General features: G+C 43.9%; 49 protein-coding genes. 27 read left to right on the top strand and 22 right to left on the bottom strand.

Annotation, left to right across the window (positions count from 1 at the left end):
* Both F6K53_RS04770 and F6K53_RS04765 read left to right on the top strand, forming a co-directional pair.
* A partial coding sequence (locus F6K53_RS04770) for a hypothetical protein (RefSeq protein WP_293066050.1) occupies positions 1-2,870 on the top strand: 2,870 nt, incomplete at its 5' end.
* On the top strand, positions 2,870-4,171 hold the full coding sequence (locus F6K53_RS04765; RefSeq protein ID WP_293066047.1) for a Pvc16 family protein: 1,302 nt from the start codon (positions 2,870-2,872) through the stop codon (positions 4,169-4,171). The genes F6K53_RS04770 and F6K53_RS04765, both read left to right, overlap by 1 nt.
* Positions 4,172-4,363: 192 nt before the next feature.
* On the opposite strand, the gene F6K53_RS04760 is transcribed toward F6K53_RS04765, so the two are convergent.
* Positions 4,364-4,870 carry a type II toxin-antitoxin system HicB family antitoxin gene (locus tag F6K53_RS04760; RefSeq protein WP_293066044.1) on the bottom strand — a complete coding sequence of 169 codons (507 nt, stop codon included), beginning with the start codon at positions 4,868-4,870 and terminating at the stop codon, positions 4,364-4,366.
* A gap of 26 nt (positions 4,871-4,896) precedes the next feature.
* Here F6K53_RS04760 and F6K53_RS04755 point away from each other — a divergent pair, with 26 nt between their 5' ends.
* From F6K53_RS04755 to F6K53_RS04745, 3 genes are read left to right on the top strand one after another with little or no spacing between them, the layout of a single operon-like run.
* Complete coding sequence (locus F6K53_RS04755; protein ID WP_293037074.1) at positions 4,897-5,184, top strand: element excision factor XisH family protein; 288 nt, start codon at positions 4,897-4,899, stop codon at positions 5,182-5,184.
* Positions 5,153-5,356 carry an element excision factor XisH family protein gene (locus F6K53_RS04750; protein ID WP_293020709.1) on the top strand — a complete coding sequence of 68 codons (204 nt, stop codon included), beginning with the start codon at positions 5,153-5,155 and terminating at the stop codon, positions 5,354-5,356. Before F6K53_RS04755 ends, F6K53_RS04750 begins: the two co-directional genes overlap by 32 nt.
* On the top strand, positions 5,344-5,685 hold the full coding sequence (locus F6K53_RS04745) for a XisI protein (RefSeq protein WP_293066041.1): 342 nt from the start codon (positions 5,344-5,346) through the stop codon (positions 5,683-5,685). Before F6K53_RS04750 ends, F6K53_RS04745 begins: the two co-directional genes overlap by 13 nt.
* A 204-nt stretch (positions 5,686-5,889) precedes the next feature.
* Here F6K53_RS04745 and F6K53_RS04740 read toward each other — a convergent pair whose 3' ends face one another.
* From F6K53_RS04740 to F6K53_RS04720, 5 genes are all read right to left on the bottom strand, one after another.
* Entirely contained in the window at positions 5,890-6,153 is a 264-nt protein-coding gene (locus F6K53_RS04740; protein WP_293047800.1) for a hypothetical protein, read from the bottom strand.
* Complete coding sequence (locus F6K53_RS04735) at positions 6,150-6,380, bottom strand: hypothetical protein (protein WP_293020714.1); 231 nt, start codon at positions 6,378-6,380, stop codon at positions 6,150-6,152. The genes F6K53_RS04740 and F6K53_RS04735 overlap by 4 nt, the downstream gene beginning before the upstream one ends.
* Positions 6,349-6,549, bottom strand: a complete 201-nt coding sequence (locus F6K53_RS04730; protein ID WP_293020716.1) for a hypothetical protein — start codon at positions 6,547-6,549, stop codon at positions 6,349-6,351. Before F6K53_RS04730 ends, F6K53_RS04735 begins: the two co-directional genes overlap by 32 nt.
* Positions 6,550-6,838: 289 nt before the next feature.
* The gene (locus F6K53_RS04725) at positions 6,839-7,054 is read right to left on the bottom strand and encodes a hypothetical protein (protein ID WP_293020717.1); all 216 of its coding nucleotides are present in this window, start codon (positions 7,052-7,054) and stop codon (positions 6,839-6,841) included.
* A gap of 400 nt (positions 7,055-7,454) precedes the next feature.
* Positions 7,455-7,709, bottom strand: a complete 255-nt coding sequence (locus F6K53_RS04720) for a hypothetical protein (protein ID WP_293066037.1) — start codon at positions 7,707-7,709, stop codon at positions 7,455-7,457.
* A gap of 504 nt (positions 7,710-8,213) precedes the next feature.
* Here F6K53_RS04720 and F6K53_RS04715 point away from each other — a divergent pair.
* The 3 genes from F6K53_RS04715 to F6K53_RS04705 all read left to right on the top strand — a co-directional run bounded on the left by F6K53_RS04715 (position 8,214) and on the right by F6K53_RS04705 (position 9,460).
* Entirely contained in the window at positions 8,214-8,468 is a 255-nt protein-coding gene (locus F6K53_RS04715) for a hypothetical protein (protein ID WP_293020719.1), read from the top strand.
* A 75-nt stretch (positions 8,469-8,543) separates the two neighbouring features.
* Positions 8,544-8,687: a hypothetical protein gene (locus tag F6K53_RS04710; RefSeq protein WP_293066034.1), complete on the top strand. Its 144-nt coding sequence runs from the start codon at positions 8,544-8,546 to the stop codon at positions 8,685-8,687.
* Between the two features lie 95 nt (positions 8,688-8,782).
* Positions 8,783-9,460, top strand: coding sequence for a hypothetical protein (locus tag F6K53_RS04705; protein ID WP_293066031.1), 678 nt, complete (start codon positions 8,783-8,785; stop codon positions 9,458-9,460).
* Between the two features lie 5 nt (positions 9,461-9,465).
* Here the strand turns inward: F6K53_RS04705 and iscB are convergent, their stop codons facing one another.
* Positions 9,466-10,749 carry an RNA-guided endonuclease IscB gene (iscB, locus tag F6K53_RS04700; protein ID WP_293066029.1) on the bottom strand — a complete coding sequence of 428 codons (1,284 nt, stop codon included), beginning with the start codon at positions 10,747-10,749 and terminating at the stop codon, positions 9,466-9,468.
* Positions 10,750-11,943: 1,194 nt separating this feature from the next.
* Between iscB and F6K53_RS04695 the strand changes: the two genes are divergently transcribed.
* From F6K53_RS04695 to F6K53_RS04665, 7 genes are all read left to right on the top strand, one after another.
* A complete protein-coding gene (locus F6K53_RS04695) occupies positions 11,944-12,312 on the top strand; it encodes a hypothetical protein (protein WP_293020721.1) in 369 nt (122 codons plus the stop codon).
* A gap of 338 nt (positions 12,313-12,650) precedes the next feature.
* Positions 12,651-12,941, top strand: a complete 291-nt coding sequence (locus tag F6K53_RS04690; RefSeq protein ID WP_293020722.1) for a hypothetical protein — start codon at positions 12,651-12,653, stop codon at positions 12,939-12,941.
* 31 nt (positions 12,942-12,972) lie between these two features.
* Positions 12,973-13,122, top strand: coding sequence for a hypothetical protein (locus tag F6K53_RS04685; RefSeq protein WP_293066025.1), 150 nt, complete (start codon positions 12,973-12,975; stop codon positions 13,120-13,122).
* A gap of 78 nt (positions 13,123-13,200) precedes the next feature.
* Positions 13,201-14,295, top strand: coding sequence for a hypothetical protein (locus F6K53_RS04680; protein ID WP_293066022.1), 1,095 nt, complete (start codon positions 13,201-13,203; stop codon positions 14,293-14,295).
* Entirely contained in the window at positions 14,292-15,137 is an 846-nt protein-coding gene (locus F6K53_RS04675) for a phage baseplate assembly protein V (protein ID WP_293020726.1), read from the top strand. The genes F6K53_RS04680 and F6K53_RS04675 overlap by 4 nt, the downstream gene beginning before the upstream one ends.
* Positions 15,137-15,460 carry a hypothetical protein gene (locus F6K53_RS04670; protein WP_293020727.1) on the top strand — a complete coding sequence of 108 codons (324 nt, stop codon included), beginning with the start codon at positions 15,137-15,139 and terminating at the stop codon, positions 15,458-15,460. The genes F6K53_RS04675 and F6K53_RS04670 overlap by 1 nt, the downstream gene beginning before the upstream one ends.
* Before the next feature lie 11 nt (positions 15,461-15,471).
* Positions 15,472-15,669, top strand: a complete 198-nt coding sequence (locus tag F6K53_RS04665) for a hypothetical protein (protein ID WP_293079984.1) — start codon at positions 15,472-15,474, stop codon at positions 15,667-15,669.
* Between the two features lie 3 nt (positions 15,670-15,672).
* Here the strand turns inward: F6K53_RS04665 and F6K53_RS04660 are convergent, their stop codons facing one another.
* Positions 15,673-15,801, bottom strand: a complete 129-nt coding sequence (locus F6K53_RS04660; protein WP_293041541.1) for a hypothetical protein — start codon at positions 15,799-15,801, stop codon at positions 15,673-15,675.
* 402 nt (positions 15,802-16,203) lie between these two features.
* Entirely contained in the window at positions 16,204-16,668 is a 465-nt protein-coding gene (locus F6K53_RS04655; protein WP_293020733.1) for an SET domain-containing methyltransferase, read from the bottom strand.
* Between the two features lie 732 nt (positions 16,669-17,400).
* On the opposite strand from F6K53_RS04655, the gene F6K53_RS04650 reads away from it, so the two are divergent.
* Together F6K53_RS04650 and F6K53_RS04645 are read left to right on the top strand one after the other, a co-directional pair.
* Entirely contained in the window at positions 17,401-17,781 is a 381-nt protein-coding gene (locus F6K53_RS04650; RefSeq protein WP_293020735.1) for a GPW/gp25 family protein, read from the top strand.
* A gap of 1 nt (position 17,782) precedes the next feature.
* Positions 17,783-20,290: a putative baseplate assembly protein gene (locus F6K53_RS04645; protein WP_293079981.1), complete on the top strand. Its 2,508-nt coding sequence runs from the start codon at positions 17,783-17,785 to the stop codon at positions 20,288-20,290.
* Between the two features lie 137 nt (positions 20,291-20,427).
* On the opposite strand, the gene htpG is transcribed toward F6K53_RS04645, so the two are convergent.
* Together htpG and F6K53_RS04635 are read right to left on the bottom strand one after the other, a co-directional pair.
* Positions 20,428-22,440: a molecular chaperone HtpG gene (gene htpG, locus F6K53_RS04640; protein ID WP_293071222.1), complete on the bottom strand. Its 2,013-nt coding sequence runs from the start codon at positions 22,438-22,440 to the stop codon at positions 20,428-20,430.
* Between the two features lie 277 nt (positions 22,441-22,717).
* Positions 22,718-22,999, bottom strand: a complete 282-nt coding sequence (locus F6K53_RS04635) for a hypothetical protein (protein ID WP_293047542.1) — start codon at positions 22,997-22,999, stop codon at positions 22,718-22,720.
* Positions 23,000-23,070: 71 nt separating this feature from the next.
* Between F6K53_RS04635 and F6K53_RS04630 the strand changes: the two genes are divergently transcribed.
* Complete coding sequence (locus F6K53_RS04630; protein WP_293047540.1) at positions 23,071-23,238, top strand: hypothetical protein; 168 nt, start codon at positions 23,071-23,073, stop codon at positions 23,236-23,238.
* 12 nt (positions 23,239-23,250) lie between these two features.
* Here F6K53_RS04630 and F6K53_RS04625 read toward each other — a convergent pair whose 3' ends face one another.
* Positions 23,251-24,231 (bottom strand): sulfotransferase domain-containing protein, encoded by a 981-nt coding sequence (locus F6K53_RS04625; protein WP_293071225.1) that lies wholly within the window; start codon positions 24,229-24,231, stop codon positions 23,251-23,253.
* Positions 24,232-24,443: 212 nt separating this feature from the next.
* Between F6K53_RS04625 and F6K53_RS04620 the strand changes: the two genes are divergently transcribed.
* The 4 genes from F6K53_RS04620 to F6K53_RS04605 all read left to right on the top strand — a co-directional run bounded on the left by F6K53_RS04620 (position 24,444) and on the right by F6K53_RS04605 (position 26,533).
* Positions 24,444-24,611 carry a hypothetical protein gene (locus F6K53_RS04620; RefSeq protein WP_293047534.1) on the top strand — a complete coding sequence of 56 codons (168 nt, stop codon included), beginning with the start codon at positions 24,444-24,446 and terminating at the stop codon, positions 24,609-24,611.
* Positions 24,612-24,658: 47 nt separating this feature from the next.
* Positions 24,659-25,840 carry a glycosyltransferase family 4 protein gene (locus F6K53_RS04615; protein WP_293071227.1) on the top strand — a complete coding sequence of 394 codons (1,182 nt, stop codon included), beginning with the start codon at positions 24,659-24,661 and terminating at the stop codon, positions 25,838-25,840.
* A gap of 201 nt (positions 25,841-26,041) precedes the next feature.
* Positions 26,042-26,257: a hypothetical protein gene (locus F6K53_RS04610; RefSeq protein ID WP_293061386.1), complete on the top strand. Its 216-nt coding sequence runs from the start codon at positions 26,042-26,044 to the stop codon at positions 26,255-26,257.
* A gap of 21 nt (positions 26,258-26,278) precedes the next feature.
* Positions 26,279-26,533 (top strand): hypothetical protein, encoded by a 255-nt coding sequence (locus F6K53_RS04605; protein WP_293047529.1) that lies wholly within the window; start codon positions 26,279-26,281, stop codon positions 26,531-26,533.
* A gap of 211 nt (positions 26,534-26,744) precedes the next feature.
* On the opposite strand, the gene F6K53_RS04600 is transcribed toward F6K53_RS04605, so the two are convergent.
* The 4 genes from F6K53_RS04600 to hpsE form a co-directional block, all read right to left on the bottom strand.
* Positions 26,745-26,939, bottom strand: coding sequence for a hypothetical protein (locus F6K53_RS04600; protein WP_293047527.1), 195 nt, complete (start codon positions 26,937-26,939; stop codon positions 26,745-26,747).
* Positions 26,940-27,245: 306 nt separating this feature from the next.
* The gene (locus tag F6K53_RS04595) at positions 27,246-28,235 is read right to left on the bottom strand and encodes a glycosyltransferase (protein ID WP_293027997.1); all 990 of its coding nucleotides are present in this window, start codon (positions 28,233-28,235) and stop codon (positions 27,246-27,248) included.
* Between the two features lie 159 nt (positions 28,236-28,394).
* A complete protein-coding gene (locus F6K53_RS04590; RefSeq protein WP_293071230.1) occupies positions 28,395-29,390 on the bottom strand; it encodes a glycosyltransferase family 2 protein in 996 nt (331 codons plus the stop codon).
* Positions 29,391-29,607: 217 nt separating this feature from the next.
* Positions 29,608-30,603 (bottom strand): hormogonium polysaccharide biosynthesis glycosyltransferase HpsE, encoded by a 996-nt coding sequence (hpsE, locus tag F6K53_RS04585; protein ID WP_293071232.1) that lies wholly within the window; start codon positions 30,601-30,603, stop codon positions 29,608-29,610.
* 529 nt (positions 30,604-31,132) lie between these two features.
* On the opposite strand from hpsE, the gene F6K53_RS04580 reads away from it, so the two are divergent.
* Together F6K53_RS04580 and F6K53_RS04575 are read left to right on the top strand one after the other, a co-directional pair.
* Entirely contained in the window at positions 31,133-32,695 is a 1,563-nt protein-coding gene (locus tag F6K53_RS04580; protein ID WP_293071234.1) for an MBOAT family protein, read from the top strand.
* Between the two features lie 28 nt (positions 32,696-32,723).
* A complete protein-coding gene (locus F6K53_RS04575; protein WP_293079977.1) occupies positions 32,724-32,864 on the top strand; it encodes a hypothetical protein in 141 nt (46 codons plus the stop codon).
* Positions 32,865-32,989: 125 nt separating this feature from the next.
* Here the strand turns inward: F6K53_RS04575 and clpB are convergent, their stop codons facing one another.
* From clpB to F6K53_RS04560, 3 genes are all read right to left on the bottom strand, one after another.
* Positions 32,990-35,662 (bottom strand): ATP-dependent chaperone ClpB, encoded by a 2,673-nt coding sequence (gene clpB, locus F6K53_RS04570; protein ID WP_293039415.1) that lies wholly within the window; start codon positions 35,660-35,662, stop codon positions 32,990-32,992.
* A gap of 562 nt (positions 35,663-36,224) precedes the next feature.
* Positions 36,225-36,356 (bottom strand): hypothetical protein, encoded by a 132-nt coding sequence (locus tag F6K53_RS04565; protein WP_293028011.1) that lies wholly within the window; start codon positions 36,354-36,356, stop codon positions 36,225-36,227.
* 120 nt (positions 36,357-36,476) lie between these two features.
* Positions 36,477-37,349 carry a helix-turn-helix domain-containing protein gene (locus tag F6K53_RS04560; protein ID WP_293071239.1) on the bottom strand — a complete coding sequence of 291 codons (873 nt, stop codon included), beginning with the start codon at positions 37,347-37,349 and terminating at the stop codon, positions 36,477-36,479.
* A gap of 170 nt (positions 37,350-37,519) precedes the next feature.
* On the opposite strand from F6K53_RS04560, the gene F6K53_RS04555 reads away from it, so the two are divergent.
* From F6K53_RS04555 to F6K53_RS04545, 3 genes are all read left to right on the top strand, one after another.
* Positions 37,520-38,149 carry an NAD(P)-dependent oxidoreductase gene (locus tag F6K53_RS04555; RefSeq protein ID WP_293071241.1) on the top strand — a complete coding sequence of 210 codons (630 nt, stop codon included), beginning with the start codon at positions 37,520-37,522 and terminating at the stop codon, positions 38,147-38,149.
* A 229-nt stretch (positions 38,150-38,378) separates the two neighbouring features.
* On the top strand, positions 38,379-38,873 hold the full coding sequence (locus F6K53_RS04550; protein ID WP_293039403.1) for an anthrone oxygenase family protein: 495 nt from the start codon (positions 38,379-38,381) through the stop codon (positions 38,871-38,873).
* Between the two features lie 273 nt (positions 38,874-39,146).
* The gene (locus F6K53_RS04545) at positions 39,147-39,437 is read left to right on the top strand and encodes a hypothetical protein (RefSeq protein WP_293039400.1); all 291 of its coding nucleotides are present in this window, start codon (positions 39,147-39,149) and stop codon (positions 39,435-39,437) included.
* 28 nt (positions 39,438-39,465) lie between these two features.
* On the opposite strand, the gene F6K53_RS04540 is transcribed toward F6K53_RS04545, so the two are convergent.
* From F6K53_RS04540 to F6K53_RS04530, 3 genes are all read right to left on the bottom strand, one after another.
* Positions 39,466-41,199 (bottom strand): glycosyltransferase family 39 protein, encoded by a 1,734-nt coding sequence (locus tag F6K53_RS04540; protein ID WP_293071244.1) that lies wholly within the window; start codon positions 41,197-41,199, stop codon positions 39,466-39,468.
* A gap of 481 nt (positions 41,200-41,680) precedes the next feature.
* Positions 41,681-43,366: a dihydroxy-acid dehydratase gene (ilvD, locus tag F6K53_RS04535; RefSeq protein WP_293039394.1), complete on the bottom strand. Its 1,686-nt coding sequence runs from the start codon at positions 43,364-43,366 to the stop codon at positions 41,681-41,683.
* Between the two features lie 206 nt (positions 43,367-43,572).
* Positions 43,573-47,145: a UPF0182 family protein gene (locus F6K53_RS04530; RefSeq protein WP_293079973.1), complete on the bottom strand. Its 3,573-nt coding sequence runs from the start codon at positions 47,143-47,145 to the stop codon at positions 43,573-43,575.
* Between the last annotated feature and the right edge of the window lie 404 nt (positions 47,146-47,549).

The raw sequence follows: 47,549 nt of genomic DNA, 5'->3' as shown, positions 1-47,549 counted from the left end.
CAGAGATTACTCCTAACTATACCGAGAGCAGTAGCAACAAGATAAGTGCTCATCCCACTAGCCCTAATTACCAGCAATCTTTGATAGCACCAATTGCTGCTGAAATCGATAGCAGCACTAACGATAAGATAAATAATCATCCAGATAGCGCTAACTACCAACAATCGAAGCTATCACCAGAGATTACTCCTAACTATACCGATAGCAGCAGCAATAAGATAAGTGATAATCCCATTAGCCCTAATTCCCAGCAATCTTTGATAGCATCAGGGATTGCTCCTAACTATACCGAGAGCAGCACTAACAATAAGATAAGTGATAATCCCACTAGGGATAACTATCAACAATCGAAGCTATCACCAGAGATTACTCCTAACTATACCGATAGCAGCAGCAGCAACAAGATAAGTGCTCATCCCACTAGCCCTAATTACCAGCAATCTTTGATAGCACCAATTGCTGCTGAAATCGATAGCAGCATTAACGATAAGATAAATAATCATCCAGATAGCGCTAACTACCAACAATCTTTGCTATCACCAGAGATTACTCCTAACTATACCGAGAGCAGTAGCAACAAGATAAGTGATAATCCCACTAGCCCTAATTACCAACAATCATCGATATCACCAGAGATTACTCCTAACTATACCGAGAGCAGCACTAACAATAAGATAAGTGATAATCCCACTAGGGATAACTACCAACAATCTTTGATAGCATCAATTGCTGCTGAAATCGATAGCAGCATTAACGATAAGATAAATAATCATCCAGATAGCGCTAACTACCAGCAATCGAAGCTATCATCAGAGATTGCTCCTAACTATACCGATAGCAGCAGCAGCAACAAGATAAGTGCTCATCCCACTAGCCCTAATTACCAGCAATCTTTGATAGCACCAATTGCTGCTGAAATCGATAGCAGCATTAACGATAAGATAAATAATCATCCAGATAGCGCTAACTACCAACAATCTTTGCTATCACCAGAGATTACTCCTAACTATACCGAGAGCAGTAGCAACAAGATAAGTGATAATCCCATTAGCCCTAATTACCAACAATCATCGATATCATCAGGGATTGCTCCTAACTATACCGAGAGCAGCACTAACAATAAGATAAGTGATAATCCCACTAGGGATAACTATCAACAATCGAAGCTATCATCAGAGATTACTCCTAACTATACCGAGAGCAGCAGTAGCAATAAGATAGCTGCTCAGACAGATAAGGCTAATTATCAGCAATCGAAGCTATCATCAGAGATTACTCCTAACTATACCGAGAGCAAGAATAACAATAAGATAGCTGATCATCCAGATAGGGCTAATTATCAGCAATCGCAGATATCGGAAGGGATGACTGCTGAATTGATCGATAACAGCAGTAACAGTAAGATAACTAATCAAGCAAATAGCGATCGCAAATCCCAATCCTTGATATCATCAGGGATGACTACTGAATCAATCGATAGCAAGAATAACAACAAGATAGCTCATCATCCAGATAGCGCTAACTACCAGCAATCTTTGAGATCACAACGGATGACTGCTGAATCTATCGATAGCAAGAATAACAGCAAGATAAATAATCAGACAGATAGCCCTAATTACCAGCAATCGAAGCTATCACCAGAGATTACTCCTAACTATACCGAGAGCAGCAGCAACAAGATAAGTGCTCATCCCACTAGCCCTAATTACCAACAATCTTTGCGATCACAACGGATGACTGCTAACTCTACCGATAGTAGCAAGTTGAGCCAAATAACTAATAATATAAATAACAAGATAACTAGCGATCGCTACCAGCAATCATTGATACCACAAGGGATTAATCCTAACTATACCGATAGCAGCACTAACGATAAGATAAGTAATGATCTAACTAGCGATAACTACCAGCAATCATTGATACCACAAGGGATTAATCCTAACTATACCGATAGCAGCACTAACAACAAAATAACTAATCAGACAGATAGCCCTAATTACCAACAATCCTTGATATCACCAAGGACTGAATCTATCGATAGCAGCACTAACAACAAAATAACTAATCAGACAGATAGCCCTAATTACCAACAATCCTTGATACCATCAGGGATTACTCCTAACTATACCGATAGCAGCACGTTGAGCAAGATAACTAATCATCCGACTAGGGATAACCATTCCCAATCGAAGCTATCACCAGAGATTACTCCTAACTATACCGATAGCAGCAGCAACAAGATAAGTGATAATCCAACTAGGGATAACTATTACCAATCGAAACTACCATCAGGGATTAATCCTAACTATACCGATAGCAATAGTAATAATAAGATAGGGCATCATCCAACTAGCCTTAATTACTCCCAATCCTTGATACCACAAGGGATTGCTCCTAACTATACCGATAGCAGCACTAACAATAAGATCACTAATCAGACAAATAGCGCTAATTACCAGCAATCCTTGATACCACAAGGGATTAATCCTAACTATACCGATAGCAGCAGTAACAGCAATCAACCAAGACCGACTACAGCAGAATTCCCTTTGGTTCCACAGCAAAAGGCTCCCTATCATCAACACTCCGATCTTGGGTTACCGAATCAAGGAAACCAACTAGCTGCTGAGGTTAATTCAAATCAATTTAATTCAGAAATAATAGAAGCATCAACAGTCAACAGTGAACATCCTCCAACCCTACCGCGAAAAGCATCATCCCAAAGCAAACCGACTATCCAAGTAACCATCGGTTCTATAGACGTACGGGCTAGTAAGCCACCAGCACCACCACGTCGTACTCGTTCTATAAATAGGGCTTCGAGCCTATCTCTCAAGGATTACCTGAAACACCGTAATGGAGGAAGGTGATGAGCAATGCTCTTGCGATCGCAGCAGTTACCAAAACCTTGCAAAAACTGATCAGGCAAGGCATCGAACAGGAAGACGCCGGTGCAGAGGTAAGCACTCAGCCCCTGGATAAAGCTGGAGGAAACGGCAATACTCAAAAAAAGATTAATATCTTTCTCTACCAAAGCTTAGCTAACGCGGCTTGGCGCAATTTAGATATGCCGAATCGGGTCAAGCCAGGGGAAACCAGTAAACCGCCCTTGGCCTTGAACCTCTATTACTTGATTACTGCTTATGGCAAGGATAACGATATCGAAGACCACCGCCTGTTAGGAATAGCAATGCGTATCCTACACGATAATGCCTTGCTCCATCCTAAGCAAATTGAAGGAGTATTGCCCGATAGTGACTTGCACAATCAAGTAGAACGGATTAGCATTACCCCGATCACCCTATCCCTAGAAGAAGTATCAAAACTGTGGGGTACCTTTCAAACTCAGTATCGGATTTCTGCGGCCTATCAGGTTTCCGTAGTATTAATTGAAAGCGCTCAGGCGGTGAAAGCTCCTCTGCCGGTCTTAAGCCGTGGCGAACCAAACCTAAACAACGGTCGTGATAGTGGCATTGCCATTCAACCTGACTTAACCTCTTCCTTTCCTACCCTAGAAACCCTGCAAACTCCCAATCAACAGCCATCCCTTCGTTTGGGTGAGAACTTAACTCTGCGTGGTCATCACTTAGATAGTGAAGAGACTATAGTGGTAGAGTTTAGGCATCCCCGCCTCAGCCAGGCAATTCAACTTACACCGAAGCCAGGGGCTACAGCTACCACCCTGGAAGTTGAGCTTCCTGTTGATGGTAATCAATGGTTGGCTGGGTTTTATACAGTAACAGTTGGGGTTAAGCGCAATGGCAAGCAACAAGTGACTAATGCTCTGTCCTTTTCCCTAGCCCCTAAGATCGAGGAAATGACTATATCTACAGCTACCGGAAACCAGCAGCAGTTGACTTTGACCTGTAATCCACCGGTATGGTTAGGGAAGCCAGACAATTCATTAGTAACCCTAGGACAACAGGTAGGGTTTTTGTTAAGCGATCGCGAATTGTTACCCTTGTCGGAATTTTTGCCATCAGTTACAACTACTTCTTCTGACCCATCACCAGACCAGAAGACCAATAGCCTCGTTTTTGATATCACCGGTATTGCTGCTGGGGATTACTGGGTGCGCCTGCGGGTGGATGGAGTTGACAGCTTACTGGTGAATCGGACAGTTACACCTCCTGTTTTTTACTCGACCGAGAAGCTGACGGTGAGCGGGTGATGGGGAGTGGGGGGAGATGGGGTGATGGGGTGATGGGGTGATGGGGAGCTAATCTTGTAGGGTGGGCAAATGGACATGATTCGTGATCAACTTGTCAAATGATCAGAATTTGCCCACCAAACCCTTCTCTAAATGCGTTCGCGTAGCGTGACCGTAGGTCAATCGCTTTAGGTTTGACACTGGGAAAATTACTCATGCCAAGATATTTAATGGCTTCACAATTAAATCTTCTCTAGGAATTGGTAGATTATCAGCCTTTAAACTTTCAATATATAACTCAATAGCTTCTGTAATATTATCGATCGCTTCTTCAAAAGAATCTCCTTGAGAATGACAACCTTTTAGGATCGGACAAAAAGCGTGATAACCTCCCTCTGATTCTTTTTCTAGAAGAACTGTATAATTGTAAATTTGTTTAGTGTTGTTGTCCATAGGTTTTAAACTTATTTGTGATCTATAGCAAAGGGAGTAGGGAGTAGGGAGTAGGGAGTAGTGCGATCGCCGATCTTGTAGATTGGGTTGAGGGAATCTATAGTTTTGATAAAACTGATCGATTCTATGGGAGAGCAAAACCCAAAACCATCCCCTCTTTTTCCAGTATTTGTTGGGATTCCTTGCCTCAACTGGGGAGCTAACACACCCTAATTTCATGATGGTGTGTTGTTGAGCTAAGATTAAAATACGCTCAGCTTTTATCAAAAGCTTATACTTTGCTCCCATTGATCATGCCGAAACTGGATATTATTCATAATGCTGTGAAAAATGCACTGATTAAAGATGGATGGATAATCACTGACGATCCCTATATTATTGAATATAGAAAAACAAAACTCTATGCCGATCTAGGAGCTGAACGGCCCATTGCGGTTCAACGAAATGAACAAAAACTTGTGGTTGAAGTCAAAAGCTTTGTCGGTACATCAAAATTGCAAGATTTAAAAGAAGCTCTTGGTCAATATGATATCTATCGCTATCTTCTGGATGCAGCGCGGTCTTGGGGGTTTCCCCCATGAGCGACTGCATGATGAAACTGCACCTGAACGAAAACTTTATCTAGCTATTAGTAGCATTGCCTACAAAAACTTTTTTACTCAAGATGTGATTCAATTAATAGTCACTAGACATCAACTTCCCTTAATTATTGTAGATACTGAATTAGAAGAGGTAAGACAATGGATAAATTAGCCCAATACCCCAAAATTATTAAACAACTATTAACTGACTATATCGAATTATGTCAAAAACGTTCTCAGGAGGCGATTGAGAATTTTCTGATTGCGGATGAAGCAAATGGTCACTATATTTGGATGAATTTAGGATGGCAAAATGGAGAAAAAATTACCGGAATGACCGTATATGTTCGTCTTCGAGAAGGAAAATTTTGGATTGAGGAAGACTGGACAGAAGAAGGAATTGCTACCGACCTTGTCCGTGCTGGAGTTCCCAAAGAGGATATTGTCTTAGCGTTTCATGAGCCAAAAATGCGACAATACACAGATTTTGCTGTTGCTTAGGCGATCGCTAATCTTGTTTGGTGGGCAAATGGACATGATCACTGTTGAAATGGTCAAATTCTCATTATTTGCCCACCAAACACCTCTTACAGTGCGTACGCTGATCTTGTAGTCAGATAGGTGGACAAAATTTTAGTCTTTGATTATAAATTATTCCCAATTTGCCCACCCGACAAAAGCGAGCGCCACTCCTTAAGCTCTAATTTATCCAAAAAACGCCTCATACTTATCATGACTACCGATCCAAAACCATGTAACCTGATCCTTTTCCAAAATTCCAATAGCACGATAGTTTTTAGTAATTCTAACTGACCAAATATCCTCATCACGATTAATACATTTAAAATGTAGGGAAGGATGAAAAGGATTATTTGACCATAACTGATAAGCTTTTTTTGCTGCTTGACGGACTTCTAAAGGAAGATCATAATAGTTTGACCAAAAAGATGGTAAGGTAGCAGACTTCATAACTTATCATAATCCATTGCTTGCCCCTGTCCTTGAGCAATTTGTTGTTTCGCAAGTCTCGCTACTTCTACTAACTTAGTTTGTGTTTTCCGAAAAGATTCATCCCACTGTAATTCATCTTCAATATCAGCAATATATTCCCGTAAATGCTCAATAACTCGCTCCTGCTGTGCCTCAGGTAGAGATTCTATAATTTTAACAACGGTTGCTATATTTTCCCTTGACATTGTTGCTGTAAATAGTACGATTTAATGGGGATAATTGAATCATAACACCGATGGGGATATCTTGTAGGGTGGGCAAATGGACATGATCACTGTTGAAATTGTCAAATGTATAGAATTTGCCCACCCTACCCCTCAAGGTCTTGATCTTGTAGGGTGGGCAAATGGACATGATCACTGTTGAAATGGTCAAATTCTGATTATTTGCCCACCCTACCCCTCAAGGTCTTGATCTTGTAGGGTGGGCAAATGGACATGATCACTGTTGAAATGGTCAAATGTATAGAATTTGCCCACCCTACCCCTGCTTTTTGATTGGGGGTTGGATTAAGTCGCCACTTGTCAGTTCTTATGATTTTGGCTGACGTTTTTACGCTTCCTAACAAACTCTATTACAGTTAATATTTTAGCAGACAAAAGATAATACGACAAGATAACAATAATGTCCCCGACTTCGATAACTAAATGGGTTGCTCCTTAACCCCCTCCATCCTAGAGAGGTGGGGGAATGCGTAGCTTGTTTGTTCAAACAAGGATAAGTTAAAGCATTCACTAAGATATTTCAGCGCAGGTCGGGGGTGATTGGCTTCTGCTTCTGCCATGGCAGCTTCCCCTTGCCTGATCGCTTCTGGGTCTACCGACTCATCTTGTGCTAATTCTTGAGCTAATTCTTGCAAACGCGATCGCTTTTAGCGGAAGCGAAGCTTCATCGCATCCAGAACATTGCAGCACTGAGATACCGTGAATTATTTTCCTGGCATTCACCCATGCTTAACCTATGCTGACCTTCACCAGAATACATTCCACACTATCCACAGCAGCTTCCACAGTCAAAACCAAAAAAAATAGCCGTGGAAAATACTTCCACGACTACAAAAGTAAACCAATTCAAGGCAATGACTACAAATGTAAACCAATTTAAGGCAATGTATCACCCACTGATTAATTCTATTTACGAGGAATTTAGGCTAAACCCCTCGGTGGCTCTTACCCCCCCATAACAAGGAATAGTACACAACCAATAAACTAGTCTTAACTGTGGCACTAGGGGGAAGACCCCCCAGCTAGGTTATGAGCTTAATCCAGAATCAGATTGCGCTGCAAAATACAAATGTATTCCCCAGGATTGTAAGTCCGTTGGAGTGGACTCCACTCGCTGACTGTGGCATAGCCCAGAGTCTGCAAATTCCTGATCGTAATGTAAATCGCCCGCTTAGAACCAGTCAAAGTATGTTTAATTGGTTCTTGGTAGGGATAAAATCCATGGGAACCCGGAATAATTAGTTCACTAGATTGATTCAAAAAAGGTGAAACAATAAAATTGGTGTACATCGCCTTAAAATTAGTCCGTTAGTGTTCATTAATCATTGAAACACTTAAATTTACTTTATGCAAGTTATTTAAATTATTGTAATATTTATTAATAATTGAAAATTTGGTAAGACTAATAATTATAAAGTCTGGATTTGTAGGGAACAGGGAATCGGGAATCGGGAATCGGGAATCGGGAATCGGGAATCGGGAGTAGGTAATAAACGATATTGGATTTTTGTTGTCGAAAACAGTATTTTTTTAAAAATTAAGTGAAAAATTATAGCTCTATTTGACAGAGTTATTTAATAGAGTTAGGATAAGCTAGGATAGCAAAAGTGTTGAACGTCGGTTCAGGCAAGAAGCAAGTTTTGAGAATTGGGGCTAATTATTATAGCGGTTATCCTATAGCGTTTCTAATAGTAATTAAGTAAACAGGCTCTCCTACTTACTACTCCCTACTCCCTACTCCCTACTCCCTACTCCCTACTCCCTACTCCCTACTCCCTACTCCCTTTCCTTAATATGAACATTACTATTAAAATCCCAGAGCTAAGCTTAGAAGGAATTGACTTGAATAGACTAGATCGGGTACGCTTACAAACAGCGGTGGAAGCCGAATTATCCCGTTTGCTTAAGGTGAAGGGACTACCTCGAAATTGGCAAGATACTACCAATATTCCTACTGTACCAGTGAATTTAAACTTAACTAAAACCCACAATTCCACAGACATGGGTAAGGAAATTGCTCAGGCTATTTATAGAGGTATGGCGGAATGAAACATCTACGAGTAAGTCGAAGTTAGGTGCGCTCTTACCATTAAGAATTAAATTACCCACGGGTCGCACCTCTTGATGCAGCGCATTGCTATTCCCTATTCCCTATTCCCTATTCCCTATTCCCTATTCCCTGTTCCCTATTCCCTGTTCCCTCTTCTCTCTTCCCTGCTCCCTGCTCCCTGCTCCCTGCTCCCTTGCTATATTCACTTTAACCATTGACAATTAAGAATTAACAATTAACAATTGATGAGTTAGCTCAAGAATAAGTATTCAAACAGACTTGATATCAGCAGTTTATTAACCAAAAAGATTTCATGGCTACATCTCCCCTTTCCCCTCGTTTGTTGAGAGGGGCAATAGTCGCTCTAGACCCTGCTAATCCCCTAGCTAGTGTGATTCTTTTTCAGTACAATCCCGAGACGATGACGCGATCGCTTACGCCCCGGACAGCAGGAGCGGATTTGTCTGCACAGGGTAAATCTGACCTAGACCCGACTGAAGCGAAACGAATCAGTGGTCCTCCGAAAGAGAGCATTAGTCTAAAAATGGCCATCGATGCCACTGACCGGTTAGAGCAGGCGGATACCATGGCGGTTACCTTGGGCATTCATCCCCAAATCGCAACTCTGGAAATGCTAATGTATCCCAAAACCTTGTCAGTCTTGACCAATAGCGCGATGTCGAAAGCGGGAACTCTGGAAATTGTGGCGATGGAAGCTCCTCTAACTCTATTTATCTGGGGGGGTAATCGGATTCTACCGGTTCGGGTAGATCGTATGGATATTGAAGAACTGGCTTACGATGTTAATCTTAACCCGATTCGGGCTGATGTTGACCTTACTCTAGAAGTCCTCAGCTACAAGGATCTGAAGCTGGCTAGCCTCGGTGGTGCTCTGTTTATGGCTCACCAAGTTAGCAAAGAACTGATGGCAACCATGGAAAGTCTTAAGAATGTCAGCAGTATTGCTAAGGGAGCAGCAGGTAATGTCTAGGAGGACTATTGTCCGGTAGATTCCGGCAGATGTTTGCAGAAGCTGTAAGTATATCCATCTTTTCGATGTATCGCCGATAAATCTTGAGGTTTACAACTTTTGTAACCTTTCATCCCTAACGGGGTAAATCCAAAGCTTCCTTTGGTTCTAGGAGTGACTTTGCCTATTCCTAGTTTTTGGTGCTTAGCTATATCTCCAGTTACCCAACCTTTAATAGGCTTTAATGGGTTGTGCCTAATCGGGTAACCGTACTTGTTTAGTGCTGCTTTTTGTCTACCTCCTTGACCTTTACAGGTAACTAACAATGGCTGATAAACTCTCAAGACCAAGGTCTCAATATCTCCGACACAGGCGGCATCAATCCAGTGCTCCTTGGAGAAACCTAGTTTTGTCCGGTTGTACTTGGTTTGTGCTCCCGTTCCTGTGATTATGGGTTTGATGTTTTTAAGCACTTTTACCAACTTGTTCCGAGTCGCGTTTACCGCTGCGGCATCTCTCAGTGGCTGTTTAGCTTTAGTTTTGATTTTTTGCAGTAAACTTGGTTTCTTTTTTAAGAACTCTTCTATTGGCTTGTTACCTTTACGTTGATTGCACTTTTCGCAAGCCAAACAAAGATTACTCACTCGAGCGCTTCCACCTTTACATTTTGGGTGAATGTGTTCAATTTGTAATGGTACGGACTGCTTACCGCAGTAAGTGCATTCCCTTCCCCATTTTTCGAGTAAGTACTCTCTCACCTCATATCCAGCTAGCTCCCCTTGCTGATACTCAACACCACTGATTTCAGGGTTTTGCATTTTTTGGGTATCAAATTTAACTCTTTCGATCCAAATCTCATTAATCGGGCAAAACTTAATTAGTCGCTTCACCCAGGTTTCAATAGTCAATATCCTGTGCTCTAAGCTAGGTGGGAGCCAGCTTTCTGAGTGTTTACGATTGAGGAATCTTGGCTTCCTGTAACGGGTGTGACGATTACGTTTTCCACGCCTTACAGCTCTTCTAGACTCTAATTTTTTCTTGATTAATCCTCCTCTGTGTTCTAGTTCCATTCCCCAGATCACCTGATTATTTTGGACTAAGGCAAATCCAGTTATTTTACTACCAGGGTCAATCTTTATTTGACATGGTGAGATGGTTGCATTCTTAATCGCAGTTTTCAAGATGATCGTGAACGGGTACATCCTAAAAACAGCGGCTTTACCTTTGTCTAGTAATCGGCGAGCTTTCTTCGGCGGAATGGGATTTAACGGTTGCTTGTTTGTGTCAATAACAAAAACGTAATTCTGCATTTTTAGTGCATCTCAATTCGGTAATGTGTTCCGAGTGCTTCGCACACGCTTGCGCGAACGACAAGGTTGTAATGGCTTGTTAGGCTAACCACACATTTGCCTTCACCTTAATGGTTAACGATAGAGCCAGGGACTGAAGTTCATCCCTGGGTATCATGACCAAAACAACGTAGGAAGTTAATCCTTAGTCTGCATCCTAGTCGGCAATCCCAGGAATTACCGGGAATTGCCTAGGCTTTAACTAGGAGGAAGTATTCCATTGCTTTGAGGTAAGCATTCAGCGGTCAGCGGTCAGCCATTAGCCAAGAGCGTAGCGTGCGCATAGCGCATAAGCTGAATACTTACGTCAGAATAAGCTGTACTTATCGTGATTAACTGTACTGATTAGATACTGTGAAGTACCCCAACCTGCTTGACCTTTGGTCACGCTACGCGAACGCTGAGGTTGGGGCTTCCCGCTCTCAGGTCAGTTCAGGGAGGGTCTTATTCGTCTTTCGGGTTTCCCGCACGCGTCCCCGATGCCTCAAAGGCGCGCTTTCCAATGGCGAATTGAATTACGGGGTCGCGCCTCAAGCTAGAATTGGTCGTTGACGAGGCGTCCACAGGCAGACGTCCGCCTTCTATAGACCTATAACTTTTACGATAGACTTACCATGGAATTAGAGCTCGATGGCTAACCAGCTGGGGCAAGTCTCTTCCCTGAGCTCTGCGCTTTACTTTGTATACCTATAGGTCTAAAACAAGGCGCTTGATATCTAGACATTTTCTTAGGTAGCCTTTTCGTCGGTCAGGCGGGTCAGCAACCATCTTAATTATAACCTCAATCGTTGTGAGTCGCAAGTTATCGTTTCGCTATCCATCCCGGATGGATAGCGAATTTTGTTAAAGTTACGTTTTTATTTAGTAGTTTAATTGAATTTAAACTAATTCATAGTTTGTTGACACTCCGGCAAGTTAGTAGTAACCTACTAAAGGAAAAATAAATTAACCTATAGTTGACAGTGGCTCCCAGGTCAGCTGAGACTTTTCCCCTGTAGAAGGCTAAAGCAATTAGCCAATTGGAGCCAAGTCACTGAATCACTTAGTAGGATTACTTTTGTCCGAATACCGGTTAAATCAGTCTCGATTAATAGACTGATAAACAAACCTAAGTACTGTCGAATACAACTGACAATTACGGAAAAGGAAAGACAAATGAAACGTATTATGCAAGCCATGTTGGCAATAGTGTTTGCCCTGGTCGCGGTCTTGAGTTTACAAGTTGGTCATGCTTATGCTCAAGATGTCTCCCCTCAAGAGGTAGAGGTTGTTTATGAATACGGTTGGTTTACCGTAAAAGCTGAAGACTCTAAGGAAATAAATGTTATTCAAGATCGCCCACTTGATTTCGATCTCGTAGACAAAGGTGATGAGGGCTCAACCGTTTTTGTTTTTCATGGCTGCGGTGCTTATAAATTAGAACCTAGAGATTATATCTATCCAACCTGTGAGCATCCATCTTCAAAGGTCATTTTTGCCAACGGTGGCCCTGATGATGTAGACATTAAGATTTTCCCACAGTAATAGTTAGTCGGAATGGGAGCAGGTCACTTATGCAGAGCATTTTTAGTAAAGCTATAGCCCCCTCATTGGTTTTAGCTTGCTCTGATAGTATAGAGTTTATATGTTGTTCTGCAACTTTGACCTGCTCCCGGCAATTTATGCTGCCTGTTTTGGGAGCAGGTCAAATTGGCAGAACAAATGAACTACTTGACAAAAAGACTGGGTAATGTAAACAACTGTATTTTTTTTCAATCCATGTCTTGATGCAAAGCGCGAGTGGGGGAAACCCCCGCATGAAGGCGCTGCATCGCTAGAGAAATGCTAAGCTATTATGCATTTAAATTGGAAGTTTTGAAGCTATGTTCCAAGCCACTAGCCGTTACTACAATCTAGAAACAGCCACCTTCACCAGCTCAGATAATCGAGTAATTTCCTACAAGCGTCGGCGCTTTCTACCTCAGGGGGAAACCTTGTCCTTACTTGTAGAAGTAACCGTTACAGAAGGCGATCGCTTAGATCTAATTACCGACAGCAATCTCGGTGATCCAGAACAGTTTTGGCAAGTGTGCGATGCCAACAATACCATGAATCCCTTTGACCTCACCGCAGAACCAGGCAAAGTCTTAAGAGTTCCCCAGCCGCAGTTGTAGAAAATACCGACAGAGAGGGAAGTGTGGGGAGATGGGGAGATGGGGAGATGGGGAGATGGGGAGATGGGGAGATGGGGAGATGGGGAGATGTCCCTGTTCCCTGTTCCCTGTTCCCTATTCCCGACTCCCGACTCCCTATTCCCTATTCCCGACTCCCGACTCCCGACTCCCGACTCCCTAAAACCAAAGACGAAAGTACCTCACCCAATGTACAATGGTAAAATTAGGCATTCAACTCACGGTACTAATTGGTTCAACAGTGCCCAAGCCAGCGTCTTCGGTGCTAATCGAATCCCTAGCTAACGTTGAAGTTACCCATTCTGCCCAAGAGCGTTCTGGCTTTCAACTGCGCTTTCGAGCTGGTCGCAGTGCCAGTTTGGTAGAGCGGGATTATCCTGTGCTAAAAAGTGGAGAGCTCAAACCCTTCAACCGAGTAATTCTGGTGGTCATCTTCAACGGTAAGCCTCAGGTGTTGATGGATGGCGTGATTACTCACCAGCAGCTCTTGCCCAGTAATAATCCTGGGGAATCTAGCATCGTGGTGACTGGGGAAGATGTCAGCGTGATGATGGACTTAGAAGAAAAGATTGTTGAGCACCCAGCCCAGAACGAAACGATAATTGCTAATAAAATTATCGCTAGCTATGCCAAATATGGTCTTATCCCCCAAGTCATTCCGCCACTGACCGACAAACCTCCCTTACCGACGGAGCGCATCCCTGTTCAGCATGGCACTGACTTGGACTACCTTCTGAAAATGGCAAGGCGTCATGGTTATGTTTTCTACATTACTCCAGGACCAGCACCTGGAACTAACACGGCCTATTGGGGACCCCCGAAACGCTTGGGATTACCCCAGTCTGCCCTTTCGGTGAATATGGGCTCGAATACTAATGTGGAATCGATCAGTTTCGAGTACAATGCCCTTGCCGCTACTACGGTGTCTGGACAAGTGCAAGACCGGGATACCAACAAAGTCAAATCCCTAGACATTTCCTCTAGTAAGCTTTTCCCCCTAGCCCAAACCTCAGCCTTGAAACAGTCTCAAGTTCGGACAGTGGTTCCCAAACCCATCCAGGGGTTGAGTGAATCTCAAGCTAAGGCGTTTGCTCAAGGGATAACCGATACATCCTTAGATGACGTAGTGGTAGCGGAAGGGACCTTGAATGCTCTAGAGTACAACGGTATCCTCCAAGCTGGTGCTCTTGTGGGTGTGCGAGGGGTAGGCAATCAGTATGATGGGTTTTATTATGTTAAAAGTGTGACTCATCAGCTCCAAACGGGACAATATAAGCAGCAATTCGTCCTAACCCGTGAAGGATTGGGTTCGACAACGTTAGCAGTAGTACCATGAAAGAATTTTTTGGCAAATATCGTGGCACAGTGACTGGGAATAAAGACCTGATGTACCTTGGTCGGATACAGGTGAGTGTACCAGCAGTATTAGGTGACGGTCGCCAAAGCTGGGCAATGCCCTGTGTTCCCTATGCTGGAGCTGATGTCGGCTTTTTTGCGATTCCGCCAGTGGGAGCAAATGTCTGGGTGGAATTTGAAGGAGGCGATCCCGATTACCCGATTTGGACTGGTTGCTTCTGGGGCAAAGGTGAGCTACCGGCAAATGCGAAAGTGCTTGACCCAGAGAAAGTGCAAGTCTTTAAAACTGATGGAATTACCTTCACTCTCAGTAATTTTGGGACTACCAAAGGGTTGACCATTGAAGTGGCTAAACCAGTGGTATCTAATCCGCTGACTTTAGTGTTTGATGATAACGGGATTGAAATCAATAACAATAGCAAAACCATCGCGAAGTTAACAGCAGAAACCATTGAGTTAAGCAATGATGCGTCTACGGTTACCCTGGCTGTTGATAATATTCAAATCAAAGAAGATGCGGTTGAAATTAAGCTAACTAAAGACAGTATTGATTTAAAAAATAGCTCCTCTACTGGTAAGTTAGCCAAAGATAGTATTCAATTAAGTAAAAGTCCAGCAGTGATAAAACTATCCTCATCAGGGGTAGAGATTAATAACTCTCCAGCAGCGGCCAAACTATCCTCATCAGGAATCGAACTTAGTAACTCTCCAGCAACAGTAAAGCTAGCTCCTTCGGGAATTGAACTGAGTAATGGTGCTGCTAATGTTAAACTTTCACCTGCTAGCGTGAATATTAATAATGGCGCGTTGGAGGTGATTTAATGCCTGGTTTTGTGTTATCTCTTGCTAACAAAATCTTGTGTGCTCATGGCGGACAAGTCCAACCGATGGTTCCCAATCCCCGGGTCAAAATAATGGGTCAACCAGTGCTTACCCAAGCTCCCACCTATGTGGTGGCTGGTTGTGCCAATCCTCCTCCACCGGCCAATGTTGGTCCTTGCTTGATTGCATCCTGGATTACTGGTTCAGTGCGAGTCAAGGTGATGGGAATGCCAGTGCTGTTGCAAGATTCTCAGGCAACTTGTGTACCTACGGGTACTCCAGTTACTGTTATCCCGATGCCAGGTCGGGTTAAGGGAATGTGATCTGTCTTTGTTTGGTTGTTCGCGAAGCGTGGCCAATAGGCCAAAGTTGTTTGGTTGTTCGCGAAGCGTGGCCAATAGGCCAAGGTGGTTTGGTTAAAGGTGGTTTGGTTGAAGGTTGTGTGGTTGAAGGTTGTGTGGTTGAAGGTTGTGTGGTTGAAGGTTGTTTGGTTGAGGGTAAACCCTACCTCAATCAATCCTCTTGCTATTAGGCACTAATCGATTGGCTTTTGGGCCACGCTACGCGAATGGTCACGCTTCGCGATGAAGCGAACGCGCCCCGCGTGGCCAAAGGCCTCAGCTTCCGCTAAAAGCGATCGCATCGAATTTATTATCGCAGTCATCAATAACTATACCGATACTGTCCTACAGCAGTTAACTAATAAGAGCCAATTGGAATGGCGTAAGCATCGAACTAATCCCAGTAATAAATAACTATTCCGATACTGTCCTAGAAAAATTGACTACTAATAGAATAGTGCAATTGGCTACCCATCGCACTAATCGAAGTCATCAACAACTATTTCGATACTGTCTTAGAGCAGTTGACTACTAATAGAATAGTATTGCCATTGACCTTGGCCTTTGGGCCACGCTACGGGAACGCATCCTGAAGGGGCGACAATTCGCCTGCAAGCTTTGTGTGGTAAGGGTTCTAGTTGGTAATATCATGTCCGGAAATTTAGTGATAAGCAACCATCTCCGATTAAACCTTACTCACCCATATACAAACGCTATAGCATTGCCTATTTCTCTAATAATTTTGCATAATAGGGAGCCAAGAAACCTCGATACTTCTCCAAAATCTGATCGGATAAAAATTTACCACCATTAATAGAGCCTCTACAGATATTGCTTTGACAATTACAATTAGGCACAGCAATTGAAATCCATTCAGACATACAATAATCAAAAGTCACTTCTTCTCCTTGGATAATCTCTTTCATTGCCACTAGACTGTATCCATTGAACTCATTCAATTTAATTCCACAATTAGGATCACAGGAATGATTTACAAGCTCAAAAGGCTCATCCATTCTCACATGAGTATTTATGTCCATTTGCAAAGTCTGCCAAGTCCTTTCTGGCGACTTTGCAACTGGCTTACCTACTAAAACAATTTCCCCTACATCGAATTTTTTATCTGCGAAAACCCCTTTTCCTTTATTGTGAGTCTTTACAACACTTACATGGGAGAAATAATTGATCATATTAATCAATTTTATGGTAAACTATCATCACCAATACTTTATCACAGTTCATGTCCGGACTATTGCCCATAATTGCAATTCTGTAAAAGCCATCGTTTCCTGAGGGGGTGAAAATTCTCCTGCAAGCGTGTAGTAAGGGTTTCAGTTGGGTTACCTTTGAGAAGATGTCCCCAGGGATGGCCATCCCAATTAAACTTGACCAACGAAAAAATTAGGTTTCAAGACTTTGCGTACGCAAATAGAGGCGTTAATTAACCTGTCAATTAACCCAATCTTTTTTGGAATAGCATGGCTCAAAAGCTTACCCCAACCCGTTTTTAACCTGCTTGTTACCCCCTCACCATCATATCATACTCAGGACTTACGCAAGCACGCTATATATAGCGTGCTTGCGTAAGTCCTGAGGGAGTAGGGAGTAGGGAGTAGGGAATCGGGAGTAGGGAATATGGCATCAAAAATTATCACAATTGATTTAGGTACCCTGTAGAACACAATTCAAGCCCCAAATAGCAGCAAAGTAGTCGATAAATTATTAAGATTTGTGAATGCGATCGCTTCAATAGTTTTCCAGAAAACTCCCAAAATCCTTGATTTTCCCTAGAGAGCCCTGGAGCAGTAACAAAACCCAACCAAACCCTTGCCAGAGTTGGGTTTCACTATGTTCAACCCAACTCAACCCAACCTGGGAAGCCAGATCAACTCACTTAGGGAGCAGGCTATAGTGAATGAGTTGTGGTCAGAGCTATCTATGTAGCAATGGAGATAGGCTATCCTTTCCAAATCGATGGGCGGAGGCGGACAGCAGAGGCTACCTCTGAAGAACACATCCCTCAGCTGATGGAACAATTACTGTTTACGTCCCCAGGAGAACGGGTCAACCGTCCTACCTTGGGCTGCAGTCTGATGCAGCTGGTCTTTGCTCCGAATAGTGAGGAACTGAGTACTGCGGTTCAGTTTCTGGTTCAAGGGTCGTTGCAGCAGTGGTTAGGGGAGTTAATTCAAGTCGAGAGGGTGCAAGTGGAGAGTGAAGATACTAAATTGCGAGTCACAGTGCAGTATGTGATTCGGCGTAATCAACAGCGTCAGGTAACTGAGTTTGAGCGAGGTTTGTGATATGACAGACTTGGTAACAGCTGAACACATGTTCCGACACCAACGCCGGATCGCTCTTAGTCGTCAAACTAAACAGATCGGGCTGGATTACATTCAGGTGGAATCACAACAGACACCGAATGAACCGAATAAGTGGGCGCTAAAGCTTCATTTTGTACCAGCTTCCACACAAGCAACCCAGGAAGTGCTCTCAAACCTGACCTCTAGAAATATTCGCATCACTAGAGGTACGGCGGTTACAACTACTGATGTTAGGCTCCTGGAAATCCAACCACCTAGTGGGAATGTGCTGACGCTGTTGGTGGAATACAAAGCTCCTACTAAGTCCCAGGTTAGTGATTTATCTACCTATACGCTACAACTGGTTAATATTAGCAACCTCGATCCGTTTTTTGAGCGGGTCAATTTTTCCTTCAAACGTCCAGACCAAGTTACCTTTGACCCCCAGCCAGTATCCTCAAGTGATATAGAAACCCTGTCGGTACCGGAGATAGATTACTTAGCTAAAGACTATAGCAGCTTTCGGCAATTAATGCTCAACCGCTTGTCGGAAGTGATGCCTCAATGGCTAGAGCGAAATCCTGCGGATTTAGGGATTGCGCTGGTGGAAGTATTGGCCTACTCTGCTGACTACCTCAGTTACTATCAGGATGCTGTAGCTACTGAAGCCTACCTTGGTACAGCTCGCCGCCGCACGTCTGTACGCCGCCACGGCAGGCTGGTAGATTACGTGTTGCACGAGGGCTGCAATGCTAGAGTCTGGGTGCAGGTAGCAGTAAATGTTAATGAGGGGCTGCTAGAAAACGGAACTCTTGGAGACATTGGAACTCTTCTAGAACAAGGAACTCTTCTACTAACCCATGTTTCTGGTCAAGGGTCGGTAATCGATCCTAATTCTTCTGCTAAGAGTGAGGTCTTGGCTCAAGGGGCAAAAACCTTTCAAACCCTACATTCCCAGGAACTATTTGCTGCCCACAATGAGATTAAATTTTATACCTGGGGAGCAAGGGAATGGTTTCTGTCGAAGCAAGAGACCAAAGCAACATTAATGGGACATCTGGCTTTGCAACCAGGGGATGTGTTGATCTTTGAAGAGGTAAGAGACCCAAACACTGGTTTAAGGGCTGGGGCTAACCCCCAAAACCGTCATCCAGTACGGTTAACTAAGGTAACTCCCACAGAAGACCCCCTTGGTGGTCAATTTCATCATCCCCCAACTGATCAGCCAGTAGATATTACTGAGATTGAATGGCACCCCCAGGATGCTCTGCCTTACCAACTATGGCTAGCAACTCTGAGTAGCACTGGCCCAATCACAGATATCACGGTGGCTCGAGGAAATATTGTTTTGGCTGACCATGGGGAGCCTTATCCTAAAGAGGGGACAGAGATACTGCCCACTATCCCAACCATTGGTCGTTATCGTCCCAAGTTGTCTCGCACTGGTCTCACCCACAGTGTGCCTTACAACCACCAGCAAGCCATTATCGAAGCGGTGGCAACAACGGTTGTTCAAGACCCCCGTTCGGCAGTGCCTCAGATCAGTTTACAATCGGATACTGGTGAAACCTGGTTGGTGCAGCGTGACCTATTGAATAGTGACCGATTTGCGGCGGATTTTGTGGTGGAAATGGAGAGTGATGGCACTGCTTATCTGCGCTTTGGTGATAGTGTTCAAGGCAAGCAACCTAGTCCAGATTCCCAGCTGATGACCAGCTACCGGATTGGTAATGGTTTGGTGGGTAATGTGGGACTTGATGCGATCGCTCATCTGGAACCAGTCACTAGTGATGCCTATGCGGAATTGGTCAAACAGGTGACTGGAGTAAGGAATCCTATCGCAGCTCAAGGGGGAATTGACCCGGAACCGATTGAGCAAGCACGGTTATACGCTCCCCAAGCCTTCCGAACCCCTGAACGCTGCGTGACCGAATCCGACTATGCCACTACCATCCAGCGTCATCCAGAAGTCCAAAAAGCAGCAGCTCAGTTGCGTTGGACAGGGAGTTGGTATAGCGTATTTATTGTTGTGGATCGGTATAGTGGTAGACCGATTGATGCCCAATTTAGGGAAGAGCTACTGGCTTTTATGGCTCCCTATCGGTTAATGGGTCATGATATCGAAATCCAGGCTCCCTATTTTGTTAATCTCGATATTGCTTTGACAGTACATGTCTTGCCTAACTATTTCCAGAGCAGTGTGAAGCGATCGCTTATGGAAACCTTCAGCAACACAGACTTAGCTATCGGTCAACGGGGTTTCTTCCATCCTGACAATTTTACCTTCGGTCAACCGGTCTATCTTAGCCAAATTGTTAACCAAGCCATGGAAGTGCCTGGGGTTGACTGGGTTGAGCCAACTCGCTTCCGTGAGTGGGGACAACCCGATCGAGGGGAATTGGCAGCAGGTCAAATCTTGATTGAGCCATTAGCTGTTGCTCGTTTGGATAATAACCCCGATACTCCTGAAAATGGCAGAAGTCAGTTTTATTTACAAGGCGGTTTGTGATTAGAGGGCTACTCCCTACTCCCTACTCCCTACTCCCTACTCCCTACTCCCTACTCCCTACTCCCTACTCCCTACTCCCTACTCCCTACTCCCTACTCCCTACTCCCTACTCCCTACTCCCTACTCCCTACTCCCGATTACTCTTGCGTCAAACGGGTCATAACCTTATTCGACCGTTCCACAAACGCCTTCATGCCTTCGGCATCAAAGCCTTTCTGGGCCATCAGTGCCAGGTCATAGACATGCTGACAAATCATGCTAGCCAATTCCGCTGAGGGAGACTGACCGCCACTCTGAATAATACTGCTTTGACTGAGGTTGACTAGATTCTGAATCAGTGGGTGGGTGGTATTGACCACTAAAATATGTTCCTCTGGGAACTGCACTGACTCCTGCTGCATCATGGCAGTCATTTCCTGTAGACGGCGCATTGCTTCCGGTAACAATACCATTGCCGGTGGGGTGCCTTGGGGGTCATCAGACTTGAGGGCTTGAGTCCGGACATTGACCTTAGGCTTATTAATCGCTTGCTCGAACAGTTCCTTAATCAGGTCAGAACGGGTTTTGTTGGTCTTCGGGTCAACAATCTCTTTTTCCTGCTCCTTATCAACAAGGGTATCATCCAAGTCCGAATCGACCCGAGAGAACTTAGCCTCTGTATATTCCCGTTCCAAGAAGCTAATGTAGTGGGTGTCGATAAAGGAGTCCATAAATAGGACTTCTAACCCTTGATTTTTGTGCAGTTCTACATAAGTGGCTTGGCTAGCCTCATCAGTGCAATAGAATACCCGATTTTCGTGATTTTCTTTATTGCGCTCTAGATACTCTTTGATGGTAGTGTAGGGTTGAGAAGAGGAAGACTTGTCCTTTTCTGTGCCAGCATCTGGAGTGACATCCTCCCAAGCATCCCCCTCTTGGGATTGCACTTCTACCTTAGGGGTGTCAGTAGGGGTATCAGTGGTTGGAGCTTCGGAACTTTCCACCGGTTGATAGGTGGTGCGGAAGATCACAATATCTTCTACTTGTTTCTTAAACTTATCGCTATTGATGCAGCCAAACTTAACGAATGTACCCACATCTTGCCAGGAACGGATGTACTTATCCCGCTCATCTTGATACTGTTGCTTTAAGCGATCGCCAACTTTCTTAGCAATAAAGTCACCAATCCGAGCCACTGTCCTGTCCTTGGTCAGAGCAGAACGGGAAACATTCAGGGGAATATCAGGACTATCAATCACCCCTCGCAGTGGCATCAGGAAGTTAGGAATTACTTCCTCACAGTTGTCACTCACAAACACTTGATTACAGAAAAGCTTGATTTGCCCCTTAGTCACATCCACGTCTGGCTTTAGCTTAGGGAAATAGAGAATGCCATCAAGCAAGAAAGGATAATCTGTGTTTAGATGTACCCACAGCAAGGGTTCATCTTGGAACGGGTAAAGATAGCGATAGAATTCTAGATAGTCTTCTTTGGTCAGGTCTCTTGAAGATTTCTTCCACAGTGCCTCATGCTTGTTGATCACCTCATCTTCCAGCTTGATGGGCACTGCCATGAAATCACAGTAGGATTTGACTAGCTGACGAATCCGTGAGGGTTCTAGGTACTCCTGTTCCTCCTCTTGCATGGTCAGGGTAACGGTAGTACCCCGTTCGGTGCGCTCAGAATCCGATAGTTCAAAGGCTGGAGAACCATCACAGGCCCAATGAACCGCTGAAGCTCCTGATTGATAAGACAGGGTATCAATTTCCACCTTCTGAGCCACCATGAAAGCAGAATAGAAACCCAATCCGAAGTGACCGATAATCTGTTGGTCAGCTTCCTTTTGGTACTGCTGGATAAATTCTTCAGCGCTAGAAAAAGCAACTTGATTAATATACTTTTTCACCTCATCGGCAGTCATCCCAATGCCGTTATCTGAGATGGAGAGAGTTTTCTTATCCTTATCAATGGTAATTTTAATTTCCGGGTCTCCCACATCCCCGTCAATCTCCCCAGCATAAGAGACCATCTTCAACTTCTGGATGGCATCCACTGAGTTGGAGATCAGCTCCCGCAAGAAGATTTCGTGATCGGTGTAGAGAGACTTCTTGATAATCGGGAAGATATTCTCAGTATGAATCGTGATTGTGCCTTGTTCCAGTACAGTCATTGGTATAGGTATATTTATATGAATGTCCCTTTAACGATTCTGAGGGATAACTTTTGATACGACAGATGGGGTTGTCCACCGATAGGGATTCGGATTTCCGTATCTTGGGGAAGACTAGTGAAGTTTAGTTGGTTTCGCCCCCCTAACCCCCCAAATCTACAGAACATGGTAGGGATAGGGACAACAATGAAAAATTTCCTGGCTAGGGATGAGAGGTAATAGCCAAAACAGTCAGCTGCTTGTTCAGCTTCAGATTGAAATTCCAACCGAAAATCCACTAGTCATCAATCTCCAGGCTAGCATACTGAGCGAAATCACCTAAATATTTTCCTTTCCCTTCTGCTGCTTGGTGGATACCTCGTTTCACCTGCGCCAGGGTTTCGGGATTTTGCCATAACCACTGTTCTTCTTCTGGAATTGGATCGAGTAGGATTTGTCCTGTATCGTTGATCAAGACTCGGTAGACTTTTGCCTTAGCTTCCGGTTCTAATTTTAAACAAAAGTGCTCATCAATTTGGGCAGCATTATCAATGACCTGGAAGTTTTGGTTAAGAATCATTTTTAATAGCCGACTAGCTAGATATATACACTAGTTTAGTCTAGCCTGTTGAATAAGCCCACTTGCCTTGAGTGCGATTGACTTGCTTGTCACGCTACGCGATCGCTAAACACCCCACACCTGATACCGAGTTGCATTCAAAGATAGTAGATTGGTGGGATGGGGAGATGGGGAGATGGGGAGATGGGGAGATTGGGGCAATAGAAAGTTGTACCTTTGACCGCTACTTAGTATCATAACCCACAACAGCTTCAGGGTTTGTAGTGGTAAAAATAAGATAAATTTTCCTCCATTTTTGAATTCAGATAATCAATATCCTCTTGATTTAAATATTCAGTAAATCCTCCCACTTTTCCTTTACGAGTTTTGTAAGACTCTTGATCTTGCTGGTCAGTTGGAGTCAAGCGATCGGATTTAAATGTCCGGTTTTGTTCCATCTGGCGCATATTCTTAAAGGAGGCAAAGTTAACAGCTTCCTCAATTACTTCATTCCGAACTGATTTAACACCTAAAAATTCTAAAACCCGCTTCAATTCTTTTTGGGTATTTGTTTGGATATCTTCATAACGCACCAGCAAAAAATATTTCGGTAGATGGCGATTAGCTTCCCATATATTGTAATACCTAATCAAGGTATCAAAGCTCCCCACTGACTCATGAATGAAGCTAGGCAAATCCCCCTCATAGGGTTTAATTCGTTCAGCATACTGCTTCAGAGAGTCTACTTGCTGCATGATGTGAGCATAGTGTCCCACCCGTTTAGTATGTTCAAAGTAGATAGATACTACTACATCCCTAGGGTCTCGGACTAATAGAATTACCTTAGCATTTTTATAGTTGGCCTTACTTTGAACAAGTTCATCAGGCTTTTTCCATTCTGGTTCATCATCATGAATAACTCGAATTTTTGGGACATCAGGGTGCAATGGTGCTAAGGTTTCCAACTCCAATATTCTCTCCATAATTTTGGGGTCAGTTAGACCTAAATGCTTTTCTAATACCCGTCCAATCATCAATCTGAGCCAGGTTCGTCCAGATTTAGGAAATGAAATCAGATAGGCATCCACTGACCGTTGATCATACCAACGCACTAGACTAGTGATTAGAGGCTTTTGAGCCATTCGTCCTAGGAATGTTCCTAGTTTTCGTCTTCCTTCTGGTGGTAGTTTGCTCTTGACAAAAGACCAAGCACCAACAATGATTGATCTAACTAAAATCCCGTTAAGTATCATAATTATTATAGGTTAATTTTAGATGTTAACAAAAGGGAGTCGGGAGTCGGAATCCCCCCTAACCCCTCCCAGGATGGGAACGGGAGTCGGGAGTCGGGAGTCGGGAGTCGGGAGTCGGGAGTCGGGAGTCGGGAGTCGGGAACTTCGGAATTGCCAAAAAATCCTGTTTACGTCATTACTATAAAAAAAGCTATTTTAACAAAAAAACCAAAGTGATCAATTCCCTATTACCTGAGCGCAGCGCTATACAATTTAACTATATACCCAAGATAAATAAATCCGCTATAGCAATTCTCAGACTCATTCATGAGATACACATAATTTTTACCACTCCACCCTCCCGACTCCCTACTCCCGACTCCCTGCTCCCTGCTCCCTAAAACCCAAGACGAAAGTACCTCACCCATATTGATAACTGCTATATACCATGACTAAAGTTTTTATAATCTGTTCTGGTCTGGGTCATATCCAGCGGGGCTATGAATCGTTTGCCCAAGAGTGCTTCGCCGCTTTATCTCAGGAATCTTCTCTTGATATCACCCTGTTTAAAGGAGGAGGTAAGTCTCAAGAAAAAATGATTACATTATGGAATCTACCACGGTATAGTTGGATGGCCGGTCAACTGGGAAGATTGGTTAAGCAATTAAGTAACTTTTTAAAAAAAGGTGACTATTTTGTCAGACAAGAAGGCTACTTTATTGAACAAGCATCATTTATCGTAAGTTTATTATCACATATATATCGTGAACGTCCAGAGGTAATTTACTTCAGTGATGATGGCTTAGGCTATCTACTGTGGCACTGGCGGCGTTTGACAAAACAGAATTATAAGCTGCTTTTCCGTAATGGAGGAGCCTTCTCTCCTCCTTTTTACCGTTGGGATCATGTACAGCAGTTAACACCAATTCACTATAAACAGGCGTTAACCTATGGAGAGCCTGTTGAGAAACAAAGTCTACTTCCCTCTGGATTCTTCATCCCTTCCAAATTACAGATACTGTCACCATTAGAACGAGAGGGGTTACGAGAGAAATTAGGACTACCGAAACAGCAACCGTTAATTCTTTCTGTCGCAGCGATTAATAAGTATCATAAACGCATGGACTACATTATTAATGAAGTAGCGAGTTTGCCAAAACCTAGACCATTCCTATTATTATTAGGTCAACAGGATGCTGAATCACCAGAAATTATTCAGCTTGGCCAAGAGCTATTAGGGGTTGATCAGTTTCAAGTGCGAACTGTTGCTCGTGAGCAAGTAACGAATTACTATCAGGTTGCTGATCTTTTCGTCTTAGCGTCTCTCCATGAAGGATTACCAAGAGTAATTGTGGAAGCGATGTCCCATGGTTTACCTTGTTTAGCTCATGATTATGACATTACTCACTTTGTTTTAGGCAATGAAGGATATTTCGCTAATTTTGAATTAACCGGAAGTTTAGCTAATTTAATTACTCAAGTATTGAGTGAAGGGTATAACGATAGTAAGCGTGAAAATTGTCATCGTACGGTCTATGAACGGTTTAGTTGGCAGGAGTTATCGCCAGCTTATATTGATATGATTGAACGGTGTAGATTAATGGCAAAGGGAACAGGGAGTAGGGAGTAGGGAGTAGGGAGTAGGGAACTTCAGATTTTACAAATTTACTGTTGTCGAAGCTTTCGGTAATATTACTCCGAAAAAAAACGCGATGCTCAGCAAAGAGCCGCTACGCGATTGACCTGCATGTCACGCTACGCTAACGCTAACTTGTTATTACAATTTTAGCTAACCGATTTTATCGGTAATTTTAATTAAAAAAAAACGCGATTGACCTGCATGTCACCCTACGCGATTGACCTGCATGTCACGCTACGCGAACGCTTCCGATATTTTCCCGATTCCCGATTCCCGATTCCCGATTCCCGATTCCCGATTCCCGATTTCCGATTCCCGATTTCCTCGTTTCCTTTAAATTATCCCTCAAAAAAAATTCTAAAAACCCTTGACAAATATGTTAGTAATCATTATGATTATATTTATTAAGTTAAAAACATTGTTTCGACTATGCATCACAATTTTCTGCCAAATTCAGACAACAATCCAGAGGATATCACTCCGGAGATTACTCCTGAGGAGTTTTCCGAAAAAGAATTCCTTGTTCCGTATATTCTGAAGGGAACTCGCCAGCAAATAAGCCATACCATGCATATCCTTAATGCCATGGGCTATGCACAGCTTTCGGAGTGGAGTCCTCTTCAGCCCACTGGAATTCCAGGGCAATTTATGACGATGATGAGGAGATACTGGATTTGGCGTTAACACCTTAAATTTCTGGGGGGGTTTCCCCCCCGGACAAAGGCTCCGGTCTGTTCGCGTAGCGAACAGATTGGTAATAAAATTGAGTGCATAAGCGAAAATTCCTAGCCGTGGAAAGTATTTCTGCGGCTATTTTTTTGGGTTAGCAGGTTTAAGGTTAGTATGTTGTTCGCGTAGCGTGGCCAAAAGGCCAAGGTTAGCAGGTTTAAGGTTATTATTGTTGAAGGTTAGTAGGTTGAAGGTTAGTAAGTTTAAGGTTAGTAGGTTTAAGGTTAGTAGGTTGAAGGTTAGTAAGTTTAAGGTTAGTAGGTTTAAGGTTAGTAGGTTGTTCGCGTAGCGTGGCCAAAAGGCCAAGGTTATTAGTGTTTAAGGTTAGCAGGTTGTTCGCGTAGCGTGGCCTTTTGGCCAAGGTTAGTTTATTGCATTGATGAGGTACATTTATAAATCTCAAAGTCCCCCTTTTTAAGGGGGATTTAGGGGGATCGCTTTGTCCCTAATCGGAGAGAGAATTGCTATTTTATGTTAAAGGTTATTATGTTGAAAGTTATTAACAGGCTCAGCTCATCAACACCAAACCTCGCACCATTAGTATTGTCTTGAGCCAATCACTAATATCATCTCCGGATAATTACCCTTAATAAAAATCTGCCCCATCTCCCCATCTCCCCATCTCCCCACACTTGCCTGCTCCGAAGCTCCCTAAAACCAAGATGCTCTAAGGTTCTGTTCGCAGATATCCAAGAATAGTGCTAGTATTAAATAATCCTGGAAATCGATTCAGTAATGCGGTAGACTGAGGAGCAGGTAATATAAGTAATAGGATAATTTTCAGCAATACTTTTAAGGTAACCTTTGCCAGTAATAAGGTTGGATCATGTCTGAGGGCATGGCAAAGAAATCGGAGTGCGGCTAGGGTTATGTGTCGTTCTGGAAATGATTCAAAAGCCTTGAAAATTAGGTACTTATACAGGTTAGCGAGGCTGTGCTTTTTCAGATATTGTAGAGAATCAGGAGCAGCAGCAAAGGCTCGTTCAATTACTTGTAAGCAACCTGCTTCCATCTTGGAAGTATCAGAAGAGGCTGAATTAGCTGAGACTCGATATAAAATGTGTGGGTATGGTACAGCTACAAAGGGATAACGAGCTGCGAGCCGCAGCCACATATCCCAATCTTCTGCCTGGGTTAGGGATTCATCAAATTGACCAACTGTGTCAAATGCTTTCTTACGAATCAGGACGTTAGAACCATTTTCCAAAAAATCAGTTAGCAAGAGCTGAGGATAAACATTACCATTGAGAGTGATATGGTTACCCCGCCGCACAAACTGACCTGATTCATCGATATAATCTGTCCAACTATAGGCAACGGCGGCTTGGGGGTTTGCCTCTAAAGCCTTTAACTGGAACTCTAATTTATCTGGATGCCAGAGATCATCGGCATCTAGGAAAGCAATATAGTCCCCTGAAGCATGGGATAATCCACGATTACGGGCTGAGTTGACACCAGCATTGGGATAGGAAAAAATTTTTAATCGAACATCTTTGATACTATAAATTATTTCCCCTGTCGAGTCTTGGGAGCCATCATCAATGACAATTATTTCAAAATCCGTAAATGTCTGATTTAAAACAGATTGAATAGTCTGTTTGATAGTTTTTTCGTCATTATAAACCGGTATAATTATAGATATTAAGCTGGCCTTCATTTAAATTTCATGGTTCTGACATTAAGGGAGTAGGGAGTAGGGAGCAGGGAGCAGGGAGTAGGGAATAGGGAGTAGGGAGTAGGAAAAAATTTAAGTATTTAGTTTAATATGATAGCTGATAGCTGATAGCTGATAGCTGATAGCTGATAGCTGACAATGCTATACTGATTTAGTTCTATGGTTCATTAGCCCCTTAATAGTTTCTTCTGGAGCATTTTGCTGCTTCAAATAGGTTTTGAGAGTTGTTTCGGTTTTACTCTTGAGTAAAAAATCACTGACTAACAGTTTAATAACTTGCCTAACATAGGAAATAGCATACCTCCAGAAAGGTACATGGTGTGATTCTTCATAAATTATATTGACCATATGCCAGATATTATAATTTGACTTTAAATTAGTGAATCCTTTCAATATCTCTAGTCTTTTGGCTGTATTCGGTTGAAGATACCATTGTAGTAAAGGGGGCATATAACGAATCAAGTCATTTAAATTATAATCAGTAGTGGCTTGGAGTTTACTTGACAAAATCACGTTAAATCCTGATTTATGAGCACGACTAACAAACTCAAAGTCACCGCCGTAATGCCGGAATCTATCAGCATCTGGAAATCCAATTTTATCGACCACTGCTCTGGGGATGATAGCTATATTACCATTTAGGGTATCGACTGACCTAGCTTCTGCTGTCGCAAAATAATCCATACTCCGAATTGGCTGTTTTTTATGCATGCCACTGAACACAATCCAATCGGAATAGGTTTTATCCCGGACAATACCCCCAACAATTGTATTATTGTACAGTGGAGATTGACAAATATCAATCAGGTTGTTAAGGAAATTGTCTGACAGAGAAATATCATCATTTAGCCACACTAGGTAATCGGAGTCTAATTTATCTATGGCATAGTTCATCCCGAGACAAATTCCACCTGTCCACCAAAGATTGCCATCTCCCTCAATTAAGTAAACATTGGGAAATTGACGTCTAATCATGTCTGGGGTGCCATCTGTGGAACCATCATCTACTATGATGACTGAGATAACTGAGGTATTATCGGTATTTGCTTGAGGAATTTGCTGAAAAATTTGACTCAGAATATTCTGAGTATAGTGTTGCCTATTTCTAACTGGAATAATTAAGGATATTTGAGTCATTTTAGCAAAGGGAGTAGGGAGTAGGGAGTAGGGAGTAGGGAGTAGGGAGTAGGGAGTAGGGAGTAGGGAGTAGGGAGTAGGGAATAGGGAATCGGGAATCGGGAATCGGGAATCGGGAATCGGGAGTCGGAAAAATTAGTTTTTGTACTTCATTGAATATGATTTTTTTTTATCTAAACATACCTATTAAAAAAGTGTTATAATGATAGTATGTGCGTCAACTATTATTTTCCACTGTTCCCTGTTCCCTGTTCCCTGTTCCCTTATTTTGTAAAAGCTTTCTAATAGTAAAAAATGGACTGAGCAAACTGCCCCAGAAGAATTCTAGTTCAAAGGCAGCAATGAGATTAGTTTTAAATTGTCCTCGATACTTAAGGAAATGTAGGAGAAATCGGCGCAAATTTCCCAATAAGGTTTTGGTAATTACTATAGGCTTTTGCCAAAAGGTAGCATTAATCAGGCGGAGCTGACAGGTTGCTAAACCACAGCCACGAGCGAGAGTGAGTAAGTAATCTCTCTGAAGACGCCACTGGGGAATCTGATGATAGCTATGCATGGCTGGGTTATACCAAATTTCCCAACCTGCTTTGTACATATACAGCAATGGCTCATAATCATCCCCCTGCACGAATAATCCGGGCAGTTTGCCTGTCAAACTGGGACGAGGTGGCACACTATCGAGCCAAGCTTGTCTACGAACGACTAAGCTTGCCCCTGGGGGTAGCCTGATTTGCTCGGGTTGAAAGGGATGGGGGTTTGGTCCATGTTCCCGAATTGCGAGAAATTGCTTGATGGGATCAAAATTTTCTGGGGGTTCGACTTCAAAATCACCGTGAATTTGACCACTGTAGGCTCCTGCCTTAGGATACTTTTGACCAAAGCTATAGGCGGCAGCAATCCAGTTGGGATCAGGTAAATTGTCATCATCTAAAAAACCGATTAATTCACCTTTAGCCTCCTGGACAGCTCGCAACCTGGCAAATGCTGATCCTTGTTCGAGTTCAAAACAATATCTTAAGGGGACAGATAAATCCCAATTGCTTTGATAGTCTTGAATAACCTGGGCAGTATCATCACTACTATTGTTGTCAACAACAATAATTTCCCAACTGATGGAGTTGAGGAAAGTTTGCGATCGCAGTCGTTCGAGCAGTAATGGTAAACGCTTCGCCCCATTATAGGTCGGAATCGCTACAGTAAAGTCAACAGCCATAGAACTAGCTCATCTAGCTTTGTTAGTAAATCACCACAATTTTGCCAAATTGGCTCAACTAATAGAAGCATAATTTGATATCCTGAGATATCCTGATTGGTGATTTGAGATTGATGGAGAGAACCTCCTTCACCCACTCAATCATAATTATGATAAAATCAACAACTGTATTTTCCTGGAATTCAAGGGCGATCCCATTGGCCAGCATGGGTGAACTTACCCATATAACTCGTGGTCTAGACAAGGTAAGGGAGATGCAGGGTGTTTACAAATTATTTTCCCTTACCTAAAAACCTTTGAGTATGGACGTCATTGACTAGAACCATTGACACCGGACTAGGTAAGGGACATGCAGGGTGTTTATAAAATAATTTTCCCTTATCCAAAAATTTTTTGAGTGTTGACCGTTGACTCTTTAGTGTTTACTGTTGACTGTATCGTTTTGACTATTTAGTGTTAACTCTTCACTATTGACTGTTAAAAAACAGCAATATTCCTAGCATTTCCTACTTACCGAGAGTCATCTACCGTGTTATTCAACTCATACGCTTTCATCTTCGGCTTTCTTCCCATTACCCTGGTGGTTTTTTTTGGCTTAAGTCGCTTCCGTGTGGTTAAAGCGACCTGGGTATGGATGACGTTGGCATCCCTATTTTTTTATGGTTATTGGAAAATTGCTTATCTGCCTCTGTTGCTAATTTCAATTAGTGGTAACTATGTCATTGGTAAACAGATAGAGAAGCTAGTAATTCTTTTAGACGAAGGAAGTGGAGAGGATAGTGCGGCTCCTGATAAACCCGATAAAATCTCAAGCCTAGTATCTACAGTAGTTAGTTATAAACAGCAAACTAAACTGCTGCTTTGGATAGGTATTTGCTTTAATTTAGCGATTTTGGGCTATTTCAAATATGCTAATTTTTTCGTAGATTCATTAAACTATATTTTAGGCACAAGTATCACTATTCCACCAATCTTACTTCCTTTAGCGATTTCTTTTTATAGCTTTACCCAAATTGCCTATATTGTTGATGCTTATCGTGGGGAAACGAAAAAGTGTAGGTATAATTTTATGACCTATAGCCTGTTTGTGTCCTTCTTTCCCCAACTGATAGCCGGTCCAATTCTCCGTTACGATGAACTATTGCCCCAGTTTGAGAAGTTACGCAATAGCCTGTTTTCCTGGAAAAATATGGGAATGGGGCTGAGCCTCTTTATCCTAGGTTTAGGGAAAAAAGTTGCGATCGCAGATAATCTATCTCCCTGGGTAGCCACTATTTTTAACAATACTGACCAACTCAGCTTTGTAGAAGCCTGGGTTGGGGCATTGAGTTATACCTTTCAACTGTATTTCGATTTTTCCGGCTACTCTGACATGGCCATTGGCTTAGGATTAATCACAAATATCCGCCTACCGATTAACTTTAATTCCCCCTACAAAGCGAGATCTATCAGTGACTTTTGGCGACGTTGGCACATTACCTTATCCAATTTCCTCCGGGATTACCTGTATATTCCTCTTGGTGGTAATCGTCGCGGTCGTCTACGTCAATATGGTAACTTATTAGCCACAATGCTTCTCGGAGGATTGTGGCATGGTGCTGGCTGGACATTTGTGATTTGGGGGGGACTCCATGGCTTATTTTTGGTAATTAATCATAGCTGGCGGCAAATGAAGCTATCGATGCCGAAAATTATAGCCTGGATCCTGACATTTTTAGCAGTGGTGAGTACGTGGGTATTGTTTCGGGCAACTAGTATTAGTGATGGTTTAGGAATATTACAGGCAATGGTAGGACTCAAGGGCGTTATCTTGCCTACTACTTATCAAAATACCTTGGGTTGGTTAACCCCCTTAGGCATCCAATTTCAGGAGTGGCAAGAGATGAACGTTCTTCTGCCACCTATAGGTTTAGAAAAGACCTTTATGGTACTATTCGGACTAATCCTAGGGGTTACCTTTTTGCCTAATACCCAGCAAATCATGGAACACTTCAAGCCTAGCTGGTACTGGGCAACAGGTATTGGCTTAATCGCTACATTTTGCCTACTATCTCTTAACAGAGTGTCCGAATTTCTTTACTTCCAGTTTTAAAGGTGTGGGGAGATGGTGAGATGGGGAGATGGGGAGATGGGGACCCACCCCTAACCCCTCCCAGGAGGGGAATGGGGAGATGGGGAAGTGTGGGAAGTGTGGGAAGTGTGGGAAGTGTGGGGAGTCAGATCAGCAACGGTTGTGTCCCCCCCTTAATAAGGGGGGTTAGGGGGGATCCCTAGTTTCCACGGAGCTTTGAAAGTGCAGATGCCGGTAACCCACACTCTTCCCCCTGTTCCCTATTCCCTGTTCCCTGTTCCCTGCTCCCTATTCCCTGCTCCCTGCTCCCTAATCTTAACTAACCGCTGGAACAACTGATTCACTAGCTGTTACTGGTTTACTGGGTACTTTATTACTAAATGTAAGCCCCTGATCTCCACAATCAATGAAAATGGTATCCCCTTCGATAAACATATTTTCTAAAATCTTAGTAGCAATGGGATTTTCTAACTCCCGCTGAATTGCCCGCTTCAAGGGACGAGCACCATAGACGGGATCATATCCAGCGTCGGTCAGATAATCTTGAGCTTGCTCAGACATTGCCAGGGTAATCTTTTGCTCTGCCAACAGCCGCTCAATCCGTTTGAGTTGAATCCCGACAATCTTCCGCAATTCATCCTTGGTTAGGGTATGGAATATGATCACATCATCGACCCGGTTCACAAATTCTGGGCGAAAATGCGATCGCAAGGACTCTGTCACTCGTTTGCGCATTTCTTCATACTTGGAATCATCCCCAGCTACTCCCAAAATATGCTCACTGCCAATATTGCTGGTCATGACAATAATGGTATTCCGGAAATCGACGGTTCTGCCTTGGGAGTCGGTAATTCGTCCGTCGTCAAGTACCTGTAACAAAATGTTAAATACATCCCGGTGTGCCTTTTCCACCTCATCGAGCAATACTACTGAGTAAGGACGCCTACGCACGGACTCTGACAGTTGTCCTCCTTCTTCATACCCTACATATCCTGGTGGGGCACCTACTAACCGAGAAACTGCGTGTTTTTCCATATACTCGGACATATCAATCCGCACCAAAGCTTCTTCGCTGTCAAACAGAAACTGTGCCAGTGCTCTAGCTAATTCGGTTTTACCGACCCCAGTTGGTCCCATAAACAAGAACGAACCAATGGGACGCCCGGGATCTTTCATCCCTGCTCTAGCGCGACGAATGGCAGCAGATACAGCTGAAACGGCTTCTGTTTGCCCAATCACCCGTTTATGTAAATGTCCTTCGAGCTGTAATAACTTCTGGCGCTCTGATTCCAGCAATCGCTTCAGGGGAATTCCGGTCCATTTGGCCACAATTTCGGCAATATCGGATTCACTGACTTGTTCTCGCAACAGAGCACTACCTCCCGATTGGAGTTCCAGCATCATACTTTCTTTGGCTTCCCGGTCCCGCTGTAAAGCTTCTAATTTGCCATATTTTAGCTGGGCTGCCTTATTCAGGTCATAATTCCGTTCTGCCTGTTCCACTTGTACCCTTAAGTGTTCTTCTTCCTCTTTTAAGGCACTGATGTCTTGTAACAGTTGCTTTTCCGATTGCCATTGTTTATTGAGTTGTTCCTGTTTTCCCCGTAAAACCACAATTTCTTTTTCAATGCGCTCTAACCGTTCTTGGGCAGAACTATAGGTGGCGGTGGTGGCAGTGGTTCGCTTATCTTCCCCTTCTAGAGATAACTTTTCCATTTCCAGCTGCATCAGCCTGCGGTCAGTCGCTTCCAATTCTACTGGCTTGGAGGTAATTTCCATTTTGATTTTGGCTGCAGCCTCATCCACCAAATCAATGGCTTTATCGGGTAAAAATCGGTCACTAATGTAGCGCTGGGATAAGGTAGCTGCTGCTACCAAGGCTGAGTCGGTTATATTAACCCCGTGATGGACTTCATAGCGTTCTTTGAGTCCCCGCAAAATCGAAATGGTGTCTTCTACAGTTGGTTGCTTAACATAGACTTGCTGAAACCTACGTTCTAGAGCAGCATCCTTTTCAATATGCTTACGGTACTCATCAAGGGTAGTTGCTCCAATACAACGCAATTCTCCCCGAGCTAGCATTGGTTTGAGTAAATTCCCTGCATCCATAGTGCCACCGCTAGCACCAGCTCCGACTACGGTGTGCAATTCATCGATAAACAGGACAATTTGACCATCTGAGTGGGTCACTTCCCTGAGTACAGCTCTAAGTCGGTCTTCAAATTCCCCCCGATATTTAGCACCTGCAATCAAGCTGCCCATATCTAAGGAAATCAGCTGGCGGTTTTTGAGGGATTCTGGGACATCCCCATTCACAATTCGTTGGGCTAGTCCTTCTGCGATCGCAGTTTTTCCTACCCCTGGCTCTCCAATCAACACGGGATTATTTTTGGACCGACGAGAGAGCACCTGAACCACCCGACGAATTTCTTCATCCCGACCAATCACTGGGTCAAGTTTTCCGGCTTGAGCGGCTTCGGTCAAATCCCGCCCGTATTTTTCCAAGGCTTCGTAACGGGATTCGGGATTTTGGTCTGTGACCTTTTGAGAGCCTCGGATGGCTTTAATGGCGGCTTCGAGCTTTGCCGCATCCTGGTTATAGGTTTTGAGCAAGCGGCGTCCTACCCGTTCATCCACCGCTAAAGCCAGTAACAGATGTTCTACTGCAATATAGTCATCCTGCAAAGCCTTGCGATAGGCTTCCGCATTATCGAGCATCACGTCTAAAGCACGACCCAGGTACAATTGGTCTAGGTTAGCGACCTTAGGTTGGCGGTTAGCAAAATTTTCCAGTTGTTGCTGAAACCGGTTAACATCAACAGTGATACGGGATAGAATTCGATTGGGTAGCCCATCTTGTTCCAACAATGCGATCGCAACGTGTTCGACTTCCAGCTGTTGATTTTTGCAGCGACGGGCGACATCTTGAGATTTAACAATCGCTTCCCAGGCTTTATCAGTAAACTTGTTGGCGTCAGTGGGCTGCATATCTTACAACAAATCTCGCTTTTTTACCATCTATGCTGTGGTTAGTATAGCAATCCCTTTTACCCTATATCCGGAAAGTCGGGTTTTAAATTGATCAAGGATAGATTATTACTGATCAAAGGTTGACGGTTATGATTCCGCTTCAGGGTAGGGTTTCTGGATCAATCCCCATTGTTTTGAGATAATCCGCTAACCGTTGAACCGCGAGAAGCCCCGCACGTTACCTTCATTGTCTTGATGCAGCGCGGTCATGGGGGGAACCCCCATGACCGCGCTGCATCGCTGGGTAAGTGTCGTATGGGAAGCGCGGGGCAAGGGTCCCAACGGAGCTTACCAATGTGATATAGTAGGAATGGTAGGGAAAATAAATTAAGAGCTAACCGCCACCTACCAACTAAATATAGAACTTTTTGTATTGTTCCGGCGCGGAGGGGCATCCCGGAGACGAAACCTTAGAATAGGGCAGCCTTAATCATAAAGTTTTAACCCTTTACGCATAACCGACTAACCATAAAGGCTGCCCTATTCTTGCGGTAACTTCTGACCGTGTCGTTAATAAAGCTTATCGAGTATCCGAACGCAGTAGCTGGAGTTGGTAAGAAGCCCGCGCTGTCCCGCGCTTGGCAGCGTCGGGAGATGTCACGAAACCATCAGGGACAATAGTCGGTTCTTTCGGTTTATAGTAAACTCCCATCTTCACCCCTAGGAACCAATGTTGGCGCTCTGACCACACCCAAGAGAGGACTAAGGTAAGCTATCAGCTAATGCGCTACGCGCATTAGCTGATAGCTGATAACTGACGGCTTAATGCTTACTAATTTGCTCTGTATGCTTTCGGTGTCATCCCTGTCAATTGTCGAAACTTTTTGCTCAAATGGCTGTGGCTGTTGAACCCACACTCTAAGGCAATGTCCACAATTAATCGGTCTTTTAGTTTCAACAACTGCTTCGCCCGTTCTACCCGTTGCTGAATCAAGTATTGGTAGGGAGACATGCCAATTGACTGCTTAAATAGACGGCTGAAATGGAATTGGCTCATGTCTAGCAATCGAGCTAATTCTGCTAGTTTAATATCTCGATCTAAATGTGTATCAATGTAATCTATAATTTGCTGTAGTTGACGCAGGGGTAAGCCACCCTGGTAAATTGGCAACTGAGGTTTGGTAGCTGCGTGCTGCCTCAGTAAATTCACTGCCAAGACGTTAGCCAGAGAATCTATGTAAAGTGTGCTGCCATTAGATTCCTGTTGAAGTTCAGTCAGTAGCATGATTGCGATCGCTTCAATCTGTGGATTGCGAGTCCGAAATTCAGGCAGTAATTCTAGCCGATCGGGATTCTGTTCAAGGGTTTGGCTAGCTACGCTTTGAATAAACTGAGATTTAAGCCGAATCTGCAAGTAATTATCATCACTGTCCCACCGAGCAAAAAACGGTGTCTTGGCAGGGGTAATGGACATGTCTCCTTTTTTATACAGCCCTGTATAAGTTTTGCCTGCCTGAATTTGCAGCAACCGAACGGGACGAGGAGCAAGGGAGATAGAAAGGGTATGCTCATCATTGTAATGACAATTTCCCTCTCCAGCAGGATGTTGGAAGTGTTGGACTCGAATATTCTCCCAGCTTTGTGTTTGGGGAGACTTCTGGGATAAGCCATTTGTTTGAGGCTGTTGGATAGCAGGATTTTTCATTATCCAACTCCAGTGCGTCTAGTTCCGATTATAGTCAGCTTGGGGTGCTTTCCAGCAAAAACGTGAAAAGCGATCGCAAGATTGTGATAGTACCACAAGAACTAGACAGCTTAGCATCAATCGCCTTTCTAAGCTGTAAGGGTGATTGTTAAGCAGAAAGTATCAACAAGATGAATATACTTATTTTTGGTTCAACCGGTGGTACAGGTCGGCAGGTTGTGGAACAGGCCCTTGAGCAGGGACACAGGGTTACAGCATTTGCACGGAATCCCGCCAAGCTAGATATCAACCACGCAAATCTCAAGGTTGTTCAGGGGGATGTCATGGATGTCACTTCAGTGGAGAAGGCGGTCCAAGGTCAAGAAGCAGTGGTGTGTTTACTCGGAGCAGGTCAGAAGATGACAGGGACAATCCGGTCAGAGGGAACACAACAGATCATTCACGCCATGGAAAAAGCAGGAATCCGACGCTTTATCTGCCAATCAACCCTTGGAGCAGGAGATAGTTGGGAAAATCTGAACTTTTTCTGGAAGTATATCATGTTTGGATTCCTGTTACGACACGTGTTTGCTGATCATCAAAGGCAAGAGAACTATGTTCAGCAAAGCAGTCTAGACTGGACAATTGTTCGTCCTGGAGCCTTTGTAGATGGGAATCGCACTGGCAAATATCGACACGGTTTTCCAAGTAACGATAAGACATCAAAACTCAAAATTTCTCGTGCTGATGTCGCTGATTTCATATTGAAGCAACTGGCAGATGAAAAGTATATTCACAAGACACCAAGTTTGTCGTATTGAAGTAAGCATTCAGCTATCAGCTATCAGCTATCAGCTATCAGCTATAGCGCAAGTCAGAAGTTAGAAGTCAGAAGTCAAAAGTAAGCTATGACTGAGTTTCGGAGTTTAGGAATGTCAAACATCTGAATGCTTAATGAAATATCAGCCAAAAACTGACCGCTGACGGCTGACCGCTGACCGCTTAGATATTAAACACTTTCACAAAACACGAAAATTCCCAGGAGACTTTATGGTAACTGTTCACAACTTCCGCTTTTCTCTAATGCTGTTAACAGCAATCGGCAGTGGTCTGGCCGCTGGCATCTTCTTCGCCTTTTCGACCTTTGTGATGAAGGCTCTGGCTCAGCAACCACCAGCACAAGGTATTGCCACCATGCAATCGATCAATATCACTGTGATCAATCCCTGGTTTATGATGGCATTTCTGGGAACCGCTGCTGCTTGCACATTGCTAACTATTTCGTTACTGCTGCAGTGGCATCAACCAGGTGCTGTCTATTGGCTGGCGGGTACTCTGCTTTATCTGATTGGCACAATCGGCGTGACCTTCGCGTGCAATATCCCGCTTAATGATGCCCTCGCGATCGTCACGCCAGACAGTACTGAAGCTACAACCCTATGGGCAAGATTCCTGACGGATTGGACATTTTGGAATCACGTTCGGACGGTAGCAGCAGTTTTGGCAGCGATGCTGTTTACAATTTCCCTTTGCGTTCGCCCTTAGGCGGGCACGAAGTGCCATCGCAAAGGGCGATTTGGAATGACGGACCAAGCTACACTCATCCGATAGGGGAGTGTAGCTTGGTTTTTTATTGTCCTCAATATAAACAATCATGTAGCCTGCCAGGATAGATAATGGCATGTGCTTGGAAGTAGGGATGTTGCCAGGTAAGATGTCATTACCCCTGATTACTTACCAACTTACACCCTTGCGACTTGCTAGTATCTAGCGTCTAAAATAAAAGAAAGTAATCGATACTACAATTCCTCAAGAAACTTGACAGAACCAGAACCGCCAAAAAAATTAGTCATCAAAAGAATACCCTCAATTGAGCGCAAACCCCAAATCGCACTCAAGAGCGTTACTAATTCTGAGGGTGAAGTTTTCCAGTGCCAAGACCAGATTAGAGTAAAAGCACCTTGGGGAAGTAGAGCTACTGCCGAGATTACAGTCTTGTATCAGGATGAGAGTGGCAATCCTTGGGCGCAATATAAGCCAAATGAATCTGACCCAAAGTGGGATTGGGAGGGAGGCTGTATCCGTGCAGAGCGACTGAGAAAACCTTGAATCCTAGGTCTGTGACTGATTCGAGCTCTTATCTAGGATAAGGCTTGACCATCTTAGTCGCCCAATACACATGGAAAACCTCTGTGACTGCTCCAGCTCGTCGAATCGGCACTGTCCCTATTTCCTGCATATCCTGAAAATAAGCTCGATAGCTATCTGTTAACTCTTGAAATCGCTCCAGAGTAACGTATAGTCCATCTTTACCCAACCATTGCTCAGGCTGGAACCAGACCATAAAACCACGCATATCCTCTCCCAAGCAGGTAATCGGTGTAGAGGTCAGGGGAGTAATCGCCATCCCTACGATCCCACTGATATAATACCCATTACTAAAGACAAAGCTAGACTCTTGTAATGCCTCACTTAGGACAGGAGACTGAGCAAATCCTTGTCGCAGTTGCTGAATATCAATCAGTTCTGTAGAGGGGTCATCCTTGGGAGAGAGAAAACCCCCAAGTAAAGCATAGTGACCGGATTTTTGCAGTGTTCCTGTAGTGATATGTAGCAGCACAAACAATAATAGGCTAGCTATTGCTATGGCTGAACCCTTTAGCCATCGGTTTACCCAATGGCGCGATGACAGGAAGTGCCCGCCGTTGGGCGATCGCACTTTGTGCCCGCCTAAGGGCGAACGCATTTGCCACTGTTGCGCCTGTTGCCCTAGTAGTAAGGTTATCCCCCAAAATCCTGGCATCGGCCAAGTGGGCAAAATTTGGTGATATCCTGCTAAGAGGGTAAAGCCTAGAACTAGGGGTAGGGATACCCATAGGATCAATCTTGACTCCAATGTTGATGTCTTGCTATACCCGGTAAATTGAGCAAGTAGCGATCGCAAACTCACCCACCACATCGGCAATGCCATCGTAGGGAAAAGATAAGCTATCCCAGATAAAACTATCACTAATACATTTAGCCAATTGTAGCCCTGCTGAGGTACCTCTGGCTCTGGTTTAAAACGGGTGGATAAATGGAAAGTAAACGATATCCAATCATGCTGTATATTCCAGTACCAAATTGGAAAAATAGTTATGATAAATAACATTAAACCTAGCCATGCCCAAGGTGACAACAATGCACAACGATGACGTGGACTCGTTAAGCAAAAACCAACTAATCCTAATCCCAAAACAAAGCCATGATATTTACCTAGACAAGCTAAACCTACTAAAATACCTAGGAGTGCTAACCGATAGCTAGGTCGGTATGAATCATAAATAGGGGTTAGGGTGTGGGGGTTAGGGTGTGGAGTATTGTAATATAAACTATTGGGTTGACTAGAGAATTTTTTCCTTGAATGTTTCCCTCTTAGGGGAAAAAATTCGTAAGCAGCACATAACAAACTAGCTGACCAGAAAAATATCAGGGGACTATCGGGTAAGCTAAGCACACCAAAGCCAATTTGAAAAATCGGAATAATGGTAGCGATCGCTAACGTCAATCGAGCTGCTTTGGTGTTAAATAGATGAGTGCTAGTCAGATACAGTAGCAATAGGCTACCTGTATACAAAATCAGGGCACCCAGACGAATAGTGAATTGGGAAACCTCTCCCGTTATCCAAGTCCCAAAGCCAGTAGTCAGGGCAACTAAAACTGGGTGATCAAAATAACTCCAGTCTAGATGCAGGCTATAGACATAGTAATAGGCTTCATCAATACCAGGGTAAAGCCAGAAAGCAATGATACACCGAAACAGTAGCCCCCCTAGCAGCCAACCAAGTACAAATTGATGTTGAGACAACCTTTTCAGGGCGTTATGCATCATATATAGCAGTTTTCAATGGGGTGAGTTACAAATTACTGGCTTTTAGGGAGCAGGAATCCCCCGTAACCCCCCGCGCGTAAGGCAGGGCTGTTTCATTGTAAGCATTCAGCGGTCAGCGGTCAGCGGTCAGCGGTCAGCGGTCAGCGGTCAGCGGTCAGTGGTCAGTGGTCAGCTTATTTTATTCAAAGGTGCGCTTGACCTTGGCGAATTTAATTCGCCACGGGTCGCACCTAAAAGCACCGATTGCGCTACGGGCACGCTGCGCGAACAGTAGCGTGCCCGTAGCCCATTAGCTGATATAGCAAAAGTCAAAAGTCAGAAGTCAGAAGTCAGAAGTCAAACTCTTGCGCTTACTTAGGTTTGAGACTTTTGTCATGTCCGCGCCTGCCCTGGCGACTGCTATAGCTGATAACTGATAGCTGAATGCTTAGGTTTGATGCTCGTCAAAGATAGATAGGGAGATAGCAACTGTGTATAAGTGTTAATCCAAATCTAAATCCGTTACTGCTCCGACACTACTGGAAGAGACTAAGGTGGCATACTTTGCCAATACCCCTGTGGTATAACGGGGCTTGGGTGCTTGCCAACTAGCACGGCGTTGCTCTAATTCTTGATCGGACACATTTAGTTGTAAGGAACGCTGATGGGCATCAATGGTAATCATATCCCCTTCCTGGACTAATGCGATCGCACCTCCAACCGCTGCTTCTGGTGCGACATGACCGACTACCATGCCATAAGTACCTCCAGAAAATCGTCCATCGGTAATTAATCCGACCGAATCACCTAACCCAGCACCAATAATGGCTGATGTGGGAGCCAGCATTTCCCGCATGCCTGGGCCACCCTTTGGTCCTTCATAGCGCACCACAATCACATCACCAGAGTTGATTTTACCGGCCAGAATCGCATCTAAGCAGGCTTCCTCGGATTCAAATACTCGTGCTGGACCGGTGATTTGAGGATTTTTTACCCCAGTAATCTTTGCTACTGACCCTTCTGTGGCTAGATTGCCTTTCAGAATCGCTAAGTGTCCTTGAGCATACACAGGATTATCCCAAGGACGAATTACATCTTGGTCAGCAGGGGGTTGATCAGGTACATCTGCTAACACTTCCGCTATAGTTTGGCCGGAAATGGTCAAAGCATCCCCATGGAGCAAATCATGGACCAACAGCATTTTCATCACTTGGGGAATCCCCCCGGCGCGGTGCAAATTGACAGTGACATAGCGACCACTGGGTTTGAGGTCACACAGGACTGGTACTTTAGCCCGGATGGTTTCAAAGTCATCAATGGATAAGGCTACTCCAGCAGCATGGGCGATCCCTAACAGATGCAAGACGGAGTTGGTGGAACCACCTACTGCCATAATTACTGCGATCGCATTCTCAAAAGCCTTTCGTGTTAGAATATGCCTAGGTAGTATTTGCTGGCGAATTGCTTCGACTAACACAAAAGCAGATTTCTCAGCACTATCGGCTTTTTCAACATCTTCCGCCGCCATGGTAGAAGAATAGGGCAAACTCATCCCCATTGCCTCAAAAGCAGAGGACATAGTATTAGCGGTAAACATGCCGCCACAGGAACCAGCACCAGGGCAAGCGTTGAGTTCCACCGCCTTGAGTTTAGCGTCATCAATCTTGCCAGCACTGTGTTTCCCAACCGCTTCAAAGGCACTAACTACCGTTAAATCTTCACCATCTAGATGTCCAGGTTTAATCGTGCCACCATAAACGAAAATTGCTGGGATATTCATCCTGGCAATGGCAATCATCGCCCCTGGCATATTCTTATCGCAGCCGCCAATGGCCAAAACTCCATCCATACTTTGGCCATTACAAGCGGTCTCAATGGAATCAGCAATTACTTCCCGGGATACCAGGGAATATTTCATCCCTTCCGTTCCCATGGAAATCCCGTCACTAATCGTAATTGTACCAAACATTTGAGCCATAGCACCAGCAGTTGTCAATCCCGCCTCTGCTCGTTTGGCCAAATCATTTAAACCCAAATTGCACGGAGTAATAGTGCTGTAGCCATTAGCAAGACCAACAATGGGCTTAGTAAAATCGTCATCAGTGAAACCAACAGCCCTCAGCATGGCTCGGTTAGGCGCTCGCTGAACACCTTGGGTAACCACTTGGCTTCTCAAATTCTCCGGCATGGATATGTTCCCCTCAAAGGTTAGAGTCTCTACCAGAGATTTTAGATTTAGCCATGAAATTTAGCCATAATATCAACTCTGGTTGAATACCCATCATCGGAAGTGTGGCAAGTTTGAGGAGTGTGGGAAGTGTGGGAAGTTTGGGAAGTTTGGGGAGATGGGGAGATTTTTATTAAGGGTATGACAACCGGATTTAGCTAGATTAGCTAAGGGAGTGCAGTTTCCTCGACTGGACGTACAATTGCTGATGTCTTACTTTGCTCTGGCTTAAAGATGGCATCAAGTGCCTCTTCTAGATTTTGAGCCATAATAATCTGGTTTTGATAAACCACAATAACTCGCACTAATGTTGGCAGACTATGTTGCTCAGCTTCTAAATACAATGGCTCAACATACAGTAGCGATTGCTCGATGGGAATAACCAAAAGATTCCCCTGAACTGCTCTTGACCCCTTTTGATTCCATAAGGAAATTTGTTGAGAGATGACTGGATCTTGATTAATCAGAGCTTCAATTTGCTCTGGTCCATAGATGAGTTGTTGCTTGGGAAACTGATACAGGAGTAACTTGCCATATTGATCCCCATCAGAGCGACCAGCTAGCCAACCAATTAAATTATTACGACCTGTAGGTGTATAGGGGTGGAGCAAGATAAATTCTTCTGATTTCTCCTTGGGGAGTTTCATGATAATGTAGTAGGGTTCCACTGGTTGAGATTTACCAGCATAAATTTCCTGGGGAATCCGCCACAAATCCTCTTGGTTGTAAAAGACCTGGGGGTCAGTCATGTGATATGCTAGCAAGCGCTCGGATTGGATATTAAATAGATCAATGGGGTAGCGCAGATGAGTCCGCAGGTTGGTGGGCATCTGATCCAGTGACTTGAAGAAATTTGGTAAAATCTTACTCCAAGTTTGAATAATCGGGTCTTTTGGGTCAGCTATGTAGAAACTAACATCGCCATTGTAGGCATCAATAACCACTTTTACGGAGTTACGGATGTAGTTAAACTGGTTGTCACCTGGGTCGGCATAGGGGTAGCGATCGCTTGTGGTGTAGCCATCCACAATCCAGTAGAGATAATTCTTAGTGACCCCTGACTCAGCTTGAGAAGTATCAGCAATTACCAGGTAGGGGTCAGCGTCATAGCGTAAGAAGGGAGCGATCTCTTGAATCCGTTGCCGAATATTACGGCGAAACAGTAACCGTGTTTCGGGTGTGAAATTCCCAGTCAGTACCATCTGCCAGTCTTTGAGATACTGGGCAAACACTAACCGCCGCCAAAAGGAGTTTAGGGCAATACCACCAGTGCCATCGTAGGTGTTGTAAACGTTGTCGTCTCCACTGGGATAGTCTAATTCCTGAGTTTTGGTGGAGGTCATGATATAGTTATTGGTCAGTTCTCCATAGTAAATCCGGGGTTGACCAATGGGGATACTATCACGAATCTCTGGAGAGGATGTATATAAGCTTCCTTTGAACCCTTCACCTCCACCAGAACCGATGTCTTTAATAAAGTAGTATGGCAGTCCTCCCTCTCCTACCTGATTCACAGCAGAGAGGGTAAAGCCATAGCCATGGGTATAGACTAAGTGTTTGTTAACCCAAGTTTGTGCTTGTTTGGGCACAGCATCATAGTCTAATTCCCTTGGAGCAATGAGTACTTGTTGTTTGTGAGTTTTTGTATTTAGTTTGAGGTTAGCAGGTTTAAAGTTAGCAGGTTTAAGGTTATTTTGTTGTTTGGTTGAAGGTTTAAAGTTAGCAGGTTTAAAGTTAGCAGGTTTAAAGTTAGCAGGTTTAAAGTTAGCAGGTTTAAAGTTAGCAGGTTTAAAGTTAGCAGGTTTAAAGTTAGCAGGTTTAAAGTTAGCAGGTTTAAAGTTAGCAGGTTGAAGGGGGTTTTTTGAACTTTCAACCTTCAACTTGCCAACATTCAACCAGTCAAGATTCAACCAGTCAAGATTCAACCTGGCAACATTCAACCTGCCAACATTCAACCTATCAACATTCAACTTGCTAACATTCAACTTCTCATCAACCTTCAACTTGCCAACATTCAACCAGTCAAGATTCAACCAGTCAACATTCAACCAGTCAAGATTCAACCTGTCAACATTCAACCTGTCAACATTCAACTTGCTAACATTCAACTTCTCATCAACCTTCAACTTGCCAACCTTCAACTTTTCAACATTAAACCCAGCCTTCAACCCAGCCTTCAACCCAGCCTTTAACTGGTTTGGATTAACTTTAATGGTGTAGCGATCAAAATTGGCGTCGGGAAATTTGTAGTAAAGTCTCAGTTGTTGGAGCTGACGATTACTTTGTAATAAGGGGCGGGTATCCCACAGGGGAATGTTGTCGATGGTTAGGTGATTTTTTTCTAGATCGGTGCTGGTCAGATTACCTTGGGGGTTAAAGGTTTCAACTTCAACACTATCGAGGTCAAAGGCTGCTCTGGTCAGGGCAATAGTCCGAGCAATATAGGGTCGTTCTAAGGCTAACTCGTTGGGTTCGACTTTAAACCGTTGCACTGCTGCGGGTAAGATTACCCCAGCAATTCCCCATATCCCTAGGTATAAGCCGAGTATCCACAATGCTATTGGTATTTTGGTGGGCAGACGGCGTATCCAGACAATTGACCTCAAGAGTAACAACAGTGCGATCGCAAAGGCCAGAATGCTCAATCCTGTATTAAAGGGCAACTTGACTGAGACATTGGTATAGCTTGCACCGTAAGCCACACCACGGGTTGAATACAGTAAATTGTACCGGGAAAACCAATAGTGGAAGGCTGTGATTGCCGACACAGCAGACCCAAGGCCATATAGGTGCCGTAGTTGGTTTTGGGAAAATCCTGGAAATTTACCATCTGAGAGGCTATTGCCTGAGGTTAAGTAAATTAGCCATACCGCAACTAGACCAAAGAGAAATAATCCCCCTAGCCAAAAATCCAATAGTTGCCATACCGGTACGCCAAATACGTAGAAGCCGATATCCTGTCTAAATAGTGGCTCGGTAGTGTTAAAGGCAGTGGGATAGAAATACTCTAAAATTCTGCCCCATTGTTCTGAGATCACCATCGCCCAGGAAAAACTTAGTGCTAGGGCGATCACTCTTAACCACAACTGAGTATTCACCATTAGCCCTACCATCACTGCCGATATCATCCCCAGCTGCCAAACTAGATGGCTTCTGGATTCCGATAAAAATAGCTTTCCGAGAGATACCCAACCCAAGGGTGACGGTAGGGGGGGGGTCGCTTCACTCAGAAAGGTGGCTGACAAGGTTTCCCGATTGAAATGCCAAACAGAAAAGGCCATTTTTCCGTAGTACAACAGCACCACCCCAACTAATACACTGAGTGCTAGGGCAAATGGCAAAAGCGATCGCAATCTGAAGGCTGGGCGTTTTCTAGAAAATTTTCCTCTTGGTCTGACTCCCGATCTCACTATTGGGGAGGGTGAGTTTAACTGTGTTTGGTTAAGGGTTAAAGATGAAGAGTCAAGAGTCTTGAACCCTTTTAGCCAGGTAATCTCGAGATCAGCTAAGTTTTCTGGATGCTTGAAATGGTTGGCTAACCGTAAATTGGTCAGCAAAAACCCCAATGATAGGCTAAAGACAATTCCCCACAAACTCAGCTGGGTCTGCAAATGCAGCAAGAAAGCGGATAGATAATCCACTTCCGTGAACCATAAAATTTCTGCTACCAGGTGAGATAGCAAATTCCAAGCTATCGATAAACCTAGTAGCCCAGTAACCCAGCGCAAGAGTTTGGTCATTGGTCTTTAGTTTTGAGTCATTACCAGGATAGCGTGGTCTATCACAAAGTAAGCATTCAGCCGTCAGCCGTCAGCGGTCAGCTTATTTTTCAAGTAGCGTATTAGCTGTTCGCGTAGCGTGTGCGTAGCACATAAGCTGATAGCTGATAGCCAGTAGGGTGGGCAAAGTGCTGTGATCTATAATACTGATTTGAACCAAACTGTTTTTGCCCACCCTACAAGTTTCAAAAACATACCCATGCCAGTAGGGTGGGCAAAGTGCTGTGATCTATAATACTGATTTGAACCAAACTGTTTTTGCCCACCCTACAAGTTTCAAAAACATACCCATGCCAGTAGGGTGGGCAAAGTGCTGTGATCTATAATACTGATTTGAACCAAACTGTTTTTGCCCACCCTACAAG

This window comes from Moorena sp. SIO4A1 (genome assembly GCF_010672065.1).
Classification (GTDB): Bacteria; Cyanobacteriota; Cyanobacteriia; order Cyanobacteriales; family Coleofasciculaceae; genus Moorena.
This window is presented reverse-complemented; position numbering and strand designations above follow the sequence as displayed.

Coding starts and splice junctions, on each gene's coding strand:
- F6K53_RS04765 (WP_293066047.1), top strand. CDS start 2,870: ATGAGCAATGCTCTTGCGATCGCAGCAGTTACCAAAACCTTGCAAAAA.
- F6K53_RS04755 (WP_293037074.1), top strand. CDS start 4,897: ATGCCGAAACTGGATATTATTCATAATGCTGTGAAAAATGCACTGATT.
- F6K53_RS04750 (WP_293020709.1), top strand. CDS start 5,153: ATGCAGCGCGGTCTTGGGGGTTTCCCCCATGAGCGACTGCATGATGAA.
- F6K53_RS04745 (WP_293066041.1), top strand. CDS start 5,344: ATGGATAAATTAGCCCAATACCCCAAAATTATTAAACAACTATTAACT.
- F6K53_RS04740 (WP_293047800.1), bottom strand. CDS start 6,153: ATGAAGTCTGCTACCTTACCATCTTTTTGGTCAAACTATTATGATCTT.
- F6K53_RS04735 (WP_293020714.1), bottom strand. CDS start 6,380: ATGTCAAGGGAAAATATAGCAACCGTTGTTAAAATTATAGAATCTCTA.
- F6K53_RS04730 (WP_293020716.1), bottom strand. CDS start 6,549: ATGTCCATTTGCCCACCCTACAAGATCAAGACCTTGAGGGGTAGGGTG.
- F6K53_RS04720 (WP_293066037.1), bottom strand. CDS start 7,709: ATGTACACCAATTTTATTGTTTCACCTTTTTTGAATCAATCTAGTGAA.
- F6K53_RS04715 (WP_293020719.1), top strand. CDS start 8,214: ATGAACATTACTATTAAAATCCCAGAGCTAAGCTTAGAAGGAATTGAC.
- F6K53_RS04710 (WP_293066034.1), top strand. CDS start 8,544: ATGCAGCGCATTGCTATTCCCTATTCCCTATTCCCTATTCCCTATTCC.
- F6K53_RS04705 (WP_293066031.1), top strand. CDS start 8,783: ATGGCTACATCTCCCCTTTCCCCTCGTTTGTTGAGAGGGGCAATAGTC.
- iscB (WP_293066029.1), bottom strand. CDS start 10,749: ATGCAGAATTACGTTTTTGTTATTGACACAAACAAGCAACCGTTAAAT.
- F6K53_RS04695 (WP_293020721.1), top strand. CDS start 11,944: ATGAAACGTATTATGCAAGCCATGTTGGCAATAGTGTTTGCCCTGGTC.
- F6K53_RS04690 (WP_293020722.1), top strand. CDS start 12,651: ATGTTCCAAGCCACTAGCCGTTACTACAATCTAGAAACAGCCACCTTC.
- F6K53_RS04685 (WP_293066025.1), top strand. CDS start 12,973: ATGGGGAGATGGGGAGATGGGGAGATGGGGAGATGGGGAGATGGGGAG.
- F6K53_RS04675 (WP_293020726.1), top strand. CDS start 14,292: ATGAAAGAATTTTTTGGCAAATATCGTGGCACAGTGACTGGGAATAAA.
- F6K53_RS04670 (WP_293020727.1), top strand. CDS start 15,137: ATGCCTGGTTTTGTGTTATCTCTTGCTAACAAAATCTTGTGTGCTCAT.
- F6K53_RS04660 (WP_293041541.1), bottom strand. CDS start 15,801: ATGACTGCGATAATAAATTCGATGCGATCGCTTTTAGCGGAAGCTGAG.
- F6K53_RS04655 (WP_293020733.1), bottom strand. CDS start 16,668: ATGATCAATTATTTCTCCCATGTAAGTGTTGTAAAGACTCACAATAAA.
- F6K53_RS04645 (WP_293079981.1), top strand. CDS start 17,783: ATGACAGACTTGGTAACAGCTGAACACATGTTCCGACACCAACGCCGG.
- htpG (WP_293071222.1), bottom strand. CDS start 22,440: ATGACTGTACTGGAACAAGGCACAATCACGATTCATACTGAGAATATC.
- F6K53_RS04635 (WP_293047542.1), bottom strand. CDS start 22,999: ATGATTCTTAACCAAAACTTCCAGGTCATTGATAATGCTGCCCAAATT.
- F6K53_RS04625 (WP_293071225.1), bottom strand. CDS start 24,231: ATGATACTTAACGGGATTTTAGTTAGATCAATCATTGTTGGTGCTTGG.
- F6K53_RS04615 (WP_293071227.1), top strand. CDS start 24,659: ATGACTAAAGTTTTTATAATCTGTTCTGGTCTGGGTCATATCCAGCGG.
- F6K53_RS04605 (WP_293047529.1), top strand. CDS start 26,279: ATGCATCACAATTTTCTGCCAAATTCAGACAACAATCCAGAGGATATC.
- F6K53_RS04595 (WP_293027997.1), bottom strand. CDS start 28,235: ATGAAGGCCAGCTTAATATCTATAATTATACCGGTTTATAATGACGAA.
- F6K53_RS04590 (WP_293071230.1), bottom strand. CDS start 29,390: ATGACTCAAATATCCTTAATTATTCCAGTTAGAAATAGGCAACACTAT.
- hpsE (WP_293071232.1), bottom strand. CDS start 30,603: ATGGCTGTTGACTTTACTGTAGCGATTCCGACCTATAATGGGGCGAAG.
- F6K53_RS04575 (WP_293079977.1), top strand. CDS start 32,724: ATGGGGAGATGGGGACCCACCCCTAACCCCTCCCAGGAGGGGAATGGG.
- clpB (WP_293039415.1), bottom strand. CDS start 35,662: ATGCAGCCCACTGACGCCAACAAGTTTACTGATAAAGCCTGGGAAGCG.
- F6K53_RS04565 (WP_293028011.1), bottom strand. CDS start 36,356: ATGGGAGTTTACTATAAACCGAAAGAACCGACTATTGTCCCTGATGGT.
- F6K53_RS04560 (WP_293071239.1), bottom strand. CDS start 37,349: ATGAAAAATCCTGCTATCCAACAGCCTCAAACAAATGGCTTATCCCAG.
- F6K53_RS04555 (WP_293071241.1), top strand. CDS start 37,520: ATGAATATACTTATTTTTGGTTCAACCGGTGGTACAGGTCGGCAGGTT.
- F6K53_RS04550 (WP_293039403.1), top strand. CDS start 38,379: ATGGTAACTGTTCACAACTTCCGCTTTTCTCTAATGCTGTTAACAGCA.
- F6K53_RS04540 (WP_293071244.1), bottom strand. CDS start 41,199: ATGATGCATAACGCCCTGAAAAGGTTGTCTCAACATCAATTTGTACTT.
- ilvD (WP_293039394.1), bottom strand. CDS start 43,366: ATGCCGGAGAATTTGAGAAGCCAAGTGGTTACCCAAGGTGTTCAGCGA.
- F6K53_RS04530 (WP_293079973.1), bottom strand. CDS start 47,145: ATGACCAAACTCTTGCGCTGGGTTACTGGGCTACTAGGTTTATCGATA.